Genomic DNA, 55,671 nt, shown 5'->3' with positions numbered 1-55,671 from the left:
GGGCAGGCGACGTGGTTTCGGCCAGCGCGGCCAGTGGCAGGGATGACAGGGCCAACAGCAGGGCGCGGTGCAGCGGCAGGGGACGCAGGGTCATGGTGGTTCTCGGTGGACGACGGGCGGTTCCGTTGCCGTATAGCGTGCCGTGGTCGACGTGTGTGCGGCGCTCAAACCACTACGCGGAATGCTCAGGGAGGGGTGTTGTCTGCAGGGCTGCGCCCTGCACCCGCAGAGGCAACGGCAACGGCAACGGCCGAAGCAACAGCAACAGCCGAGGCAACAGCAACAGCGGGCTATCCGTGGGATGGCGGGGTGGGTCCGGTTGCGGGGGCCGCTGCAAGTACGTCCATGTAAGCTCGGTCGCCGCATCCATGCGGCTCACGCCCCCGCAACCGGACCCACCCCGCCTTCGACAGTTTTCCGCGATCTGTTGGAACGACGTATTGCTCTGGTGGGTGTCGACCTTGGTCGACACAGTAGATCCACGCCATGCGTGGATGACTCATTCGATATCTGAGAGAAAAATCGTGTCGACCAAGGTCGACACCTACCAACAGCCGCGCGGAACAAAGCCGCTGTTGCTGTTGCCTCGGCTGTTGCTGTTGCTTCGGCCGTTGCCGTTGCCGTTGCCTCTGCGGGTGCAGGGCGCAGCCCTGCCGAACCCCTTCAAATGTCTGTGGGAGCCAGTCCGTACTGCTCGGCGAAGCGCTTGCTGAAACTCGCCGCAGACCGGTAGCCCGCGCGTGCTGCGACGGTCTTCAATGGCAGGTCCGTGGTGTAGAGCAGCTGCATGCCATGCGCCAGCCGGGCCTCGGTAAGCAGCTGGCGCAGGCTGGTGTCCTCGGCGGCGAGACGACGACGCAGGGTCGCACCGCTCAGCGCGAACTGTTCTTCCACATCACGCGATTGCCAGTCGCGTGCCGGTTCGGCGGCGATGCGGTCGCGGATCTGTTCGCCCAGGCTCGGCGCCTGCGGCAGCAGCAGGTTGCCGTGGCCCTGCCGGCACAGGGTCAGCACCAGCGAGGCCAGCGCCAATCGTGCCTCGCTGTAGCGGCCGTCCTGCAGCGATTGCCGCCACTGGCGCAGCACCGGGCCATGGTCGATCAACGGCAGACGTGCCATCGCCTGGCCCGGCGCGGGAAGGTCCTCGCTCCACAGCGTGCGTGCGGCCGCCAGCACTTCGGCACACAGCGGCACGATGGCACTGAGGTAGCGGCCGGTCCCCGGGTCGGGCGTGTTGACCACATCGATGCGGCAGCGCTGGGTCAGCAGCAGGATGTCGCCGGGGATGAATTCCAGCGACTGGTGCGCGGTGCGCACCTGCTTGCGGCCCTCCAGCAGGATCGCGAACTGCGGTTGCGGAATCTCCACCGAGCTGGCGCCATGCTCGCGACGGGCGGTGATGCAGGCATAGCCTTCGGCGCGCTCACAGCCCGCCAGACTGGCCATCTCGGCCAGCAGTGCGGTGGCCGGGGGCAGCATGGCGGTCATGTTACGTGTGCGCCGAGCAGGCGACCGACGCCGGCGGCCGCGGCCATCGCCAACGCACCCCAGAACATCACCCGGATCGCGCCGCGCACCGGCGGTGCGCCGCCGGCCTGGGCCGCCATCGCGCCGGTCAGGCACAGGCCGAGCAGGGTGCTGGCGGTGGTCATCATCGCGACCTTGTCGACCGGCGCGAGCAGCGCGGTCAGCACCGGCAGTGCCGCACCACAGGTGAAGGCGCCGGCCGAGGCCAGCGCTGCCTGCAGCGGGCGCGCGCGCAGGGTATCGGTGATGCCCAGCTCGTCGCGGGCGTGGGCGCCCAGTGCGTCGTGGGCGGTGAGCTGCTCGGCCACCTGCCGCGCCAGCGCCGGCTCCAGGCCGCGGTGGCGGTAGATCGCGGTCAGCTCTTCCAGCTCGCTGTGCGGATCTTCGTGCAGTTCGCGCTTTTCCATCGCCAGGTCGGCGTCTTCGGTGTCGGCCTGGGTCTGCACGGAGACATACTCTCCAGCAGCCATCGACATCGCGCCGGCCACGGTGCCAGCCACGCCGGTGGCCAGAATGGTCGCTGCGGAGGCGCCGCTGGCGGCCACGCCGACCACCAGGCCGGCCACCGAGACGATGCCATCGTTGGCCCCCAGCACGGCGGCACGCAGCCAGCCGACGCGCTCGGAGCGGTGCAGTTCGGGGTGTCGTGAATGGCGGCTCATGGCCCCGAGTGTACGAGGGTCAAGAGGGCGTCGGTAGGATGCTGAAAACCGTCTCCGTCGCATGACGCAACGGGTCGCCACGCTATAGTGCGCCCTTGCGATGGAAGGCTCCGAGCCCCACATCCCCCGCCACTGTCCAGCGAGCCTTCCCCTTGTCGAGCCCCAGCCACGTCGCCGATACACCCATTACCGACCGCTCGCAGCTGGTGGAGGTGATCGCCTCCGGCGAGAAACCCCGCGCGCAGTGGCGCATCGGCACCGAGCACGAGAAGTTCGGGTTCCGCCTGGATGACCTGCGCCCGCCGACCTTCGAGGGCGAGCGCGGCATTGAGGCACTGCTCAACGGCCTGGTCCGCTTCGGCTGGGAGCCGGTGCAGGAGAACGGCAACACGATCGCCCTGCTGCGCGATGGCGCCTCGGTGACGCTGGAACCTGCCGGTCAGTTGGAACTGTCCGGCGCGGCGCTGGAGACCATCCACCAGACCTGCGTGGAGACCGGCACCCATCTCAACGAAGTGGCACAGGTGGCCGGTGAGCTGCAGCTCGGCTTCCTCGGCATGGGCTTCCAGCCGAAATGGAAGCGCGATGAAATGCCGTGGATGCCGAAGGGCCGCTACAAGATCATGCGCGCCTACATGCCCAAGGTCGGCTCGCTGGGCCTGGACATGATGACCCGCACCTGCACGGTGCAGGTGAACCTGGACTACGCCACCGAAGCGGACATGGTGAAGAAGTTCCGCGTGTCGCTGGCGCTGCAGCCGATCGCCACCGCGCTGTTCGCCGATTCGCCGTTCACCGAAGGCAAGCCCAACGGCTACCTGAGCTACCGCTCGCACATCTGGACCGACACCGACGCCGACCGCACCGGCATGCTCGACTTCGTGTTCGAGGATGGCTTCGGTTACGAGCGCTATGTCGATTACCTGCTCGACGTGCCGATGTATTTCTCCTACCGCGATGGCATCTACCACGACGCCAGCGGGCAGAGCTTCCGCGATTTCATGCAGGCCAAGCTGCCGGTGCTGCCGGGCGCGCTGCCGACGCTGCGCGACTGGTCGGACCACATGACCACCGCGTTCCCGGAAGTGCGCCTGAAGAAGTATCTGGAGATGCGCGGTGCCGACGGTGGCCCGTGGAGCCGCCTGTGTGCGCTGCCGGCATTCTGGGTGGGCCTGTTGTACGACGACACCGCACTGGATGCGGCCTGGGACCTGGTGCGTGACTTTACCCTGGCCGAGCGCCATGCACTGCGCGACGGCGTGCCGAAGCATGCGATGAACCTGCCGTTCCGCACTGGCAGCGTGCGCGACCTGGCCCGTGAAGCGTTGAAGATTTCCGTCGAAGGCCTCAAGCGCCGCGCGGCGCGCAATGCCGACGGCCAGGACGAGAGCAAGTTCCTGGACGTGCTGCAGGAGATCGTCGAGTCCGGCCTGACCCCGGCCGAACGCAAGCTGGCGCTGTTCCATGGCCGCTGGCACGGCGACGTCGATCCGGTGTTCCGCGAGTTCGCGTATTGATTCGATTGCGGTAGCGCCGGGCCATGCCCAGCGGTGATGTCAGCCCGGCTTGCCGTCGCGCCGTGGGCACAGGTAGATCCAGCCCAGCCGCGCCACCCACGGTGCCAAGGCCAGCAACCAGCCGATGGCTCCGGCGAAATGCCACGCATAGGCGTCGGGCATCAGTTCGGCAGCGATGCGCATGATCGCCACCGCCTGCAGCGCGACGAACGCAAACCAGGCCACTGCCGGCATCACCAGCGGTCGGCCGGAATGGCCCTGGGTGACCCGGGTCACCATCGCCACCAGCAGGCTGCCGAACAGGCCCACGGCGAGGGCATGCAGCGGCGCGCGGCCGAGCAGTTGCGGATGGCCCAGCATCTGGCCGATGTCCTGCAGCAGATACAACGCGAAGCTGATCGGCAGCCACGCCAGTGCCAGGAACAGGGCGGCAAGCAGGCCCGGCATCGGCCCGCGTGGCCACCAGTGCCATAGCGCCTGCAGCGACAACATCAGCAGCGGCCCATCGGCCAGCCACAGCAGGTGGTCGACCTGCAACGCGCTCAACAGCAGGCGCAGCATCAGCAGCGCCCACATCGCAGCCAACCAGCGCAGCGGGCGCCACGCCACATAGCCATCGACCACGTTGTTGGCGAAGAACGGGATCATCCGGTGCGCGACGGTGAGGTAGACCGGCAGCAGCAGGCCGAAGGTGCCGAGTGCCACCGTGACCGGCATCAGCGTGGCGTGGCCGCGCCCCACCGCCATGAACAGCAGCAGCCCCAGCCAGCCCAGCAGCAGTGCGGCATAGCAGGCGCGCGCATGCCAGTTGCGGTTGGGACCGGCGGCCTTGAGCACGCGTCCCAGCACGATCAGTCCGGCGCTCCAGCCGGCCAGTGCCAGCAGCAGGCCGGGCCACAGCCCGGGTGTCCACCCGCAGGCGGCGGCAATCAGCAACGCCTGCCCACCAAACAGGCCGATGCCGACCGGCGCATAACGGCTGCGTGGCAGCTCCGGCTGTGCCATCCAGCGCGGGAACACGGTGAGCAGGAAGCCGAAGATGAAACTGGGCAGTACCAGGTACTGCATCAGCAGCGCGTGCAGCCAGGCCGGAGGCAGCGGCGATGGCTGCGGCGTCCACAACCCGCGCAATGCGCCCAGCCACAACGCCCACCACAGCATTGCCAGCAGCAGGTTGCTGGCGCCGATGAAGAACAGCAGCCGGTGCGGCGCGCGCATCAGCATCGCAGGGGAGGGCAGGCGGGCCATGCAGCGAGTCTGCGCCCGGCTGGTGGCCGGGTCCTTGATCTTCGTCATGCCCAAGGAGGGAGGCAACCGCTTCGCTCGCCGGGCCATGCCCGGCGGACGGGCCGTGCAACGCAAACAAGAAACCCCGGCAGTGCCGGGGTTCTTCGTTCACAGTCGCCGATCGATCAGGCGGCGTTCTTCATCGTCGCCATGTCGATCACGAAGCGGTAGCGCACATCGTTCTTCGCCATGCGCTCCCAGGCTTCGTTGACGTTCTTGATGTCGATCATCTCGACATCGCTGACGATGCCGTGCTCGGCGCAGAAATCCATCATTTCCTGGGTTTCGGCCATGCCGCCGATCGCCGAGCCGGTCAGGTGCTTGCGGCCGAAGATCACGCTGCCGCCGGTCAGCGGCGGATCCAGTTCGGTCAGCACGCCGACCAGGCACATGGTGGCCTCGCGCTTGAGCAGGCCCATGTACGGGTTGGTGTCATGGCCAACCGGAATGGTGTTGAGCAGGAAGTCGAAGCTGCCGGCGTGCGCCTTCATCTGCGCGGCATCGCGCGAGACCAGCACTTCATCGGCGCCCAGGCGCTTGGCATCGGCACCCTTTTCCGGCGTGGTGGTGATCATCACCACGTGCGCGCCGAGGGCCTTGGCGAACTTCACGCCCATGTGGCCGAGGCCACCGAGGCCGATCACGCCGACCTTCTGGCCCGGGCCGACCTTCCAGTGGCGCAGCGGCGACCAGGTGGTGATGCCGGCGCACAGCAGCGGGGCGGCGGCCTTCAGGTCCAGCGTTTCGGACACCTTCACCACGAAGCGCTGTTCGACCACCACGTGGTCGGAATAGCCGCCATACGTCGGCGCGCCGCTTTCGCGCTCACGGCCGTTGTAGGTCCAGGTCGCGCCTTCGGCGCAGTACTGCTCCAGGTCGTGCTCGCAGGCGTCGCAGTGGCGGCACGAGTCGACCATGCAGCCCACGCCGGCGTGGTCGCCCACCTTGAAGCGGGTGACGTTGCTGCCGACCTCGGTGACGCGGCCAATGATCTCGTGGCCCGGCACCATCGGGTAGATCGAGCCACCCCAGTCGTCGCGGGCCTGGTGCAGGTCGGAGTGGCAGATGCCGCTGTAGAGGATCTCGATACGTACATCGTCCGGGCCGACCGCGCGGCGTTCGAACTCGTAGGGGATCAGCGGGTCGGTATGTGAATGGGCGGCGTAACCACGGGCGAGGGACATGGGGAATCCTTGGCAGGGTTTGTCGAAAGGCGCTTTACAATACGCCCCGTACCCAGTGGCAAAAAGCCCGGATATCGGCATGATTCATCAAGTGAAACTGCACAATCATGGCCACTGACAATCTCTCCCACCTGGCTGCGTTCGCCGCAGTCGCCCGCCACCGCAGCTTCCGCCGTGCCGGCGCCGAGCTGGCGCTGTCGACCTCGGCGGTGAGCTATGCGATCCGCGCGCTTGAAGAACGGTTGGGGGTGGGCCTGTTTCATCGCACCACCCGCAGCGTGGCCCTGACCGAGGCCGGGCAGCGCCTGCTGGAGCGCCTGCAGCCGGCCTTGGGGCAGGTGCACGATGCGTTGGAGGAGATGAACCAGTTCCGTGCTGTCCCGGCTGGCCTGCTGCGCATCAACGCCACCCGTGCTGCGGTGGCGACACAGCTGGGACCACGGCTGGCGCGCTTCCTGCACGCCCATCCTGACGTGCGGGTGGAGCTGACCGAGAACGACGGCCTGGTCGACATCGTCGCCGAGGGCTATGACGCCGGCGTGCGCCTGCACGAGTTCGTGCCCGAGGACATGGTGGCAGTGCCGATGGGGCCACCACTGCGCGGGCTGATTGTCGGCTCGCCGGAGTATCTGCGGCGGCATCCCGCGCCACAGCATCCGCGCGATCTCGCTGCACACGAATGCATCCGCTTCCGCTTCGCCAGCGGGCATCTGTACAAGTGGCAGTTCGAGCGCGGTGGGCAGGCGCTGGAGATCGACGTGCCCGGACGGCTGACGCTGGGCGAGCAGGGCACCGTGGTCGGCGCGGTACTCGATGGCATCGGCCTGGCCTACGTGCTGGAAGACACCGCGCGGCCCTACATCGAATCGGGGCAGATGGTGGCGGTGCTGGAAGACTGGAGCGAACCGTTCGCCGGCTTCGCGCTGTACTACCCGAAGCAGCGGCAGATGCCCGGTGCGCTGCGTGCGTTCGTGGATATGCTGCGCGAGTGAGGTGCGGTGGATGGCGCAGTGCCGTCCAATGACCGGCTCCAACGAGAGCTTTCCGGGGAGATCCACGCCATGCGTGGATGGCGTTCACCCGCTAGAGTGAGTCTTCTCAACAAAAGGACGTCATTGAGCATGCTCGCCGATCTCGAACAGGCTTCCGGCCAGACCTTCCCGCCGTTGTTCCGCCAGCTGGTGGAAGGCAACCGTTTCAGCTGGGGCGAGCAGGGCCCGAACTGGTACCGCACGGTGTTCCCGCAGGTGCAGCCGCAGCCGCCGGTACTGCTGTATGCCAACGACTATGAACCGATCGAGCCGAGCGAACTGCGCGCAGCGTGGGAAGATCTGACTGCCGAAGATCATTACAACCCGCTGCGCGATGACCTGAAACTGCTGCCGTTCGCGCGCACCGGCGCGGGTGATCATTACTGTTTCTGGACCAATGCACCGGGTTCCAGCGAGTCGCCGGTGCTGCTGGTCTGGCATGACGATGATCGCGCCGATCTGCTGGCCGCGAACTTCCAGGACTTCCTGTTCCGCAAGATGGCCGAAGCGGTGGTGGAGCTGGAGGAAGAGGATTCGCTGCTTTCGGAGGGCGATATCGGAACCAATCTGCAGGCTTGGCTCGGTACCCATCGTGGCTGGCTGCGAGGGGACCAGGTAGCGGCGCTGCAGGCGTTGTATGCACGCGTGGAGGACATCACTGCGGGTGAGATCAGTGACGAGGACGTGCAGCCGCTGCTGCAGCTGATCACGTTCGACGGTATCGACAGCGAAATGCCCTACGTGCAGGCGTGACCTGATCCGAAGCGCTGCCGGTAGAACCTCGCCATGCGTGGATGCGGTCTGCTACGGCACCTGCAGTACGGGTGCCAACAATTCCAGGCAATCACGCAGATGCACCTCTACCGGCGCATCCTCGGCCACCACACCGATCACGCGTTCGCGCAGCGGCTCGGCCACGGCCATCGCCAGGATCAGCCGCGCCATGCACGCGGCATCTCCCTCGCGCAGCAGCCCGCGCTGCTGCTGACGCGCCAGCCAGTCGGCCAGCAGCGCACGGCCGCGTTCGATGCCATTGTCCAGATAGGCCTGCAGCAGCGCGTCCTTGCCAGGAAAGTCGGTGGCCAGCAGGCGGAATACCTGCACTGCCTGCGCCGACAGTGCCTGCGCGCACACCGCTTGCAGGATGGCCCGCAGCAACGGCATCACCTCGTCGGCGTCGTGCGCATCGCGCTGCAACTGCGGCGCGAAGCCGTCGGTCCACTCGCGCACGGCCAACCCGACCAGTTCTTCGCGGTTGCTGGCGTGGCGGTACACGGTCTTCTTCGCTACCCCGGCGTGCGCCGCCACCGCTTCGATGGTAGTGGCCTCGTAACCCTGTGCCAGCAGCAGCTCCAGCGTGGCCTGCAGCACGGCGTGGCGGACTTCGGCTTCCGGCCGCGCAGGGCGGCCGCGGCGGCGGATTGGTGAGGGTGGCTCGGGCAGGGTGGTGCTGTTCATTGCGCCCATCTTACCGCATTCGGATAATTGCGAAACGAATAACGTTTCCGTATTGTCAGATCTCCCGACATGCAGGAGACCCCGATGGATACCGCTGTGAACGCCCGCGCCTGGCTGGACCACCACGATCTGCTCGACCCCGCACCGATGCGCTTGGAAACCGGCATCCAGCGCCGCGAAGATGGCACCCTGCTGGTGGCGGTGCGTACCGATCTGCACGGTTGCAAGGGCCGCATGCTGGACTGGTGGTTCACCTTCTTCGAGACCACCCAGCACATCCGCTGGTGGCATCCGGTCGATCATGTCGAGCATCGCGGCTGGGACGCGGCCTGGCAGCGCGGACGCAGCTACCACGGTGCCAGCATCCACGCGGTGGAATCGCTGGCCGACATCCCGCCGGTGGCGGCACGCCTGAAGTTCCATGACCCGCGCACGTTGCTGGTGCCCGAGCGCCTGCAGGTGGCACAGGATGCAGGCGATGTGTCGGCGGTGATCGCAGCGCGCATCGGCTTCGGGGATCACGTACGCCTGGATGCAAACGGTGATCCCTGCGACGGGCAGATGCTGCACGTGGCGCGCGATACGCCGTTTGGCTGTGTGCTGCGCAGCCGCTTCGTGCTCGGCCTGGACAGCACCGATCCGCACTGCGATGCCGGCGATGCGGTCGGCCTGGGCCTGCTCAAGCACTGCTACACGGAGTTCAGTTTCCTCTCGCGCCTGCTGCCGTCGCTGTACTACGGTGAGCGCGCCAACGGTGAAGCAGTGCCGTTGCCGTGGTGAACGGCGCACCGGTCATTCGACCAGCGCGTTGTAGCCTTCGCCGCTGAACTGGATCAGGCAGAAGCCATGCCCGAACGGATCGGCCAGCACGGCGATGCGGCCCCAGCGGCGCTCGCGCACAGGCTGTTCGAGCGTCGCCCCGGCCGCAACCGCACGTGCCAGTGCCGCCTCGATGTCATCCACCACCCAGTCCAGGTGCAGCGGCGTCCAATGGCGCTCGTAGTCGCGCACGTCGCCGTCTTCGGTGGCGGCGCTGCCGGCCTCGTTCTGCAGCAGGTACAGCGGCGTTGGCCCACCGAGCAGCTCCACGGCGCCCGGGCCTAGACGGCGCCCGATGCTCAGGCCGAAGGCTCGGATGTAGAAGTCCTCGGCAGCGGCAAGATCGGGGACATCGAGGTTGACGATGAACGATGCGGTGGGCGTATCCATGGGCAGATCCAGTGGATGCGGGTGAGCAGTGTACGCCCGCATCCACGCATCGCGTGGCTCTACTGCGCGCGCGGGTAGTCGAGGTAGCCTGCCTCGCCGCCACCGTAATAGGTATTGCGGTCGGGCGTGGCCAGCGCGACGTTGTGCTGCAGGCGTTCGACCAGATCCGGGTTGGCGATGAACGGCTGGCCGAATGCGGCCAGGTCGATGGTGCCGGCCTCGACCAGCTGCAGGGCGCGTTCGCGGGTCATGCCACCGGCCAGGATCAACGTGCCACCGTAGACCTGCTTGAACTGCTGCAGGAACGCCTCGCCCAGCACCGACTGGCCCGCCTGCAGGTTGTCGTTGAGATGCACATAGGCCAGCCCGCGCTTGCCCAGTTCCTCGGCCAGGTACAGATAGGTGGCTTCGTTGTCGGGGTAGAACGGCATGTCGAAGGTGAGGTTGTTCGGTGCCAGGCGTACGCCGATGCGGTGCGCACCGATGCGCTGGGCCATCGCATCCACCGTCTCCAGGATCAATCGCGCGCGGTTCGGCAGCGAGCCGCCGTAGCGGTCGTCGCGCTCGTTGATGAGCGGGTTGAGGAACTGCTCGAACAGGTAGCCGTTGGCGGCATGCAACTCGATGCCATCGAAGCCGGCAGCGATGGCGTTGTCGGCGCCGCGTGCGAAGTCGTCGATGATACCGGGGATCTCCGCAGTCTCCAGTGCACGTGCCGGGGTGGGATCGGCATGGCCGCGGCTGCCGTCGTCCAGATAGACGAACGAGGTGTTCTTCGGTGCGCTGGCCACCGGGCGGGTACCGGCGCTGACCGGTTGTCCGCCCTCAGGCTGCAGCGAGGAATGCGACATGCGGCCGACGTGCCAGAGCTGGGCGAAGATCGTGCCCTGCGCGGCATGCACCGCCTCGGTGACGAGCTTCCACCCGGCCACCTGCTCGGCCGACCAGATACCCGGCACGTCGATGTAGCCCTGGCCCTGCGGCGAGACCGGCGTGCCTTCGCTGATGATCAGGCCGGCGCTGGCACGCTGCCGGTAGTACTGCGCGGTGAGCTCATTGGCGACCGAGCCGGGGTTGCGGGCACGGGTCATCGGGGCCATCGCGATGCGGTTGCGCAGGGCGATGCCTGTCAGGTCGAACGGGCGAAAGAGGGCGGTGGTCATGTTGGTCATCTCGGTGCGGGGAAGAGCGCCAGCGGCGCGATGCACACAGGATGGAGTTGACATGCGGGCGCATAAAGCGCTTCGATCTCCCTTGGTGGGGGACTATTTGTCCCCAATGGGGTGCGAACGATGCTGCCGCTGGAATCCTTGAATGGCCTGGTCACGTTCGTCACGACCGCACGCTCGGGCAGCTTCACCGAGGCGGCAGACGCGCTGGGCATCTCGCGCTCGGCGGTGGGCAAGGCCATCGCCCGTCTGGAAGCGCGGCTGGGGGTGCGCCTGTTCCATCGCACTACGCGGCGCATCGCACTGACCACTGATGGCGAGGCGTACTACGCCTCCTGTGCGGCGGCGCTGGAAGAAATCTCCGCGGCCGAGGCCTGTCTGGGTTCGGCGGGCCTGCCCAGCGGGCGGCTGCGCATCGACATGCCGTCCTCGTTCGGGCGGCTGGTGGTGCTGCCGGTGCTGCTGCGGTTGTGCCGGCAGTATCCGGACCTGCAGTTGACGATGACCTTCACCGATCACTTCGTCGATCCGGTCGAAGAGGGCATCGATCTGCTGATCCGTTTCGGTGGGCTGCACCAGGCCGAGCACCTGGTCGCGCGCCGGCTGGGGCGCCAGCGCCTGGTCACCTGCGCATCGCCGGCGTACCTGCAGGCGCATGGCGTGCCGCGCACGGTGCAGGAACTGGCGCAGCACCGCAGCATCGTCGGCTTCCGCCACGGGCAACCGATCTGGTGGCGGATCGGCAGCGAGGAGGACGAGGGAACGTTCATTCCCAGTGCGCCCTATCAACTCAATGATGGCGACGCGGTGATCGAAGCGGCCATCGCCGGCCTGGGCATCTGCCAGATGCCCATTTCACTGGTGCGCCGCCATCTGGATTCCGGCGTGCTGCAATCGGTGCTGGACGAACACATGCAGCGGCACATCGACATCCATGCGCTGTGGCCACCGACGCGCCACCTGCGGCCGAAGGTGCGCTACGTGGTGGATGAGCTGACCCGGTTGGCGGAACAAGGTCTGTTTGATTGAGCGGGGCCCGTACACCGGGCCCCGCCTGTGGAAACGCTGCGCCAGGCCTACTTGAAGTTGTAGCGCAGGCTGGCCATGTAGCGACGGCCCAGTGCATCCAGTACATACGGGAACGGCCCGATGTCATCGCCCACGTTGATCACCGACAACGTCACGCGCGCGGCGTCGGTGATGCGGTAGGTGACGTTGGCGTCCCAGGTGGTCCAGCTGTCGCGGTAGAAGTACTGACGGCTTTCCGGGGTATCGGTCATCGTGTACTGGGCGCGGCTGGTGTAGTTGGAGGCCACGCCGTAGTTCCAGTTGCCGATGCGATGCTGGGCCGTCCAACGGAACTGGCGCTTGGGCTCGTTGAAGCTGCCCGCCTGTTCGACGAACGGCACGTCCCGGTTCGCGGCCTGGCCACGGTTCTTCGGCATGTAGCCGTAGAAGTCCAGGTCCAGTACGCCGAAGCGCGACAGGTCCCAACGGTAGCCGACTTCGGCGGTCCAGCCACGGAACATCAGCACCGGGCCGTTGCCATACTCGGTCTTGATGCTGGTAGCCACGCCGGTGTTCGGATCACGCGTCACCAGGCTGCAGAAGCGGTTGGCGTTGGGGACGTTGGCGGCGTTGAAGTCGGCAGTGTCGAAGCAACCGGTGATGATGTCGTTGGCGCTCAGCGACGTGATCACGTTGTTGATCTTGATGTCATACCAGTCGGCGGCGACGCGCAGGCCCGGGATCCATTCCGGCGCGAACACGATGCCGGCCGTCCACGACTTCGCCGTTTCGTTCTGCAGGCGGGTGCTGCCGTTGGTCGAACCCAGCGTATTGGTCGGCTGCTGGCGGAAGGTGTTCGGATCGGCACCCGGGTAGGCGGCGAAGAACGCCTCGCAGTTGCGGCGACGCACCGCCGGATTTGAGCCGCCGCTGATGTTGTCCAGCGAGCACACTTCCGGGATGTTGTAGTAGGCCGGCTGCTGGGTGGTGTAGAGCTCGGCGATGGAGGGCGCGCGTAGTGACTGGGTCTTGTTGCCGCGCAGCTGCAGGCCGGCGATCGGTTCGTACTGGATGCCGTAGGTGAACGCATTGAACGCGCCGGCGACGGAGTTGTCGACGCGGCGGAACTTGGCGGTCAGATCCAGGCGATGCAGGCCCGGGATATCCCAGTCGGGATTGAACAGCGGTGCCAGCACTTCGGCGAACACTTCGTTGGTGTGGTACTTGCCCTCGGCCGCCTGGGTCGGCACCGAACGGCCCTGGCCCAGGCGCTGGTACTCGCTGGGGGTGAAGGAGCCTTCTTCGCGGCGGTGTTCGAAGCCGGCCGCTGTGGACAGCTCGCCGCCGGGAAGATCGAACAGGCCGCCGGATACCGACGCATTGATGACGGTCTGGCGGGTCTGCGCCTTGGCCACGGTCCGGGTGGAGACATAGTCCAGGGCTTCGCGCGACGCCTGGTTCTCGCCGAACAGATTCAGCGGGCGGCAGTTCGCATCGGCCGTGGTGCCCGGGCGGGTGGCATCACAGATGATGCGCCCGCTGGCGTCGGTGGTGACGTTGATCGCATTGATGAAGTTCTGCTGGATCAGGCCAGTGCCGAGGTAGTCGAAGTCACCGCGGCCGTGGGTGACGCTGGCTTCCCAGTTGAAGCTGCGCTTTCCGACCTCGAAGAAGCCGTTCAGGCCGAGCACCGCACGGGTCAGGCGGGTTTCGGTGCTGGCGTTGTTCATCGACAGGTCGCGCGAAGATCGCGACAGGCGGAACGAGGTGATGCCGTTGTCGGCGAGGATCTTGCGGGTTTCCGCACTGAGGAACGGATTGCTGGCGCTGAAGGTCAGTGCACCGCTGGCGGTACCGCCGCCGTCCAGGCGCGCATTGCCGAAGGACACCGCGTTGTAGACGTTCTGGTCGAGGGTTTCGCGGGCGGTCGCTTCGTATCGCGAAAGTTCGAAGAAGCCGCGCACGTTGTCGGTGAAGTCGAAGCTGCCGGTGGAGAATACCGAGCGTCGTTCGAGGTCGGCGATCAGCGGCACCGTCTCGAACAGGTTCAGGCCGTCACCGCCGGAGGCGTTGCCGCCCGCGTAGCTGGTGCCGGGATTGAACTCGACCAGCTTGCCCTCGTTGTTGAACTGCCACAGTCTGTCTTTGTTCGGGCCGAAGCCAAGGATGTCGCCCAGGCCGTTGCGCGTGTAGCTGCCGGTGGCCGGCATCACCAGGCCACCGAAGGTCATGCTGGCAATGCGCCGGTTGCGGATCCAGACCTGGTCGGGGATACCATCGCGGGGCCCGGTGTTGAACGGAATGCTGCCGTCGATGCGGCCATCATTGGTCGGCCGGCGCAGGGGCTGGGCAGTGGCATTGGCCGCCGTGGGATTGGCCTGCAGGCTGTAGCCCTGGCGGTAGAAATCGCGTTGCAGCGCGTTCACCCCATCGGCATTGTCCAGTTCCGCCGCCACCACGATGTGGCCACGGCCATCAGCGAAGTCGGTACCGAAGATGGCCGACCAGGAGTAGCGCTCGTTGTCGTTCTTGCTGGTCCTGCCGTAGCCCAGTTCGACTTCGGCACCCTCGAACCGGTCGCGCAGGATGATGTTGTTGACGCCGGAGATCGCATCCGAGCCATAGGTGGGGGCACCGCCAACGCTCAGGCTTTCAATGCGTTGCACCATGACGCTGGGAATGGCGTTCATGTCGACCTGGATGCCCGAGCCGCCGCCGGCTCCGAAGATGGTGGGCGGCGTAGAGGTGACGAAGCGGCGTCCATTGACCAGGGTCAGCAGGCGATTGCTGCCCAGCCCGAACTTGCTGGCGAAGTTGACGCCTGCACCGAAGCCGGCCTGGTCGCCGCGCGAACTGACGCCGGCACTGACCCCGGGAATCCGGGTCAGGGCATCGATGAGGTTGGTGTCGCCATAGTTCTCGATCGATTCACGGCTGACCACCGCGGCGGGCTCGAGCGTGTCGAAACCGGCGCGGTAGATGCGCGAGCCGGTGACGGTCATCCGGTCCAGCTGCACGGGGGTCTTGCTGCTGGCGGGCTCGGCCTTCTGTTCCTGCGTGGCGGCCTGCTGCGCCATAGCCGGTGCGGCGGCCACCAGCACCAATGCCGAACCCAGCGCGACAGACAAGCGACTGCGGGCGAACAACGGTCGGTACATGATTTCTCCCTGGTCACGCCAATGTGACTCAGGGGTAAACGCAGGGGCGAATGCGACACCCTACGTCATGAAAAAGTAACAAATGAATCTATTTATTGTTCATTCATATTCTGGGCTGGTCTGTCCCTGGGGCATGCCTCGGCAGCACCAGATGGCTTCATTCGCCCCTGTGTGTATACTATCCCCCAGTATAGTTCCAAGGTGGCCCCGCCATGCCGCACTCCCCCGAAGAGAAGAAGAAGGTCCTGGCCCGCGTGCGCCGTATCCGCGGCCAGTGCGATGCGCTGGATCGCGCGCTGGAAGCCGGTGCCGACTGCGGGCCGGTGCTGCAGCAGATCGCCGCCATCCGTGGCGCGGTCAACGGCCTGATGTCCGAGGTGATGGAGGCCCATCTGCGCGAGGAGTTCGGCCAGCCTGCGGCCTCCGATGAACAGCGCGCCGAACGCGTGCGCGACATGAGCGCGTTGATCCGCTCGTACCTGAAATAAGCATCGGCGCCATATCCCGCCGATCATCCTGCCATTCCCTTTCCGCCTGATCCTGGAGAAGCCACCATGAAGTCCCGTGCCGCCGTCGCCTTTGGTCCCGGCCAGCCGCTGCAGATCGTCGAGATCGACGTCGCCCCGCCGAAGAAGGGCGAGGTGCTGGTCAAGATCACCCACACCGGTGTCTGCCATACCGATGCTTTCACCCTGTCCGGCGATGATCCGGAAGGCCTGTTCCCGGTGGTGCTGGGCCATGAAGGCGCCGGCATCGTGGTGGAGGTCGGTGAGGGCGTGACCAGCGTCAAGCCCGGCGACCACGTGATTCCGCTGTACACCGCCGAGTGTGGCGAGTGCCTGTTCTGCAAGAGCGGCAAGACCAACCTGTGCGTGTCGGTGCGTGCCACCCAGGGCAAGGGCGTGATGCCCGACGGCACCAGCCGCTTCAGCTACAACGGCGAGCCGCTGTACCACTACATGGGTTGCTCGACCTTCAGCGAGTACACCGTGGTGGCCGAAGTCTCGCTGGCGAAGATCAATCCGGACGCGAACCCGGAGCACGTCTGCCTGCTCGGTTGTGGCGTCACCACCGGCATCGGCGCGGTGCACAACACCGCCAAGGTGCAGGAGGGCGACAGCGTGGCGGTGTTCGGCCTGGGTGGCATCGGCCTGGCGGTGATCCAGGGTGCGCGCCAGGCCAAGGCCGGTCGCATCATCGCGGTGGACACCAACCCGTCCAAGTTCGAACTGGCGCGCGAATTCGGCGCCACCGACTGCATCAACCCGAAGGACTACGACAAGCCGATCCAGCAGGTCATCGTCGAGATGACCACCTGGGGCGTGGACCACAGCTTCGAGTGCATCGGCAACGTCAACGTGATGCGCGCGGCGCTGGAATGCGCGCACCGTGGCTGGGGCCAGAGCGTGGTGATCGGCGTGGCCGGTTCGGGCCAGGAGATCTCCACCCGTCCGTTCCAGCTGGTGACCGGGCGCAAGTGGATGGGCACTGCCTTCGGCGGCGTGAAGGGCCGCAGCCAGTTGCCGGGCATGGTGGAGGACGCGATGAAGGGCGATATCGAACTGGCACCGTTCGTCACCCACACCATGGACCTGGACAAGATCAACGAAGCCTTCGACCTGATGCACGAAGGCAAGTCGATCCGTTCGGTGGTCCACTACTGAGCCGCGTCATGGGCTGGCTTGATGCCCTGCGCCGGCCGCGTGCGGAAGACCCGCGCGCGGCTCTGGTGGTTCCGATCGAGCAGGCGTTGCGTGCGCTTGGCTGGGTAGTGGGGGAGGTGGGGCCACCGCGTGCGGTGACCTCGGCCTTCGGCAGCGACGATGGCATGCCGTTCGAGCAGTGGCTTGCGCAGGTATTCCTGCCGCGCCTTCATGAGGCGCGCGCGGCCGGTCAGTGGCCGCCGCGCAGCGATGTGGCCGTGGCGGCCTGGCGCAATCTTGATGGCCAGCCTGGCGTCGAATCGTTGCTGCGCCTGCTGGCGCAGCTGGATGAACGGATCAACAAAGGCATCCACGCCGCGCGTGGATAAGCCGACCAAGGTCGGCATCTACCAGAAGCACGCGTGCGCTGACGCGCCGCGCAGGAGAGCACCATGGAACGTATTGAACACCGCGCCTGTTTCGGCGGCTGGCAGGACGTCTACCGGCATCATTCCACCACGCTGGGCTGCGACATGCAGTTCGCCGTGTACCTGCCGCCGCAGGCGGAAACGCAGAAACTGCCGGTGCTGTACTGGCTGAGCGGGCTGACCTGCACCGAGCAGAACGTCATCACCAAGGCGGGCGCGCAGCGCTACGCGGCCGAGCATGGCGTGATCATCGTCGCGCCCGATACCAGCCCACGCGGCGATGACGTGGCCGATGCCGAGGGCTATGACCTGGGCAAGGGGGCGGGGTTCTACCTCAATGCCACCCGTGCACCGTGGGCGAAGCACTACCGCATGCACGACTACGTGGCGCAGGAACTGCCGGCACTGATCGAGGCGAATTTCCCGGTCACCGATGCGCGCGGCATCAGCGGCCACTCGATGGGCGGTCACGGTGCGCTGGTGATCGCGCTGCGCAACCCGGGGCGCTACCGCAGCGTGTCGGCGTTCTCGCCGATCGTTGCGCCCAGCCACGTGCCGTGGGGGCAGAAGGCCTTCCACGCCTACCTGGGCGACAACCCGGCGGACTGGGCGCAGTGGGATGCCAGCGAACTGGTCGCCGTGGCCACTGAGCGCCTGCCGTTGCTGGTCGACCAGGGCGAGGCGGACGAATTCCTGCAGACCCAGCTGCAACCGCAGCGCCTGCAGCAGGCCTGTGATGCCGCCGGCCATCCGCTGACCCTGCGCCTGCAGCCGGGCTACGACCACAGCTACTACTTCATCGCCAGTTTCATCGGCGAGCACATCGCCCACCACGCCCGCGCCCTGCACGGCTGACGGCTTTCCGGTAGTGCCGGCCGCTGGCCGGCAACCTGCAGCCCTGTGATTCCCCGGGATTGCCGGCCAGCGGCCGGCACTCCCATGGCGGGGCACGCGAAGTGTCGTATTGCCGTATTGGATCACGTGGCCGTGGCGCGGGCGGGGCTATCGTGCGTCCATACGGCCTTGCGGATCGGGGGATGCATGCCGGTAGTGCTGGCGCTGCTGTATGTGCTGTGCCACGGCCTGGTCGTGGCCCTGTGGCCGGGTCCGGCCGGTGCGGGTTCCTTCGTGTTCCTCACGGGCGCCCCGTTGCTGGCGGCGGCGGCCTGCCTGCGGCGGGCGCGCCGCGACCGTGCCGCGCTCGGCTGGCGCGCCACCGCCCTGGCGCTGCTGCTCTGGGCGGGTGGCATGGCCGTCAACATGATCGATGCGCTCGGTGCCGGCCGTGCCGATGTCACGCCGCAGGCCAGCCTGTTCCTGTATGTGCTGTACGGCGTGCCGCTGGTGTTCATCCTGGCCCGTGCACGCCGTGAGCGGCTGAGCATCAGCCTGATCGACGCGGCGATGGCCGCGTTGCTGGGCGTGCTGTTCTTCGTGCATGCGCAGTCGTTCGCCGCGCGCGTCGACATCGACGACCACGCGTTGTCCAACATGCAGCGCATGTTCGATATCCAGAATCTGTGCATTGCCGGGTTCGCGGTGGTGCGCTGGCTGGTGGGCGACGTTCCGGAGCGGCGCAACTTCTTCCGCGCGCTGGCGATCTACGCGGTGGGCTACCTGATGGTGGCGTACTACATCAACCACTACACCTCGGAACAGTCCTTCGGTGCCTACAACGATCTGCTGATCGACCTGCCGTTCCTGCTGCTGGCGTTGCTGGCGATGAGCCAGGCGCCCGCGCCGACGTTCGTGATGCACCCGAGGCTGGGCAGAACGGTGCAGGCGGCGGGGCCGATGATCCTGCCATTGCTGCTGCTGGTGGTCGGTACCCTGGTGGTCGACCATGCGCGGCCGCTGGCGGTCACTGGCTTCGTGGTGGCAACGCTGGGCTTCGGCGTGCGCAGCATCCTGCTGCAGGTGGACCTGATGGAACGGCAGGCATCGCTGGACCAGCTCGCTCGGCAGGATGGCCTGACCGGTGTGGCCAACCGGCGCGAGTTCGATGCACTGCTGCTGGCGGAATGGAACCGTGCGCGGCGCAGCGGCAGCGAGCTGGGGCTGCTGTTGCTGGACATCGACCATTTCAAGGTCTTCAACGACCGCCACGGACATCCGGCCGGGGACCGCTGCCTGCAGGCCGTGGCCAAGGTCCTGAAGATCAGTGCCGGCCGTGCCGGTGACAGTGTTGCCCGTTACGGCGGCGAGGAATTTGCGGTGATCGTGCCCGGAAGCCCGCTGTCGGGCGTGCTGGCGCTGGCCGAGCGCCTGCGTGAGGCGGTGGCGGCGCTGCCACTGCCGGAAGGGTCGGTCAGTATCAGCATCGGCGTGGGCTACCTGCACCCGCCGGCTCTGGCCAGCGCGGATCAGTTGCTGGCGGATGCCGATGCCGGCCTGTACGCCGCCAAGCGTGCCGGTCGCAACCAGGTGATCCTGCATGCGCACGTGCTCGACGACGAAGGCAGTGCGCACGGCAGGATGGATTGCTGAGCGCGCCGGGTGCCCGGTCCCCGTGCGTGATTGCGCACGGGCGGCGCGGCCGGGTCAGCGCTGCCGCAACCAGCCAGTGGGATCGAGCAGCCTCAGCCCGACCGGTGACAAAGAGCGCTGGCGCAACGGCAGGTTTGCCGCCTGCACGGCCATCGCACAGCGCGCCAGCTGCTGGCGCAACGGTGCCAGCGTGTCATCTTCGCGCGGGCGTGCATGCCGCCACTGGGCGATGCGCAGCAGGCAGACCAGCAGGTCCAGTTCGCTGGCCGCGATGAACGGTGAGCCAGCGGGCAGCAGGTCGATCGGGGCGGTGGGCGTGGCCAGCAGCGGCAGCAGGCCGACGAACGCGTCGCAGCCTTCGGGATCAATACCGAGGCTGCTCAGCTGGGCGAGTCCATCGGCCTGTTGATCAGGATCGTGCAGCTGGCGTATCGCCGCCAGCAGTGCCTGTTCGCCGCGGCCGAACTGGCGGCCGAAGGCGCGGTAGTTGACGCGGGTGGGAAACAACGGGGAACGGGAGGCCATGGTTGCTAGGGTCGTGGGTCGCGGGTTTCCACCAGCACGGGACAGGGCGCGTGGTCGATGGTCCATTGCCCGATCGAGGGTTCGAACAGGCGTTCCAGGCGGGACAGGTGGCGGTGGCCGATGACGATCAGGTCGCACTTCAGGCGCCGGGCCTGCTCGCTGATCACTTCGCCCGGGTCACCCGAGGGAATCTGCGCGATGGCGTCGACGCCGCGCTCGCGCAGCTCGGCCAGGGCTTCGGCCAGCACCGCTTCGGCCCGCGAGCGCTGGCGGGCGGCTTCCGGGTACTCGATGCGGTCGGCTTCGCTGGCATCGGCCGCCAGCGCGAATTCGGGGTCGAGCACGCACAGCAGGTGCAGGCGGCTGTGGGGGCCGGCGATGGCTGCGGCCAGGTCCAGCACGCGTGCGTGCTGGGGGCCACCGTCCAGGGCGACCAGCAGGGTATTGAACATGGATGTCTCCTTGGCAGGCCGGGGATGGTCGCCGATGTCACTGCGCGCACCCATGCCGTGCGCGGCAGTCAATGAATGCGTAAAACGCAATCCGCTGTGGTTACAAGTGTCGTAGAGTCATCTGATTTACTGGAGACTGTCATGCCCCTGCCGGACCTGAACCTGTTGCTGGCACTGGACGTGCTGATTGACGAATGCAGCGTGGCCGCCGCCGCGCGGCGGATGAACCTGAGCGCGCCGGCGATGAGCCGTACCCTGGGCCGGATCCGCACCGCGCTGGGCGACCCGGTGCTGGTGCGTGCCGGCCGCGGTCTGGCCCCCACGCCCCGCGCGCTGCAGCTGCGTGAGCAGGTCCGCGATGTGATCGAGCAGGCCCACCGTGTGTTCAACGCCGGTCGCGAGATCGACCTGCGCACCCTGGAACGCACCTTCAATGTCCGCGCCAACGATGTCTTCATCGGTGGATTCGGCGGACGCCTGCGTGAACTGTTCCGCCAGCAGGCGCCGCGCGCGGTACTGCGCTTCGTGCCCGAGGGCGATACCGACGACGACGCGATGGCGCAGGGCCGGATCGACCTGTACATCAGCACCGCGGGCAAGCATGCACCCGATACCAAGGTGCAGAACCTGTTCAGTACCTCGTTCATGGGCGCCGCGCGCGAAGATCATCCGTTGTTCGATGAGGAGATCAGCGCCGAGCGTTTTGCTGCCTGCGACCACATCGCGGTGTCGCGGCGGGGGCTGCCGCGTGGCCCGATCGATGACGACCTGGCCACGCTGGGCCTGCAGCGGCGGGTGGCGCTGATCAGCCCGACCTTCCACGGCGCGATCTTCGCTGCCGCCGAGTCGGACCTGATCCTGCCGCAGATGCCGAGCGTGATGCTGGAGCGGATCGTCAGCATGCGCCTGCCGCTGCGCCTGTTCCCGCTGCCGATCCCGGTGCGCACCGCCGCCATCGTCCAGGCCTGGCATCCACGCCTGGACAACGACGCCGCCCACCAGTGGCTGCGGCGCTCGATCAAGACCATGTGCGAAAGCGCAGGGGGGGCCCCGCGCTGACATCTGCATGCGTGCGCCTGGCGCACGCCTGGGATGCGGGCTGCGCCATTTTTCGCAGGGTACCAGCTCCCTAGACTGCGCTCCCCGGAGTTTCACTGAGCGCATTCCAATGACCCCCAACATGCCGTGCACTGCACGGATCGGTGCCCGGCGATGAGTACGCCGGCCGCCGCTGTCCCGGCCGCTGCTGCGCCCCGTCCTGCCGCCGCCCCCGGGCTCGACCGCCGCGTTCTGGTCGGCCTGTGTGGCGTGCTGCTGGCGGTGCTGGTGTCGGGCTTCAACGAGAACATCACCAAGGTCGCCCTGGCCGACATCCGTGGTGCGATGGGTTTCAGCGTCGATGACGGCAGCTGGATCGTCGCCCTCTACAGCGCGATGTCGGTCAGCGCGATGGCCTTCGCCCCGTGGTGTGCCGCCACCTTCTCGCTGCGCCGCTTCGCGCTGGCGATGATCGGTGGCTTCATGGTGCTGGGCGTGCTCTGCCCGCTTGCGCCGAACCTGCAGGTGTTCCTGCTGCTGCGCGCGCTGCAGGGGCTGTGTGGTGGTGCGCTGCCGCCGCTGCTGATGAGCGTGGCACTGCGCTTCCTGCCGCCCGGCATCAAGCTGTATGGCCTGGCGGGCTACGCGTTGACCGCTACCTTCGGCCCGAGCATGGGCACGCCGCTGGCCGCGTTCTGGGTCGAGCAGGTGGGCTGGCACTGGGCGTTCTGGCAGATCGTGCCGTACTGCCTGGCCGCCATGGCGATGGTCAGCTGGGGCCTGCCGCAGGACCCGCTGCGGCTGGAGCGTTTTGCCCAGTTCGATGGCGTGGGTCTGGCGCTGGGCCTGCCGGCGCTGGTGCTGCTGGTGCTGGGCCTGGTGCAGGGCCCGCGCCTGAACTGGTTCGACTCGCCGATGATCACCCTGATGATCGGTGGCGGCGCCGGCCTGATGGTGCTGTTCATGATCAATGAATGGTTCCACCCGCTGCCGTTCTTCAAGCTGCAGCTGCTGGCCAACCGCAACCTCAGCTACTCGCTGGTGACGCTGGGCGGCGTGCTGTTCGTGCTGCTGGCAGTGATCTCGATTCCCTCCGGTTTCCTGGCCAGCGTGCAGGGCTACCGGCCATTGCAGACCGCACCGATGCTGCTGTGGGTGGCGCTGCCACAGGTGATCGCACTGCCGTTGGTGGCGGCGTTGTTGAACATCCGCGCAGTGGATTGCCGCTGGGTGCAGGCCACCGGCCTGGCGATGCTGGCGCTGGCCTGCTGGCTGGGCTCGCACCTGGATGTGGCCTGGATCCGCGACAACTTCCTGTGGGTACAGCTGCTGCAGGTATTCGCCCAGCCGATGGCGGTGTTGCCGCTGCTGATGCTGGCCACTGGCGGGCTGGCACCGCAGGACGGTCCGTTCGCCTCGGCGTGGTTCAACACGGTCAAGGGCTTTGCTGCCGTGCTCGCCAGCGGCGTGCTGGATGCCGTCGCCCAGGGCCGCCGTCATTTCCATTCCACCGTGCTGGTCGACCGCCTCGGCGAGCAGCCGTGGCTGGCCGAGGGCCCGCAGCTGGGTGCGCGCCTGCATGCACAGGTGCAGGCGCTGACCTCGGCCGACCTGTACTGGGTGGTCGCGCTGGTGGCGCTGGCCTTCATTCCCCTCATTGCCTGGATGCCCACCCGCATCCATCCGCCACGTGCCGTGGCCTGAACCTTTCGCAGGAACCCCCTCATGACGATCAATCGAACCACTCTCAATACCGGCCTGGGCCTGGGCGTGCTGGCCCTGGCCATCGGTGCCTGGCTGCTGCTGCGCGACGGCGGTCACCAGACCACCAACAATGCCTATGTCGTTGCCGACTACACGCTGGTTGCGCCGAAGATTCCCGGCTTTGTCAGTGCCGTGGAAGTCGAGGACAACCAGTCGGTGAAGGCTGGCGACGTGCTTGCCCGCATCGACGACCGCGACTACCAGGTGGCCCTGCAGGCGGCCCGTGCCGACCTCGCCAACGCCCGTGCACAGCTGGCCAACGCGCAGGCCGCACTGGCCCAGCAGGACTCGCTGATCGAACAGGCCAAGGCCAGCGTCGATGTCAGCCGTTCCGAACTGACCCTGGCCAGCGCCGACCAGCAGCGCTACCGCGAACTGGCCCGTGACGGTGCCGGTACCGTGCAGAACGCACAGCAGGCGCAGTCGAAGCAGGCCGTGGCCAGTGCGCATCTGCAGCAGGGCCAGGCCGCGCTGTCGACCGCACGCCAGCGCACCGACATCCTCAGCGCGGGCGTGCAGGCTGCACAGGCGGCGGTGCAGCGTGCGGAAGCGGCGCAGGCGCGCGCCGAACTGGATCTGTCGCACACCGTGCTGCGCGCACCGATCGATGGCATGGTCGGTCGCCGCGCGGTGCGCGTGGGTGCCTACCTGACGCCGGGTACGCCGGTGGCCGCGGTGGTGCCGCTGAAGCGCGCCTTCGTGGTCGCCAACTTCCAGGAAACGCAGATGACCCGCATGCAGGCCGGCCAACAGGTCGAGCTGAAGGTGGACGTGTTCCCGGGCAAGCCGCTGCGCGGGCACATCGACAGCATCGCACCGGCCACCGGCGTCACCTTCGCCGCCGTCGCACCGGAAAACGCCACCGGCAACTTCACCAAGGTGGTGCAGCGCATTCCCGTCAAGATCGTGCTGGAACCCGGCCAGCCACTGCTGGACCAGCTGCGTGCCGGCATGTCGGTGGAAGCCAGTGTTGACCTGGGCAGCCGCGCCCGCGCGCAGAGCGTGCAGCACAGTCCGGGCCACAAGAGCGGGGAGGGTGCATGAGCGCAGTCACCCTGTTCCGCACCTTCGTTGCGGCCAGCCTGTGCACGGCCCTGGCTGCCTGCACGATGGGTCCGGACTTCGTACGCCCGCAGGCGGAACTGCCCAACCACTGGCAGGGTGAGGCGGTCGCCGGCAACGCCATCGACCAGGACGCGGCCTGGTGGGCCGGCTTCGACGATCCATTGCTGGGGCAGCTTGCCGGCCAGGTGCTCGCGGCCAACCTGGACCTGCAGCTGGCGGCCAACCGCGTGCAGCAGAGCCGCGCCGCGCGTGGCATCACCGCCGCCGATCGCCTGCCCGGCGTCAGCGCGAGCGCCAGTGGCGTGCGTGCACGCAACAGCGAGGTGGGCCTGAATGATCCGTCCGGCAACGGCGGCCGTGATGACTACGGGCTGTTCCAGGCCGGCATCGGCCTGAGCTGGGAACTGGACCTGTGGGGGCGTGTGCGCCGCCAGGTGGAAGCGGCCGACGCACGCGTGCAGATCGCCGAGGAGGATGCACACGCGGTGCGCATCGCGCTGCTGGCGGAAACCGCGCGTGATTACCTGCAGCTGCGCGCGACGCGGCAGCTGCTGGCGATCACCGAGGACAACCTCAGCATCGCCCTCGACATGAAGCGCCTGACCGAGGCACGCCAGCAACAGGGCGTGGCCAGCACGCTGCAGGTGTCCAGCGCGTCCGCGCAGGTGGCATCGCTGCAGGCCCGCATCGCGCCGCTGCGGCATCGTGAATCGCAGCTGCGCAATGCGCTGGCGTTCCTGCTGGCGCAGCCGCCGCAGGCGCTGGACGCGCAGCTGCAGGATGCACGCCGTGACTGGCCGGCGCTGCCGGCCGTAGCGGTGGGGTTGCCCAGCGAACTGGCCGAGCGTCGCCCGGACATCCGTCGTGCCGAAGCGGCACTGCATGCGGCAACGGCCGGCATCGGCGTGGCCAAGGCCAGTTTCCTGCCGCGCATCACCTTGAATGGCGACGCTGGGTTCCAGGCCAAGCAGCTGGATGATCTGGATGGGTGGAACGCGCACCGCTTCAGCATCGGGCCGTCCATCAGCGTACCGATCTTCCAGGGCGGGCGGCTGAAGGCCAACCTCGCGCTGAGCAGGCTGCAGCAGCAACAGTCGGTGCTGCAGTTCCGCCGTACCGTGCTGCGGGCCTGGCATGAAGTGGACGACGCCATCGATGGCTATGCCGCCGAGCAGCAGCGCACGGTGCAGCTGCATGTGGCGGTGGACGAGAGCGAGAGCGCACTGGGCGCGGCGCGCCGGCAGTACCAGGCTGGCGTGGTCGACATGCTGGATGTGCTGACCACCCAGCGCATCGCGCTGGACAACCAGGCTGCACTGGCCAACAGCCAGGCCACCGCCGCGATCGCGCGTGTAGAGCTGTACCGCGCGCTGGGCGGAGGCTGGTAGCGATAGGGAAACGCCGGGCCATGCCCGGCGGTTCGTCGGTAGTTGCCAACCTTGGTCGGCAGTTCTTTTGGAGCGCCAACCAAGGGTGGCGTCTACCAGAGCCCGTCGTGCGCCGGGCCACGTGCTGTGGACCCGGTGGACGCATCAACACCGGTCCGCTACCTCGCCGTAAAACCAGTATTCCTGTTCCAGACCGTCATCGTGGTCGGTGGGAGGAATGCTGACCTGCACACCTCGCTCCTCAACGCCTTGGGGTAGGACGAGCTGCCATTCGGCGGAAAGACTGCGCGAGGTGATGGCGGTGACCTGGCCATCCGCTGTCGAGGCGACGTGGCCCTGGAAGTACGCTTCGTCCAGGTAAAGGCAAATCTCGCTGGAGAACATCCCTGGCTGGGCGATGCAGCAGGTTACCCGCACAGTAGCTTGTGAAGCGGGCCGCGACTGGATCAGATTTGCGCAGGCGCTGATGAGCGATTGGGCGCAGGCACGCTGGATTCTCAGGGTGGTGGCCGGGCCTTCGATCAGACCGGCTCGGGTCGGAACCTTGTAGTTCCAGTAGCGAGCTTGACTGCCCAACTCCTCTGGCGAGGGAAACGCACCACTGAAGCAGTCAGCCCAATGCTGCAGGTCGCGTAGTCGGCGTGGGGCATCACGCAGCTTCTTCTCGCCGCGCGTACCCGGCCGGGTGATGGCATCTCTGTTTCTCATTCCCACAGTGTGCCAGCCACATGCGCGGCGGGTTGGAAAGCGCCAACCGAGGTTGGCATCTACCGGAGCAGCCCTCGGAAGCGCCGGGCCATGTCCGGCGGCGCGTCAGTAGTGGCCAACCTTGGTTGGCAGCCGTTTGTGCAAGCGCCAACCAAGGTTGGCGTCTACCAGAGCATGGTCATCGGCACCGGGTCGATCACGACACGGGCACGGTAGCGCCGGGCCATGCCCGGCGGGCGGGTGCCTCAACGCACGTCGCGCAGTTCCCAGTGGCTGCCGGCCAGCAGGCGCAGGCGCTGCTTGAACACGTCACTGTCGATGCGGGTGGTGGCCACCAGATTGATGCGCAGGTCCTTCTGCTCGCCGGTCACGGTGGCGTCCGGATCGGTCACGCCCCACTGCGGTTCCACCGCGTCCGGGTCGGGCTGCTTGGCCTTCCAGCGCTCGAACAGCGTGCCGCTGCGCAGGGCATCCTGCAGCTCTTCAGCGAAACCGGCGGCGCCCTGCGAATGGAAGGACAGGTCAGGGTCATTGCCGCGGGCCTTGGACGGGTCGGGCAGGCTGATGTGGTACTGCGCAGGCATGGAGTTCTCCTTGAAGTGCGGGAAGACTGGCACAACCGCGGTGGAATCGATGTGCAGATCCGCGCCGCGTCGGGGCCTCACTCGAACCGATGCGGCCCATCGGCGAAGCCCACGGTGACCGCGCCCTTGCCGACGTTGACCATGCCGGTCAGGCTCATCACCGATTCGTACACGGTCACGCCATGGGTGGCGCAGACCTCTTTCAGCTGTGCATAGCCGGGCAAGGTGCGCAGCTCTTCCAGCTCACCGCCGTAGCTGACGCACACCGTCGGTGTCATCAGCCCGGCGCGTACGCGCTGGCCAACTACCGCGAACAACTTCTGCACGGCGTTGTCGAAGCCCTTGATCTTGGCCACCGGTCCGGTCTCGCCGCGGTAACCGTGCAGCACCGGCTTGATGTCCAGCGCACTGCCCAGTGCGGCGCTGAGCAGGCCGACACTGCGGTCGCCCTTGTGCCGCGCACGCGCGCGCATGTAGTACAGGTCACGGGTGACCATGTAGCCGTGCACGTTGCCGGCCAGTTCCTCCAGCCGCTCGCGGATCTGCTGCACGCTGGCGTTGCTGTCGCGCAGGCGCACCGCTTCCACTGCGGTCACCGCCTGCGCGGCGAACAGGTTCTGGGTGTCGAGCACGCGCAGCGCGAACGGCGAGTTGTAACCCGCCGCCTGCCGCACCGGCTTGTAGTCGTTGAGGATGGCGAAGCTGGCCTGCAGCGCGTTGTCATGGATGGGGCTGCGGGTCTTGGTGATGGTCATGCAGAACACGTGGTCGTAATCGATCACCAGCTGCTGCAGGAACAGGTCGCGGATCTGGTTGACGCTGAAGGGGATGGTTTCCGCTTCAGCACCGTGTTCGGCCACGTGCGCGTGCAGGAAGCTCAGTGTGGCCTGTTCATCGCGATGATCGGCCAGCACGGCTTCGCCGATGCGGACGGTGATCGGCAGCAGCACGATGTTGTGCTCGGCAATGAAGTCCTGCGGCAGGTCGCAGGCCGAGTCGACGACGATTCCGATGCGCATCCGCGGCTCCCCCTCCAGGGCGGTTGTAGGTTCGGAAACGTGAAATCTATCTCAAATCCCAGCCAGGCGCGCGAGGGAAACGCGCCACGCCCTGTTCAGCGACTGCGCTGCACCGCCACCGGCAGGCTGTCCAGGCGTTGCCATTCGGGCTGCTGCAGCAGGGCAGGATCGGCCAGCACGGCCGCCATCAGCGGATGGGCGTCGTTGCCCCAGAACAGTTCCTGGTCGATGGCCAAGGTCGGGACCCCGAACACCCCGGCGCCAATTGCGGCCTCTGTGTTACGGCGCAGCTGCTCCTTCACCGCCGGGTCGGCGATGGCGCTGGCGACATCGTCAATACCCAGCTGTGCGGCCGGTTCGCGCAGGGCGTCAGGGCTGTCGGCCGCGTTGCCGTCGCGCCAGATCCAGTCGAACAGGACGTCCACCGCCTGCACGCTGGCACCCGCGGCCAGGCACAGGCGCAGGGCGGGCAGCGGGTTGAACGGATGGCCGGGCGGGAATCGCAGCGGTGTGCCCTCGGCCTGCGCGGTCCACAACAGCTGGCGGTAGATGAAGCGGCGCTTGGCCGGAATCTCGGCCGGCCCGAGGTTGCCCAGGTGATGCAGCACCGCACCGAAGGCGATCGGCACGGTCTGGATCTGCGCGAACTGCGGCAGCTGCTTCAGCTTCTGCCAGTGCAGGTAGGAGTAGGGCGAGATGAGGTCGAAGTACCAGCGCAGTGTCGCCATCGGTGTGTCCTCGTGTGCGGTCAGGGCTGCGCGTTGCGCTGCAGGTAGCGGTCACGCAGTTCGGTCTGGCGCGAGCGCATCGGCATCGCACGGCCGCCCAGCCAGACCTGCTCGGCATAGTGCGCCACGTCCAGCGGATCGCCCTCCCACAGCACCAGGTCGGCGCGCTTGCCGGGCTCGATGCTGCCGATCTGGTCGGCCACCCCGAACGCCTGTGCAGGCACCCGGGTCAGGCCGGCCAGGCCATCGGCCCACGGCAGGCCGTTGGCCACTGCGTTGCCGGCCAGCTGGCGCATCTTGCGCGCGTTGTGGGTGGCGTCGCCGCGCTGCACGAAGGAAACCGCCACGCCGGCACGCTGCAGGCGCGCGGCGTTTTCCAGGGTGGCGCCGATCTGGTCGAAGCTGGCCGGCAGGTTGGCCAGCACGTCAACGAACACCGGCACCTGTGCGGCGGCCAGCTCCGGCGCGACCTGCCAGGCTTCGCTGGCACCGGCAATGGCGATCTTCACCTTCTCGCGTGTGGCCCAGCGCAGCAGCTGGCGGATGTCCGAGGCACGATCCACCTCCACCACGATGCGGCCCTGGCCGGCCAGGTAGCGACTGAGTGTGCGGCGCCCGGCCGGGGTCAACAGCGCGTGCGGCGAATCCACAGCAACCTGGCCGCGTGCTTCGTCGACCATCTGTTGCAGCAGCATCCATTGCGCGGCGCGCGAATGGCCGGTCAGTTCGGAGGCGGCCGCGCCGATGCGCAGGAACAGGGCACGCGGTCCGATCGGGTCGGCGCTGCCGTCCAGCCGCATCACGCCGCCCTGGCCGGCCACGAAACCACCACCGGTGGCTGCCCCCAATGCAGTGAAGCCGATGCCTTCCAGGCGCGTGACCGGAATCAGCACCGAGGCCGGGTTGTAGGCGAGGGTGACGTCGAATTCCGGGCGCAGCGGCTGCTCACCGAGCTTCAACGAACTGTCCACCGTGCTCGATTCACCGGAAACTTCTTCGATGCCAGTCTCGGTGATGCCACCGAACAGTGCCGGCGTCAGGGGACGGCCATTGGCCTCGACCACGCTGGCGCCGGCCGGCGCCGACAGGCCGTTGCCCACCGCGCGGATGATGCCGCCCTGCACCAGCACATCGGCGTTCTGCAGGCTGCCACGTGCGCTGGCGGTGTGCACCGTTGCGTTGCGCACCAGCAGGTCCTGCGCCGAGGCTGCGGTTGTCATCAACAACAGCGCAACCAAGGTAGCGCCGGGCCATGCCCGGCGACGCTTGTTCAACACGCCCATCAGCGCACCTCCTGGCCAAGCTGGAAATCAGAACGCGGCGGCGCTGCCGGTGCACTGCGGTCGTACAACCTGCGGCCATCAATGAAGACCTGCTCGGCCAGCGCATACGAACTGAAGGGGTTGCCGTTCCAGACCACCACGTCGGCCATCTTGCCGGCCTCCAGGGTGCCGGTCTGGCCTTCAATGCCCAGCGCCTTGGCGGCGTTGGCGGTCATCCAGGTGATGGCGTGTTCAGGCGTGATCTCCGGCATGCGCGCGCGGCGCGCGGACGCCATCACCTTGGCTGCTTCCTGGTTCAGGCGCTGGATGCCCTCGGGTGAATCGGAGTGGACGATGGCGCAGCTGTTCTTCGGCCGGTCGACCAGCGCGATGTTCTCCGGGATGCCGTCGAAGGCTTCCATCTTGAAGCCCCACCAGTCGGCCCACAGCGCACCGCAGACGCCGTCGGCGGCCAGCCGGTCGGCCAGCTTGTAGGCCTCCACGCCATGGTGGAACGCAGCGACCTTGAAACCGAACTCCTTGGCCAGGTCGAGCATGGTGGCCATCTCGTCGGCGCGGTAGCAGTGGATGTGCACGCGGATGTCGCCTTCGATCGCGCCGGCCAGCGTGTCCAGCTTGAGATCGCGCTTGCCGCCGGCATCACCGGCGCTGTCGCCCTTGTCACTGCCGAACCAGCCCTTGCGCTTGGCTGGCTTCGGCTTGTTCTTGGCGATGTAGTCGGCGGCATCGATGAAGGCGGCGCGGTAGCCGGCCACGTTGCCCATGCGCGTGGCAGGTGCAACGCCCTTGCCTTCGCCATAGACGCGCTTGGGGTTCTCGCCGCAGGCCATTTTCAGGCCCCACGGCGCACCGGGGAACTTCATCGCCTGGTAGGTGATGGCCGGGACGTTCTTCAGCGTCACGCCGCGGCCACCGACAAGGTTGGCCGAACCCGGCAGCACCTGCATGCTGGTCACGCCGCCGGCCAGCGCGGTGGCGAAGCCCGGGTCCTGCGGCCACACCGAATGTTCGGCCCAGACGTTGGCGGTGACCGGTGCGGTCATCTCGTTGCCGTCGCTGTGCGCACCGACGCCCGGGCTGGGATACACGCCCAGGTGCGAATGCACGTCGATCAGGCCCGGAGTGACCCACTTTTCTTGTGCATCAATGCGGGTGACGCCCGCATCGGCCTGCAGCTGGCGGCCGACGGCAACGATGCGGCCGTCGCGCAGCAGCACATCGGCGTTGTCCAGGCGCTGGCCGGTACCGGTCAGCACGGTGGCGTTCTGGATCAGTACCGGCGCATCGGGATGGGCCTGGTAGGTGCTGGGGTAGGGATCGGCGACGAAGCGCGAGGCGCCCACCGCCGGAGCCGTACTCAATGAAAGCAGCGCCAGGGCCACCCCGGCGCGCAACAACGTCGATGCCATGCAGTTCCCCTTGCAACCTGGTCCAACCGCCGACGCTAGCCCGGTGGTGGCGGGCTTGCCAAGTGACCTTCTTCACAGGACGGTCGACGGCGGCTCGACTGCACCGGCCGGGTGGCCGAAAATACCCGGTCCCCCGCCGTACCGGACCGCCCATGAAAAGCAAGCAGGAAATCGTCGACAACTGGCTGCCCCGGTATACCGGCGTGCCTCTGGACCAGTTCGGCCAGCACATCCTGCTGACCAACTTCGGCGGCTACCTGCATACCTTTTCCGAGCTGACCGGTGCGCCGGTCATCGGCCTGGACCGGCCGATGGCAAGCGCCACGATCGACGGCATCACCATGATCAACTTCGGCATGGGCAGCCCCAATGCCGCGATCATCATGGACCTGCTGTCGGCGGTGATGCCCAAGGCGGTGCTGTTCCTGGGCAAGTGCGGTGGCCTCAAGCGCAAGAACCAGCTGGGCGACCTGGTGCTGCCGATCGCTGCGATCCGTGGCGAGGGTACCTCGGGAGACTACCTGCCGCCGGAAGTGCCGGCGTTGCCGGCGTTCGCGCTGCAGCGTGCGGTCTCGACCATGATCCGCGACCTCGGCCACGACTACTGGACCGGTACCGTCTACACCACCAACCGCCGGGTCTGGGAGCACGACGAGGCCTTCAAGGAGCGGCTGCGGGCGATGCGCTGCATGGCCATCGACATGGAAACGGCCACGGTGTTCGCCGCCGGCTTCGCCAACCACATCCCCAGCGGCGCGCTGCTGCTGGTTTCGGACCAGCCGATGATCCCGGACGGGGTCAAGACCGAGGCCTCCGATGCCAAGGTCAGCTCCCAGTTCGTGGAAAACCATATCCAGATCGGCATCGAGGCGCTTAAGCTTATCCGGCGCAACGGCAAGTCGGTCCGCCACCTGCGCTTCGACGAATGATGATGAAGGCCGGGCGCGGGGCGTCCGGGCCTGGGAGTAGGTAATGGACGTTGCCGCGCAAGTGGTGGAATTCTGGAAGGAGGCGGGCCCTGCGAAGTGGTTCGCCCGCGACGACGCGTTCGACGCGCAGTTCCGCCAGTTGTTTCTGGATGAGCATTTCGCCGCCGCTTCGCGCGGGCGCGAGCATTGGCTGGGCAGTGCCGAAGGGGCGCTGGCCCTGATGCTGCTGCTGGACCAGTTCCCGCGCAACTGCTTCCGGGGCACTGCCCATTCCTACGCCACCGATGGCCTGGCCCGGCATTACGCCATGCGTGCCATCGAGGAGGGCCTGGACCTGCAGCTGGTGCCGAAGCTGCGCGCCTTCATCTACCTGCCGTTCGAGCACTCCGAGGATCCGCTGGACCAGGACCGCTCGGTGGCGATGTTCGACGTGCTGGGTGACAAGGAATACCTGCAGTACGCCGAACTGCACCGCGACATCATCCGCCGCTTCGGTCGCTTCCCGCATCGCAACGCCGTGCTGGGCCGCATCCCCACGCCGGAAGAACTGGATTACCTGGCCGAAGGCGGGTTCGCCGGCTAAGAAAAAGGGGACGGAGGGAATTAAGTCGTTTTTGCCACAAACGACTTAATTCCCTCCGTCCCCTTTTTCAGTGCCGATCAGTACTTCGGCACGCCGTTGTCCACGTCTTCCGACCAGGCGTTGATGCCGCCGGTGACGTTGAACACCTTGGTGAAGCCGAGGGCGCGGAACTGCTCGGCGGCCTGCGCGCTGCGGCCACCGTGGTGGCACATGAAGGCCAGTGCGGTGTCCTTCGGCAGGGCCTCCAGCGCGGCGCGGCCGTTGCCGTCGAAGCTCTTGAACGGTACGCCGACGGCTGCGATGGCGCGCTCGTCGGCCGGGCGCACGTCCACCAGGGTGATGTTGCCGGCACGCACCAGGTCGTCGGCGTCGCGCACGCTGATTTCCTGCACCGGCTTGGGCGCGTTCGGGTTGTCGATCGCCAGGCCCTTGCCGCGGATGTCGTCCACCCAGTCGATGGTGATGCCGTTGGCGCGACGCGCGCTGGCCAGGTCGAACTGCACGCGCAGGCCGTTGGACTCGGCGGCAATCGCGCCTTCGTCGTGCGGGGCCAGCTGGAAGTTCGGCTGGAAACCGGCGTCGATGGACAGCTGCAGGGCAGCGCCCGGAGCATCGGCCAGCGCGCCCTTGAGCATTTCCACGGCGGCAGGAGTGACGGTGATGCTCGGCGGGGTACGGTCCGGCGCAGCCAGGCCCAGCACGCTGCTCAGCTCGCCGCTGGCGGCCATCTGCAGCACGATGTCGCTGCCGCCGACCAGTTCGCCGTCGATGTACAGCTGCGGGATGGTCGGCCAGTCGCCGTAGGCCTTGATGCCTTCACGGATTTCCTGGTCGGCCAGCACGTTGACGTGGGCGAACTCGACGCCGAGGTCCTGCAGGGCGCCCACGGCCTTGGCCGAGAAACCGCACTGCGGCATCGACGGCTGGCCCTTCATGAACAGCACGACGCGGTTGGCGTTGAGGATGGATTCGATGCGCGAACGCAGGGCGGGATCGAGGGACATGGACGTCGGGGTTCCGGGAATTCGAATCATCAATTCTAACCCCCATGGCATCATGGGGGATGAGCAACGCAGGAACATTGCATCGCATCCCGGCCCGCCCCTGGCGCTGGCTGCCCTGGCTGGTGGCGTCGCAGCTGGCCGTGATCCTGGTCTGGGCCCTGGCCGGCTGGCAGTGGGGGCTGCCGCTGATGGTGGCCAGCCACGCATTGTTCATGGTGCCGGTGTTCCTGCCCAACAGCCGCTTCTATGCGCCGGTGCTGAGCCGACTGCCGGAGGCCGGCAACACGGTATGGCTGACCATCGATGACGGCCCCGGTCCGGAAACCCGCGCCGTGCTCGACCTGCTGGACCGCCACCAGGCGCGCGCCACCTTCTTCCTGGTGGGCGAACGTGCGCTGGCACAGCCGGAACTGGTGCAGGAGATCCTGCGCCGTGGCCATGACCTGGGCAATCACAGCCACAGCCATCCGCAGGCGCGCTTCTGGCGGCTGGGCCCGGCGGCGATGCGCGCCGAGATCGAGGGCTGCCAGCATGCCCTGCAGGCGGTAAGCGGCCAGCCGGTGCGCTGGTACCGCTCGGTGGTGGGCATGACCAATCCGTTCGTGGCGCCGGTGCTGCAGCGGTTGGGGCTGGTCCGGGTAGGCTGGAGCGCGCGCGGCTACGACGGCGTCGGCTGCACGCCGGACGGCGTGCTGGCACGGCTGCTGCCAGACCTGTGCCCGGGTGCGATCGTGCTGCTGCACGAAGGTGCCGCCCATGGGCACAACCTGGTGATCATCGAGCGCGTGCTGCAGGCGCTGGACGAGCGCGGGCTGAAGGCGCAGCTGCCGGCCGGATAACCGGTAGCGCCGGGCCACGCCCGGCGAGCGCAGCGGCATGGATGGAATCCGCCGGGCGTGAGCTCGGCGCTACAACGAAGGGCGTTCGGCCACCAGCAGCCAGCTGTTGAACGGGGTACGCCCGTGCAGTGGCCGGGGCGACGTCACCTGCAATCCGGCCTCGATCAATGTCGCCTGCAACACCTGCGGATCGGGATAGTGGCGCGGTCGCGTGCCCATCCAGCCGATCAGCCAGGCCAGCCGGTCCGCCACCCGCGTGGTGCGGTCGCGGCCATCGCCGGTGGCCAGCGGCGTGCGCAGCAGCAGGCGGCCGCCGTGGGCCACCTGTGCGCTGGCCGCGCGCAGCAGTGCCTGCTGTGGGCCCGCGTCCAGGTACTGCAGCACGTCCAGCAGCAGGACGTGCCCGGCCTGCGCCGGCAGCGGCGCCTGCACATCCACGCAATCGAAGCGCACGTCATGCAGGTCGGCGGCAGCACGCTGCGCGCGGGTGATCTTGCCGGCATCCACGTCCACGCCCAGGTAATGCTGGGTACCGCCGCGCTGGCGCAGCACATGGGCGAACAGGCCCAGCCCGCAGCCCAGGTCCAGCACCGGCTGCCCATCGTCAGGCAGATGCTGCAGCACGCCGTCGTACAGCGGATCGCTGCCAAGTTTGCCGCGTGTGTAGTAGTAGTCGCGGCGGCTGCCCCAGGCCTGCGCTGGCCGGAATGCTTCTGCGATCGCGCGGGCCTGCGGGGCGGTCAGGGGCGTGCAGGGCAGGGGCGTGCCGTTCCGTGGCGTGCCGTCCATCGCCTCAGTCCGTTCCGCCAAGCAGATGCGCGGCCACCGGCAGAGCGCGCGCGCTCCACAGCGCATACATCCGCGCTGAAGGATGCAGGCCGTCCTCGGCAATCATCGTCGGGTCTTCGCCCTGCGCGCGGCTGATATCGGTGATGTCGACGAAGGCCACGCCCTGCTGGGTGCTGATCACCTCGGCAGCCGCATTGAACTCGTCGGTCTCGATCTCGATGGCGGCCAGGTCGCGGCCACTGCCGGCGCCGAACGGGGTCGCACCCCAATCGGGGAAGGACAGCACCAGCACGCGGCCGGCATCACCGCCAGCGAAACCGATGGCCCGCTGCAGCAGCGCCTGGAACTGGCTGCGGTATTCGTCCAGCGGACGCCCGCGGTACTGGTTGTTGACGCCGATCAGCAGGCTGACGAAATCGAACGGCCCCTGCGGCGCGGCCGCATCGATGCCCGCATCGAGTTCGTCGGTGGTCCAGCCGGTAGTCGCAATGGTCTGCGGATCGGACAGCTCAGTGCCCTGTGCACGCAGCGCGGCAGCCAGCTGGTGCGGCCAGCGGCCTTCGACTGCAACCGCTTCACCGATGGTGTACGAATCGCCCAGCGCCAGGTAGGACAGGGTCACAGGTCAGGCCACCGAACGGCGCGGCTTCAGCGGCACGACCTTGGTCGCGTCCTCGGCACGGCGGGCCAGGGCACGGTCAATGCGCGCGAATACATCGCGCATCACCGAGGCTTCCGGCATCAGGGTCACGCGGAAATGGTGGCGGTAGGGCACGTTGAAGCTCGAGCCCGGCACCACCAGCACGCCCTCGTTGTTCATCAGGTCCAGCGCGAAGTTGTGGTCGTCGAAGCCCTTCGCCGCAGCGCCGACCACGGCCGGGAACGCGTACAGCGCACCGGCCGGCGCGACCAGCGACAGGTGTTCGCTGGCTTCGCAGGCTTCGATCACCGCACGGCGGGTTTCGTACAGGCGGCCGCCCGGCGTGCACAGCTCGGAAATGGTGTCCGGGCCGTTCACCGCTGCCTCGATGGCGTACTGGCCCGGCACGTTGGCGCACAGGCGCAGCGCACCGAGCAGGTCCAGCGCCGCGCGGAAGTCACCCAGGCGGGCATCATCGCCGCTGAGGTGGGCCCAGCCCACGCGCCAGCCGCAGGCGCGGTGCACCTTGCTCAGGCCGCTGAAGGTCAGGCACGGATGATCACCGGCCAGCGGCGCGACCGGCTGGAACACCGCGTCGTCGTACAGGATCTGGTCGTAGATCTCATCAACCAGCAACAGCAGGTTGTGGCGGCGCGCGATCTCCACCACGCGCTCCAGCAGTTCGCGTGGGTAGCTGGCGCCGCTGGGGTTGTTCGGGTTGATCAGCACGATGGCGCGGGTGCGCGAGGACACCAGCGTCTCGATCTCGCTCGGGTCCGGCTGGAAGCCGTTCTCCGGTGCGCAGCGGTAGTACACCGGGCGGCCATCGTTGAGGATGGTCGAGGCCGACCACAGCGGGTAGTCGGGCGAGGGCACCAGCACTTCGTCGCCGGGATTGAGCAGCGCACGCAGCGACAGGTCGATCAGTTCGCTGACGCCATTGCCGAGGAAGACGCGGTCCGGGTGCGCATCGGGCGCGCCACGGCGGGCGTAGTAGCTGGCGATGGCTTCACGCGCGACCGGCAGGCCCTGCTGGTGCGTGTAGGGGTCGGTGCGGCCCATGTCGTCGGCGATCGCACGCTGAAGGTGCTCCGGCGCGCGGAAACCGAAGGCGCCGGGATTGCCGATGTTGAGCTTGATCAGCTTGCGGCCCTGCGCCTCCAGCTCCCGGGCTCGCCGCGCCAGTTCTCCGCGGATTTCGTAGCGCACTTCGGAAAGGCGCTCGCGGATGGCCAGGGGCTTGGGCGAGTTGGTGGACATGGGGGCTGGGCCGTCAAAAGGCATGGGGCTTCCATCCTACCGGAATTGCTGCAATGCATGGCAAGGGCTCCGAGCCCGTCATTGCTGGGCTGGCAGGGCGCCGGCACAGGTAGAATGGCGGCGATGACCCAGACCCCCGATTTCATCGCCCTGCAGACCATTGGCTGGCCCTGGCCGGGCCCGGCGCAGCAGGCCGACTGGCAGGCCGCGATGGCCGCACATCCGCAGGCCCGCCCGGCACGGGTGATCGAACAGCACCGCACCCACTACGTGGTGGCCGATGGCCCGGATGCGTCGATCAAGGCCGAGTCGCTGCCGGAATGGCAGCGCCCGCGCTTCCCCAGCCATGAACGGCCAGCGGTGGGTGACTGGGTATTGCTCGATGGCATCCGCATCGTCGCCCTGCTGCCACGGCGTACCGCGATCAAGCGCGGTGCGGCCGGCGAGCATTACCACCAGCAGGTGATCGCCGCCAACATCGATACGGTGTTCATCGTCTGTGGCCTGGATGCCGACTTCAATCCGCGCCGCATCGAGCGCTACCTGCTGCTGGTCGGTGGTGGTGGTGCAGAACCGGTAGTGGTGCTGACCAAGGCCGACCAGACCGAGTACAGCGAAGACGCACTGGCGGTGCTGGAAGAGCTGGAGATGCAGGGCATCGCGCTGCATGCGATCAACGGCCTGGATGCCGACAGCGTGGCGGTGCTGCAGCCGTGGCTGGGCCCGGGCCGCACGGTGGTGCTGGTCGGTTCCTCCGGTGCCGGCAAGTCCACGCTGACCAACACCCTGCTCGGCGAGCAGCGGATGAAGACCAACGCAGTGCGCGCCAACGATTCGCGTGGACGCCACACCACCACGCACCGCGCGCTGATGCCGCTGCCGGCCGGCGCCTGCCTGATCGACACCCCCGGGATGCGCGAGCTGAAGCCGACCGGCGAAGAGACCCTGTCCGAGGGTGGGTTCGCGGACATCGAAGCGCTGGCCGCACAGTGCCGTTTCAACGACTGCAAGCACCAGCAGGAGCCGGGCTGTGCCGTGCGTGCAGCGATCGAGGCTGGCGAGATTGAAGAGAGCCGGCTGCTGAACTACTTCAAGCTGAAGGAAGAAGTGGCCGCCGCTGCCGCCAAGCTGGCAGTACGCCAGGCTGAGACCGCGCAGGAACGCGGTGGCAAGAAGGGCAAGGGCCAGCAGTTCCGCCCGGCCGGCAAGCCGCGCAGGCGTTGATCGGTATCGCGGGGTCGGATCCCATTGCACCGCAATGGGCTCTGACCCCTGCAATGAACTCGCGCCTGCCTGCTTCGGGTGGGTGCCAACTGCCCGCTCCTGGTAGGTGCCAACCTTGGTTGGCACGGATGTATCCGAAGTCCGCCTTCAGCGGATGCCAACCAAGGTTGGCAGCTACCCGATCCATTGCACCTACCAACGCGCGGGCAGGGCGCTATAGTCCGCGCATGGAACCGACTGCGACGCTGGACCGTGACGTGGCCCACCATGCAGCGCTCGATGCGCGCCTGGTCGAGGCCGTGGGAGGCATCCGCCTGCTGGGCCTGACCAGCTGGCCGGCAACGGTGCAGGCACCGTTCCTGGACAGCGTGGCACGTGGCCAGCCGGTGCTGCCGAAGGTGGATTACCCACGGCTGGACTTCAGCGAAGAACGTCGCGCGCTGGCCGCGATCGCCACCGACTGCGACGACAGCCACCCACTGGGCCACTACGTGCGGCAGTCGGCGCAGAGCTGGGACCTGGCCGCACAGCTGCTGGAAGGGCTGGGCACTGCTGCAGTCGATACCTGTTCGGTGCAGCTGTTCGGCGCCCCCGAGCAGCCGTTGCCGGGCAATGGCCCGAGTACGCGTGAGGCTGCACGCCACTTCATCCAGATCGCCGCCGAACTGGACCACGAACTGCTGGCGCCGGAAGAACAGGTGCCGGTCTCGGCCATCGCGCTGCAACTGCAGCTGCAGAACGATCTGGACGCGTTCTTCGAATCGCGCATCATCCAGGTACAGCTCGACCCGGAGCTGGTGTCCAAGGCCGCCGCCGGCCCGACCCGCATCCGCCTGCGCACCAGTGCACGCTTCAGCGCCTACGACCGCGCGCAGCTGTTCCACCATGAAGCGCTGGTGCATTCGCTGACCGCACTGAACGGCCGCGAGCAGCCGGTGCTGCCGAGCCTGGCACTGTCCTCGCCGCGGGTGACGGCAACCCAGGAAGGGCTGGCCACCTTTGCCGAGCAGATCACCGGCAGCATCGACATCGAGCGCCTCAAGCGCATCAGCCTGCGTACCGAAGCGATTGCGATGGCCCGCGAAGGTGCTGATTTCATCGAAGTGTTCCGCTACTTCTGCGATGCCGGGCAGAACGCTGAAGAGAGTTTCGCTTCGGCGCAGCGCGTGTTCCGCGGCGTGCCGCCCAGTGGCGGCCTGGCCTTCACCAAGGATACGGTGTACCTGCGCGGCCTGGTGTCGGTGCACACGTTCTTCCGCCACATGCTGGCCGAGGACCGTTTGCAGGTCTGCCGCTGGTTGTTTGCCGGCAAGATGAGCCTGACCGACGCGATTGCGTTCGCGCCGTTGTTCGATGCGGGGGTGCTGAAGCCGCCGCGCTGGCTGCCGCACTGGATGAGCCGGGCGAACGGCCTGGCCGGGATGCTGGCGTTCTCGCTGTTCGCCAACCGGATACGGATGGACCAGCTGGCGCCGGAATGAAATGCGTTGGCGGGATGATGCGCTGGCGCCTCGATTGATATCGCTGGGCGGCGGTGGGGCACCCTGGCCAGGACACGCCGTAAACCCATCCATGGGGGCTCGATCGGCGCATCCATGCGCCTCACGGTCCTGGCCAGGGTGCCCCACCGCCGCCAGACAGTTTCCCGCGCGGGCGGCAGCACATCACCGCGCCGAAGGGATTGCGCTTGAAAAGCAAAGAGCCGGGCAATGCCCGGCTCTTTGCTTTTGCTTTTCATTGCCTCCGCGCCGGCGCAGGAAATTGTCGAGCGCGGTGGGACGGGCCGAGGCAGGACCGTGAGGCGCATGGATGCGCCGACCGAGCCTACAGGGACGTACTTGCGGCGTGTCCTGCCTCGGCCCGTCCCACCTCGCCCCGCTGCGGTACTGATGCGCCGCAGCGCCCGCTTCTGACTTAGAACTCCGCCGCCACCGTCATGAACAGCTGCCGCGGCGCGCTCGCATGGATCGCATAGCGCTTGCCCTCCGGATCGGTCGGTGCGAACGAACTCAGCTGGCCGGCGTAGCGCTTGTTGGTCAGGTTGGTCGCGTTCAACGACACCCGCACATTGCGCAGGCCCAGGCCCGGGCCGAAATCGTAGCCCGCACCGGCGTCGAAGGTGGTCACGCCCGGCACCGACTGGTCGTTGGTGTAGGTGTAGTAGCGCTTGCCGGTGTACTTGGCACGCAGGCTGGCGAAGAAGCCTGCGCGGTTCCAGCTGATTTCACTGGAGGCCATGCGCTGCGGCGTATCCACGGTGATCTTGCCGGCCACCGGCACCACCGCGCCGCCGGACAGGTAGTCGTCCTCGTAGGTGGTCTTGTTCCAGGACAGCGCGTTGTACCACTGCAGGCCGTCGATCGGCTTGAGGATGAAGGTCAGTTCCGCACCGTAGCTCTTCACCGAACCGACGTTGATGAAGCGCGTCACGCACTCCGGACGCGTGCCGACTTCGATGCTCGAGCACGGGTTCAGCGACAGCAGGCGGTTGTCGAACTTCACGTTGTAGCCCGCGATCGACGCCTGGTACTTCTCGCCGAAGGTACGGAAGCCGGCTTCCAGGCTCTTGGACTTCTCCGGCTCCAGCCCAGCACTGGCCGCGAACGATTCCGGCGACACCTGCAGCGGGCCGCCGCTGCCACCGCCGACGAAGGCGGCGATGTTCTCGGCGTAGGAGGCGAACAGCTCGTTGTTGGCGTTGAGCTTGAAGCCCAGGCCCACCTGCGGCAGCACCGATTCCTTGGCGGTCAGCGTGCCCGAGGCGATGCTGGTTTCCACGCCGGGGTTGGCGGTGGCGCGCATGCGGGTGTTCGGGCTCTTGATGCCCACGTCCACGGTCAGGCGCTGGTCCAGGAAGCGCATGCGGTCCTGCACGTAGAACTGGCGCGTGCGGATGTCGAAGTCCTGGTTGAACAGCAGGCGGTCCGGGTTCTTCAGGTACAGGTCGTCCAGGAACGGGCCGCTGATGTAGTAGAAGTTGCGCGAAACGTTATGGTCGTTCTGCTCGTACCACAGGCCGGCTTCCAGTTCGTGGATACCCACCGTCCACGACAGCGCGGCGGTCAGGCCATCGCGGTTGATCGTGTAGTTGGTGCTGCGGATCGAAATCGGCAGCATCTTGTCGGTACCCGGGTAGGACGGCTGGCCCGGTGCCCACCAGTGGCCCTGGCCACGGTTGTCGTGGTGATAGGCCAGCAGCTTCAGGCGCCCCTGCTCACCCAGGCGCAGGTCGGCATCCACCGAGTACAGGTTGTCGTCACGCAGTGCACGGCTCTGGTAGTACGCATCGTCGATGCTGGTGACGCCACCGCTGAACCTGCACTTGCTGCGGTCCAGAGTGCCCGGCGCGCAGTACGCAGCAGCCACGGCGCGATCCCAGTCCGGCGCGTAGATGTTCCAGTCATAGCCCAGGCCACGTGCCAGCATGTCCTTGGACAGGTAGGCGTAGTTGGCCTGGCTGGCGCGCGAGGTGGCCACGAACGCACCGAAACGATGGTCGCCCACGTTCCACACCGCCTTGGCGTTGAACTGGCGGGTGGTCTGGTTCTGGTACGGCGCAGCCCACATGTCCTGGTCCTGGTGCACGCCGGACACGTAGGCCGAGAAGCCGTTGATGTCGCCGGTATCCACGCGCAGGTAGCCACGGCGCTGGCTGTTGTCGCCAACGGTGACGCTGGCGCGGCCGCCGAATTCGGTGGACGGGTCCATCGAGAAGTACTGGATGGTGCCGCCCAGGTTGCTGGTCGAGGCCACGCCCAGCGAACCGATGCCCTGCGACAGCTCGGCACCGGCCAGGTTCTCGGCGATGATCGCGCGGGCGATGCTCAGGCCGTTGTAGTTGCCGTAGCTGTTGTCGCCCAGCGGGATGCCGTCCAGCGTGTAGCCCAGGCGGCTCTTGTCGAAGCCGCGCAGGCTGATGGTCTGCGATTCCTCGTTGGCGCCGAAGGCGTCGTTGGACTGCACCGACACGCCCGGCAGGCGATCGAGGATCTTCTGGCCGCTGGTGCCCGGCGGCAGCACCTGCTTGTCGACGGCGGTGATGCGCTGCACCTGGCGGGTCTCGCCCTGGCCGATCACGGAGACGGTATCCAGCGTCTGCGCGCTCAGCGCGGCATCGGTGCTGGCGCCGGTATCGGCGGCGGTGGCAGCATGGGCGCTGGCGGCGGCGGAAAGCGCGATCGCCACGGCGATCGTCAGGTGTCGGGTCTGCATGGTGGTCCGTTGCATTGGGGGTGGTCACCGGCACGCGTGCGCGGTGCATGGCCACTATGCGAACGGAACATGAAACCTTCTTTACGAAAAACCAACGAACGATGCAGGGCAGTGGTGCGTGTCCTGCAACATGTTCGTCATGGTGGTAGGCCGGTGGGAATCAGAAGCGCTCCCCAGGCCAGCTCAATTTGAGCTGGTCCATGCAGTCACGGTCATGTTCGGAGAATGAGAACCCGATCTGGATGCCGTTCACTACTGTGCCGAACACCGTCGACTCGTCCAGGCTATGCCCTGACGGCACGGAAAGGACATTGAAGTCGGGGTAGCGACGACCCATCTGCTTTCGCGAGATGCAGGCGCCGCTCAGCCGCAGCGTAATGCCTTTGATGATTCGCCCCGACGCGTCGGTGTAGATCTGGCCAGAGGGCCCCTTGATCCTCCCAGCGACCGCGAATGGCGCCAGATCGATGGTGGCGCTGTCGCCCCGGCCCATTCTTGCCTCCGAACGCGAGCCGGCCGGAGCCAGGGGTGATAGCTGCGCGACAAGGTCAGAGCGTGACAGCTGCAAGGACCAGCGCTCCACGAGCCGCCAGGTTGCATCCGCCTCTTCCGCAGTGGCAGCGGACGTGGCTGCTGTTGCAGAACCGGCAACCAACAGGCTCAGGATCAGAAGAAGTTCAGGGACGGGCTGCGATCGCTTCATCGTAGATTCTTCCGTAGAAGTCGTTGTAGTTCTCGCCGGTGGTTGAAGTTACGTTGTTGTCGCAGAACAGCTTACCTACCTGCCGGTCCAGGTCTTCACCGCCGGCATCGGCCTGTGCGATGAGGCCAGGACCGTTGGACGCAGCTACGCCGATGTCGTAGTACCCCAGGCTGGTCACCAGAAGCTCACTGCGCGCGGTGAGGTTGTTGAGTACCGCTTTCCCCTCCATGGTGCAGAAGTGCTGGATGAACGCACCTCGGGTGCTCAAGGCGATACCTTCGAAATACAGTGCGTGTCCCACTTCATGGGCAATGGCTGCGATCCGGAAGTAATAGCCTGCAATGTCGGAGGAATCGCAGTCGAAGGACTGGATGTAGATCCGGATGGGATCGCGATTGGTATAGGACGCGGGAGCCCAGGCGAAGGTCCACTCCGGATGGCCGGTGATCTGCGCGTCGAGCGTGGGCGCGCCTGGGATCAGCCAGTCGGGGCAGCCCAGGCCCGTGATCACCCGCATGGGCGGGGGCTCCGCGCGGGTCGGTGTCGCCAGCAGCGTAGTGGCGACCACGAGAAGCGCAATCAGCAATGCACGCATGCCAACCTCCTTGATCCGCGATTCCAGCCGTTCATCCATCGGGCTCGGCGAGCGCTGGCAGGTATAGCACCGGTTCTGCCGATGTATCGGGAAGTGCGTCTCAGAAATGCAGAAACAAAAGGGGCCGGATCACCTTCACAACTGAAGGTGATCCGGCCCCCGCGCACTCCGTGGGGGAGGGCTTAGCCCATGTACAGACCACCGTTGACCGGATAGTCGGCACCGGTCACATACGAGGCTTCATCCGACGCCAGCCACGCGCACAGGCCGGCCACTTCATCGGGGCGGCCCAGGCGGCGCACTGGTACCGAGGCGGCCAGCCGGTCCAGCACGTCCGGCGGGAAGCTGCTGATCGCCTGGCTGGCGATGTAGCCCGGCGACAGCGTGTTGACGGTGACCCCGCGTGAGGCCACTTCGGCGGCCAGCGCACGGCTGAAACCATGCATCGCGGCCTTGGCGGTGGCGTAGTTCACCTGGCCGATCTGGCCCTTGTGGGCGCTGACCGAACCGATGTTGATGATGCGGCCCCAGCCCCGCGTGGCCATGCCGTCCACCACCTGCTTGGTCAGGTTGAACAGCGCATTGAGGTTGGAGGCGATCACCGCGTTCCAGTCCTCCACCGTCATCTGCCGGAACAGCAGGTCGCGACTGCCACCGGAGTTGTTGACCAGCACGTCCACTTCACCGACTTCGGCGCGGACCTTGGCAAACGCCGCGCTGGTCGAGGCCCAGTCGGTCGCGTTGCCTTCGGAGGCGATGAAGTCGAAGCCCTGTTCGCGCTGCTCGCGCAGCCAGTTGGCCTTGCGCGGTGAGTTCGGCGCGCAACCGGCGACCACGGTGTGGCCGCTGCGGGCCAGGCTCTGGCAGATGGCAGTACCGACACTGCCCATGCCGCTGGTGACGTAAGCGATTCGAAGCGTCATTGCAGAAGGCTCCTTGGTAAGGGGTCAGGCCGCGAGCGGGTACAGGCCGAACAGCAGGCTGCCGACCATCAGCAGCATCGAGATGGCGATGGCCCACTTCAGGGTGAACTTCTGGTGATCGGCGAACTCGACCTTGGCCAGGCCAACCAGCAGGTAGGTGGACGGCACCAGCGGGCTGAGCAGGTGCACCGGCTGACCGGCCAGCGAGGCGCGCGCCATTTCCACCGGGGTGATGCCGTAGTTGCCGGCGGCTTCGGACAGGATCGGCAGAACGCCGAAGTAGAACGCGTCGTTGGACATGAAGAAGGTGAACGGCATCGACGCCACCGCCGTGATCACCGCCAGGTACGGCCCCCACGATTCCGGGATCACCGCCAGGAAGCTGTGCGACATCGCTTCGACCATGCCGGTGTTGTTGAGAATGCCGGTGAAGATGCCTGCAGCGAAGATCAGTGACACCACCGACAGCACGTTACCGGCGTGGTTGACCACGCGGCGGCGCTGCTCGGCCAGGTTCGGGTAGTTGATCACCAGGGCGATGGCGAAGCCGACCATGAACAGCACCGGCATCGGCAGCACGCCGATGATCAGCGCCGTCATCAGCGCCACGGTCAGGGCCAGGTTGACCCACAGCAGCTTCGGGCGCTTGATGTCCTCGGCGTCTTCCACGGTCGGCAGCGCATTGCTGTCGTCGGACACGCTGTTGTCCATCCAGCTGCCACCTTTGGGCAGGGTCACCACGCCCAGGCGACGGCGTTCCTTCAGGCCCAGGTACCAGGCCAGCAGCAGCACGCCGGCACAGGCGATCACCATCGACGGGATCAGCGGCACGAACACATCGGCCGGGTCCACGTGCAGCGCGGTGGCCGCGCGCGCGGTCGGGCCGCCCCACGGGGTCAGGTTCATCACGCCGCCGGCGAGGATGGTCACGCAGGTCATGTTCAGTGCGTTCATGCCCAGCCGCTGGTACAGCGGCAGCATCGCCGAGACGGTGATCATGTAGGTGGTCGAGCCATCACCGTCCAGCGAGATCAGCATCGCCAGCACCGCGGTGCCGAGCACGATCTTCATCGGATCGCCCTTCACGAAGCGCAGGATCACCCGCACCAGTGGATCGAACAGGCCGGCGTCGATCATCACCCCGAAGTAGAGGATGGCGAACATCAGCATCACGCCGGTCGGCGCGATCTTCTTGATGCCCTCCAGCATCATCTCGTCGATGCCGGCGCCGAAGCCGCCGATCAGCGCGAACAGGATGGGGATGGTGATCAGGGCGACGAGCGGCGACAGGCGTTTGCTCATGATCAAGTACATGAACGTAATGACCATGCCAAAGCCGAGGATGCTCAGCATCATCTGCGGACTCCTTGCGAAAACAGGACGTGGGGGAGTGGAAAAGGCCCGGGCGGCGTGCCCGGGATGCCGGGCTTAGAAGTCGTACTGCAGGCGGCCGGTGACCGCGCGCGTGCGGTCCACCGTGACCCCGGCCAGACGATCACGGTTGCGGCTTTCGATCACGTTGAGCATGAAGCGCAGGTTGTCGCGCAGGTACCAGTTGCCGCCCAGCGTCCACGCTTCGGTGCTGCCACGGCGCAGGTCGGGTGCACCGTCGAGGTGCTGCGCGCCCCACATCTGGTCGTAGCGCAATGCCACTTCGAAGGCACCGGCCTTGTGGCGGATGTCCTTCACCCGCGCGAAGCGACCGGTCTTGCGGTCATACGCGCGGCTTTCGCCGGTGACGAACCAGCTGAGCATGCCGTAGGCCGCCATCACGTCACCGCGCTGCGCGCCGTCATCGAAGGTGGCACCGCTGAATTCCCCCTGCCACGACAGCGGGCCGCGCACCTGCGCGTATTCCAGCGACCACTTGTTGACGTCGGTATCGCGGCCGGCGGAGAAGTCGACCAGGGTCAGGCGGCTCTCGTCGGACAGGTGGCCGGCCGGGCGCGGGCGGATGCGCAGGCCGGGCACGCCGTTGGCGCCCGGGTTGTCATAGGCCTCGCGGGCCAGCGACAGGCCCAGGTGCAGCACGTCGCCATCGCTGGGCGAGGGGGCCCAAGTGACGCGGCCACCGGCGGCGCGGCCCTTCACCTGCCAGGCGTCGATGCTCTCCAGGCTGTAGAGGCTGGCCGCCCAGGTGAAGTCCCCCGGGTTGGCCTGCCACGACGCACCCAGGCGGTACAGCGGCGCCAGCGTAGTACCGGCGTTGCCGCGCTCCAGGAAGCTGCCGTAGTTGGAGCTGGTGCGGTCATCCAGCGAGAAGTACTGCTTGAACTGGCCCACGGTCAGCTTGCCGGCCTTGCCGAAGCTGCGCGCCAGGTACACGTCCTTGGCCTCGACGCGGTCGCCGGAGAAGTCCGCTTCCAGCTTGTAGTCGACCACGAAGAACTTGCCGGACACGTCCAGCCAGGCGCGGCGGATCTCGGTGTCGTCCTTGTTCGGGGTGCCGCGGTTGTCGTTGTCGAAGGTGGCGAAGTCCAGGTGCAGGCGGCCACCGAGGCTGGCGGTGACCGGGCGGTCGTCTTCGGCGGCAAAGGCCGGCGCCGACAGTGCAGCCAAGGCCATCATGGCGGCAGGACGCCGCCAGGCAAACGTGAATTCCACAAACCCTCCCAGGTGCGCGCCAGGCGCGCGGCAATCGTGGGCACCGGACGGTGCGCGGCCGCAGTCTGGGTCGGGCAAGCTGTCATCGTCCTGTCAACGGTTTGTGCGGTGCAGCGTAAAAGCGGCCGCTGCGCTCCCTGGGCCACGCCCGGCAAGCGCGGCGGCGGCATGCGGTAGCATTCGTTTCCCCTCCCACCCCCGTGCCCATGCGCCTGCTGCTGGTCGAAGACAACCCGGATCTGGCCGATGCGATCATCCGCCGCATGCGCCGCAGTGGGCACGCCGTGGACTGGCAGGCCGATGGCCTGGCGGCCGCCAGCGTGCTGCGCTACCAGAGCTTCGACCTGGTGGTTCTGGATATCGGCCTGCCCAAGCTCGATGGCCTGCGCGTGCTGGCCGGCATGCGCGAGCGCGGCGACAGCACACCGGTGCTGATGCTGACCGCGCGCGACGGCATCGAAGACCGTGTGCAGGCGCTGGACGTCGGCGCCGACGATTACCTGGGCAAGCCGTTCGATTTCCGCGAGTTCGAAGCGCGCTGCCGCGTGCTGCTGCGACGCGCGCGCGGCCAGGCCAGCGAAGTGGTGCAGATCGGTGGCTTCCAGTTCGACAATGCCGCGCACCGGGTCAGCCTCGACGGCGAACCGATCGAACTGCCGAACCGCGAGTACCGGCTGCTGGAGATCCTGGTCGGCCGCCTCGGCCAGGTGGTCGGCAAGGACGAAATCGGCAATGGCCTGTTCGGCTTCGACGATGAAGCCGGCCCGAATGCCATCGAGCTGTATGTGGGGCGCCTGAGAAAGAAGCTGGCAGGTGCACCGCTGCGCATCACCACGGTGCGCGGCGTTGGCTACCTGCTGGAAGCCAGTGATGACAGCGCCGACGCCGATGGCTGACGCGCGTACCGCGAACGCCGCACCGGGCTCGCTGCGGCGCACGCTGCTGCTCTACCTCGGCGCGTTGCTGGCGGTGTTCGCGGTGGCTCTGCTGTTTGCCGCGCGCGGCTATGGCCAGCGCGCCGCCAACCGTTCCTACGATCATCTGTTGGTGTCCTCGGCGTTGTCCATTGCCGATTCGGTGGCCCTGGTCGATGGCCAATGGCAGGTCGATCTGCCCTATGCGGCGCTGGACCTGCTGGCGATGGCCCCGGAAGACCGCGTGTTCTACCGGGTGGCCGACAGCCGCGGCACGCTGATCACCGGCTACGGTGACCTGCCCGCACCGCCGCGCCGGCCTGGTACCCAGCCGCAGCTGTTCGATGCGGCGTACAGCGGTGAGACCGTGCGCTTCGTGGTGGTCGGCCGCAGTTTCGCCGCCGCCTCGGCGCAGGGTGAGGTACAGGTGCAGGTCGGCCAGACCCGGCGTGCGCGTGAAGCGGTCGCGCAGGACATGGTCAATCGTGCATTGCTGGCGATCGGTGTGTTGTCCGGGCTGCTGCTGGCACTGGTGGCGTTCGGCGTGCATCGTGCGTTCCGGCCGCTGGTGCGGGTGGAGCGCGAGCTGTCGCGCCGCGAACCGTCCGACCTGAAGCCGCTGGATGCCCGTGTACCGCGCGAGATGGACCAGATGGTGGCAGCGTTGAACCGCTTCATGGAACGGCTGTCCAGCAGCAACGAGACCTTGCGTGCGTTCATGGCCGAGGCCGCGCACCAGATGCGCACGCCGTTGGCGGCATTGCGTGCGCAGGCACAGCTGGCGCTGGATGACGACGATCCCGAAGACATGCGGCGCAGCCTGCAGGCGATCGAGCGCAACGCCACCCACATGAGCCGGTTGTTGAATCAGTTGCTCAGCGATGCCAGCGTGATCCATCGTTCGCATCTGCAGCGCTTTGCTGCAGTGGATCTGGCCGAGACCGTGCACCAGGCCCTGCATGAAGCGCTGCCGCAGGCCGGCCCGGCGCCGCGCGTGCAGCTGGCGATGACCGCCGAGCCGGTACAGGTGCATGGCGATGCGCTGCTGCTGCGCGAGGCGATCAAGAACCTGGTCGACAACGCGTTGAAGTACGGTGGTGATGGGCCGTTGCAGATCGCATTGACCGTGGAAGGCGGGCAGGCCGTGCTGACCATCGCCGACCACGGTGCCGGCATTGCCGCCGCCGATGCCGAACGCGTGTTCGAGCGCTTCGCCCGTGGGGAGGGCGCGCCGTCCGGCGGCGCCGGGCTGGGCCTGGCCATCGTCAAGCGCGTGGTCGACAGCCATGGCGGCCGCATCGATCTCAGCAACCGTCCGCAGGGTGGTTTGATCGCTACCATCCGCCTGCCCCGGAGCAGTTCATGATCCGCCTGTTCGCCACCGCCGTTGCCCTGCTGTTGGCCCTGCCGGTGCTGGCCGCGCCCGGCGATGTGCGCCGTTTTCCCGCACAGGCAAAGACCACGGCGCAGCTGCGCATCCACGGCACCACCGACATCGAAGTGTTCGCGGTGGTCATCGCCGACTACCAGCGGCTGCACCCGGGCACCGAAGTGGTGTACGAGGACATCATCACCCAGGACCTGTACGCGCGGTACCTGCACGACCGCGGCGGACCGGCATCGCCGGACCTGCTGATCTCCAGTGGCATGGACCTGCAGACCAAGCTGGTCAACGATGGTCATGCACTGCCGCACCGCTCCGCGCAGACCGCCGCGCTGCCGGCTTGGGCGCAGTGGCGCAACGAGGCATTCGGCATCAGCTACGAGCCGGTGGTGATGGTCTACAACACCCGCGCGCTGACGGCTGCGAGGGTGCCGCACACGCGCCGGCAACTGCTGGACCGGTTGCGCGCCGAAGGCGCACCGCTGCGCGGCAGGGTCGGCACCTATGACATCGAACGCAGCAGCGTCGGCTACCTGCTGTCAACGCAGGATGCGCAGCGTGGCAGCATCGCCGGTGCGCTGCTGGGCGCGCTGGGCGACAACGACGTGGTGCGCGAGGAGCGCACCGGCGTGCTGCTGGACAAGGTGGCCAGCGGACAGCTGTCGCTGGTCTACAACGTGCTCGGCTCTTACGCGCAGGCGCGCATCGACGCGGGTGCTCCGCTGGCGATTGTGGAGCCTGAGGACTACACGCTGGTGGTACTGCGTACCGCGCTGATTCCACGCACCGGCCCACACCCGGAAGAAGCCCGGCGCTTCCTCGACTACCTGTTGTCGCCGCGTGGCCAGCAGGTGCTGTCACGCGAGGCACGGCTGATGCCGATCGTCACCGGCAGCGCACGTGGCGACGATGCGCCCGGCCGCAGCCGCCGCCCGATCCAGCTGGGTCCGGGCCTGCTGGTGTACCTGGATGCACTCAAGCGCCGCCAGTTCATCGATGCCTGGCGCAGCAGCGTGGAGCCGGCAGGGCGCTGAGGCGACGGCCTGCCCGTACAATGGCGGCATGAGCGAATACACCATCCTGATCGCCGATGACCACCCGCTGCTGCGTTCGGCGGTGGTGCAGTCATTGCGGCAGAGCCTGCCGCTGGCGCAGGTGCGCGAGGTCGCCAGCGCCGAGGCATTGGCCGAAGCCCTCGACGCGCACCCGGACGTGGACCTGGTGCTGCTCGACCTGACCATGCCTGGCGCACACGGTTTTTCCGCGCTGCTGCACGTGCGTGGCTCGCATCCGGACATCCCGGTGGTGATCCTCTCGTCCAACGACCACCCCCGTGTGATCCGCCGCGCCCAGCAGTTCGGTGCCGCCGGTTTCATCCCGAAGTCGGCCCCGGCCGAGACCATTGGCGAGGCCGTGCAGGCGGTCCTTGATGGCGGCTTGTGGTTCCCGGCGATGGCCGCCGAACGCTCCGAGGCCGACGCCCTGCTGGCCAGCCGCCTGGCGCAGCTGACCCCGCAGCAGTTCCGCGTGCTGCTGTGCCTGGCCGACGGGCTGCTCAACAAACAGATCGCCTACACGCTGGGGCTGGCGGAAAACACGGTGAAGGTGCATGTCACCGCGATCCTGAAGAAGCTCGAATGCCATAGCCGCACGCAGGCGGCGGTGCTGGTGAAGGCGCTGGAGCCGGAAGGCGACGCGGGGATCGGGTTGTAGTTTCCAGCCAACGGCGCAGCCCCTCGTGGGTGGGTTTGGGTTGGTCGCTGAAAGCAGAAGCCGCGAGTGGGCCGGTCGGGTCGGGTGCGCGGGGGACGCCGTGAATCCGTCCCTGGAGGCTTGGCAGCCGCTTGCTCGTGTGCGCAGTCCTGCGCACACGGCAAGACCGGGGTTGGGCGTCCTGCCCAACCCGCCGAGGCATGCCTCAGGCCCATGCGGCTGACACCCCCGCGCACCCAACCCGACCGGCCTCTGACAGATTTCGGTGGCCTGCCACCCACGGAGAAGAAAAAAGATCAAAAGCAAAAGCAGGCTGTCAGGCCGCCTTTTGTAGAGCCGAGCATGGGCTCGGCTTTACACGAGCAAGCGCAGCGCGCGATCCGCTTCTGATCTTCTTTTTCTTCTCCGTGGGCGGACGCGCACGGAACTTGTCCGTGGTCGGGTAGATGGGCTGCGCAGGGGCGTGAGCCGCATGGATGCGGCGACCGAGCTTACAGGGACGTACTTGCAGCGCCCCCTGCGCAGCCCATCTACCCGGCCTCACCCATGAACCGCGTTACGCCTCCACCCACGAGGGGCTGCGCCGTTGGCTGGAAACTACCCGCGATGCCGGATCAACAACTGACTCATCAGCGCCCGCAGCGCCGGCGGTTTCACCGGCTTGGCCATCATTCCCCAGCCACGCTCGGCAGCCATCTCACGCAATCCCGCATCGCGCTCGGCAGTGACCAGCACCACCGGCGGGCGGGCCCGCCACAGCTCTGCCAATGTCTCGTACAGCACCGGGCCGTGGTGGTCACCCATGCGCACATCCAGCAGCACCAGCTCCGGCACGGTTGCCGTCGTGGCCAACTGCAGCGCTGCCTGCGGGCCATCGGCCAGCAGCACCTCGCAGCCCCACCGCTCCAGCAGCGCGCGGCTGGCCGCGCACACGTGCGGATCGTCATCGATTACCCACACACGGCGCCCTCGCAGCGGGTTGTCCGCCGCCGGTTCCTGCGCCAGCACCGGCGCGGGCGCGGTGGCGGGAATCGCGCTGGCGTCGCCGAACGGCACGCCCACGGCGAACACGCTGCCCTGGCCCAGCTGCGAGCGCAGCCGGATCGGATGTCCGAGCAGGCGGCCGATGCGGTCGACGATGGCCAGGCCAAGGCCGGCACCGCGCTGCTGGCCGTCGTGCAGGCGGCGGAATTCCTCGAAGATTTCGCCCTGCAGCGCATCGGGAATGCCGGGGCCCTGGTCGTGCACTTCGATCCACAGCAGGCCTTCGCGGCGACGGCAGCCCAGAAGCACGCGACCGCGCTCGCTGTAGCGCAGCGCGTTGGACAGGAAATTCTGCAGGATGCGGCGCAGCAGCGCTTCATCGCTGACCACCACCGCATCGGTATCGACCCAGTCCACCACCAGGCCACGTGACTGCGCGGCGATGCCGAATTCGCGCGCCAGTGTCTGCAGCAGCGGCCCGAGCCGGAACGCCTGCACACGGGTCGGCAGGCTGCCCGATTCCAGCCGCGCGATATCCAGCAGGCTGTTGAGGATCGCATCCTGCGCGGCCAATGCAGCGTCGATGTGATCGCTGGTCTGCTGCTGCGCCGGATCGCTCAGCTTGCCGCGCAGCACCGAGACGAACATGCGTGCTGCGTTGAGCGGTTGCAGCAAGTCGTGCACGGCCGAGGCGACGAAGCGGGTCTTGTAGCGGTTGGCCTGTTCGGCCTCGCGGCGTGCTTCGTCCAGGTCGTGGGTGCGTTCGGCGATGCGGTGTTCCAGTGCATCGGCCAGCGAGCGCAGTTCGCGTGCAGCATTCTTGTAGCTGGTGATGTCGGCGTAGCTGGTGACGAAACCGCCGTCGGGCAGCGGGTTGCCGCGGATTTCCAGCACCGTACCGTCGTCCTTCTCACTTTCGCGCATGTGCGGACGGCCGCTGCGCAGATGGTTGAGGCGACGCTCGATGGCCTCGTCGACCGGGCCGGGACCGAGCAGGCCACGGCGTGCGTTGAAGCGGAACAGTTCCTCGATGGGCCGCCCCACGCGCACCAGGTCCAGCGGGAAACGGAACAGTTCCAGGTAGCGCGAATTCCATGCGACCAGACGCAGGTCCCGGTCGATCACCACCACGCCCTGCGGCAGGTGTTCGAGGCTGCGGCTGAGGCCGCTGTCGGCATCGGTGGCGGCCTGCAGCAGGCCATCCTGTGCGGTGCGCAGTTCCTGTGCATGCTGCTTGAGCAGGGTTTCCAGCTCGCGGCGGCTGCGCAGGCGATGCTTGGCCAGGCGCCGGCGCTGCTGTATGAACAGCACCAGGAAGCCCAGCGCCAGCCATGCGGCACCTCCGGTAAGCGCGGCCGCACGGCCGGCGGCGGTGGCGGCACTGGCGTCGTGCAGCAGGTGCAGATTCCAGTCTTCGGCCGGCAGCGCAAGGCTCTGCCACAGCATCGGCTGCGGCAATGCCGGATCCAGCAGGCGCACCATGCGGCCGCCATCGGCCAGTACATCCTCGGTACGTGCGCGCAGTGGCTGCAGGGTGCGATCGGCGTACTGGCGGGCGTCCAGCATTTCGCGGCGCTCATCGGCGCCCAGCGGTCGCAGCAGGCGGTAGCGCCAGCTGTCACGGTTGGCCAGGAACACCACGTCGTGGTCGTCACTGGCCAGCACCACGTCAGGGCTGCTCAGCCACTCCTGCTCCAGTGCCGACAGCTCGACCTTGATCACCACCACGCCGAGCCGCTTGCCGTCTTCCTCGATGGCCTGCGACAGGTAGTAGCCGGGCACACCGGTGGTCATGCCGATGCCGTAGAAGCGGCCGCGGCCCTGGGCCAGCGCCTGGCGGTAATAGGGACGATAGCTGTAGTTCTCACCGACGTTGGTGGTCGGCTGGTCCCAGTTGCTCGCCGCCACCGCCACGCCATCGTGACCGACCAGGGTCAGGGTCGAGGCACGGGTGACTTCATTGGCGCGTTGCAGCTTGAGGTTCAGCCGCTGCCGTTCGGTGGGCGAGGGCGGTACGCGCAGCGCGTGCAGCAGATCCGGATCCAGTGCCAGTACCTGCGGCAAGGTGCCGAAGCGGTCGATGCGCTGCTGCAGGCCCTGGCCATACAACTGCAGCTGGCGTTGTACCTGGCTGCTTTCGTCGCCGAGGGCGCGCCGCCAGGCGTAGTGGCCGGCGGCGACCGCACACAGCACGGTGCCGCCGACCATCACCGCGATGGTCAGCAACAGCATCCGGTGGCGGCTGAGCCAGTACATGGCGGCAGTCTACGCAGGGCCGGCGGGCGTGGCGTGCACGCCCGCCGGGATCTGACGTGGAAGGGGTCAGAAGTGCATCTGCGCGCGCAGTTCGAAGATCTCCGGCGTGCTGTGCACGCCGCGACGGCTGGCGTCGACCTTGACGTAGTTGGCCTGGAACTTGAAGTGGCTGGTCAGGTACCAGTTCGCACCCAGAGTGAGGTCGTGCTGGCGGCCGCCGAGGATGCTGCCATCGTCGAGGTCGAGGCGGCTGTAGCGGGCCACCAGTTCCACTGCGCCGTAGTCGTGCGCCGGCTTGATGTTGGCCACCGCACCGGCGTTGTACGGGCGCGATTCGCCGGTCAACACCCAGCTGGCCATCGCGTACTGGCCGTTGCCGGTGTA

General features: G+C 67.3%; 52 protein-coding genes (2 of these 52 cut by a window edge). 23 read left to right on the top strand and 29 right to left on the bottom strand.

Annotation, left to right across the window (positions count from 1 at the left end; all coding sequences use genetic code 11):
- The 3 genes from ACZLHH_RS20065 to ACZLHH_RS20055 all read right to left on the bottom strand — a co-directional run.
- Positions 1–94 carry the start of an MBL fold metallo-hydrolase gene (locus tag ACZLHH_RS20065; protein ID WP_180845316.1) on the bottom strand. Its footprint begins 878 nt before the window's first position, so only the first 94 of its 972 coding nucleotides appear in the window; it begins with the start codon at positions 92–94; its stop codon lies off the left edge, out of view.
- Positions 95–663: 569 nt separating this feature from the next.
- Positions 664–1,488, bottom strand: coding sequence for a helix-turn-helix transcriptional regulator (locus ACZLHH_RS20060; RefSeq protein WP_049400270.1), 825 nt, complete (start codon positions 1,486–1,488; stop codon positions 664–666).
- Positions 1,485–2,189, bottom strand: coding sequence for a VIT1/CCC1 transporter family protein (locus ACZLHH_RS20055; protein ID WP_049421856.1), 705 nt, complete (start codon positions 2,187–2,189; stop codon positions 1,485–1,487). Before ACZLHH_RS20055 ends, ACZLHH_RS20060 begins: the two co-directional genes overlap by 4 nt.
- Positions 2,190–2,341: 152 nt before the next feature.
- On the opposite strand from ACZLHH_RS20055, the gene ACZLHH_RS20050 reads away from it, so the two are divergent.
- A complete protein-coding gene (locus ACZLHH_RS20050) occupies positions 2,342–3,706 on the top strand; it encodes a glutamate--cysteine ligase (RefSeq protein WP_180845152.1) in 1,365 nt (454 codons plus the stop codon).
- A gap of 39 nt (positions 3,707–3,745) precedes the next feature.
- Here the strand turns inward: ACZLHH_RS20050 and ACZLHH_RS20045 are convergent, their stop codons facing one another.
- Together ACZLHH_RS20045 and ACZLHH_RS20040 are read right to left on the bottom strand one after the other, a co-directional pair.
- The gene (locus tag ACZLHH_RS20045; protein WP_180845153.1) at positions 3,746–5,002 is read right to left on the bottom strand and encodes an NnrS family protein; all 1,257 of its coding nucleotides are present in this window, start codon (positions 5,000–5,002) and stop codon (positions 3,746–3,748) included.
- A 116-nt stretch (positions 5,003–5,118) separates the two neighbouring features.
- Positions 5,119–6,177 carry an NAD(P)-dependent alcohol dehydrogenase gene (locus ACZLHH_RS20040; protein WP_032129891.1) on the bottom strand — a complete coding sequence of 353 codons (1,059 nt, stop codon included), beginning with the start codon at positions 6,175–6,177 and terminating at the stop codon, positions 5,119–5,121.
- Positions 6,178–6,284: 107 nt separating this feature from the next.
- Between ACZLHH_RS20040 and ACZLHH_RS20035 the strand changes: the two genes are divergently transcribed.
- Together ACZLHH_RS20035 and ACZLHH_RS20030 are read left to right on the top strand one after the other, a co-directional pair.
- Entirely contained in the window at positions 6,285–7,169 is an 885-nt protein-coding gene (locus tag ACZLHH_RS20035; protein ID WP_180845154.1) for a LysR family transcriptional regulator, read from the top strand.
- A gap of 129 nt (positions 7,170–7,298) precedes the next feature.
- Positions 7,299–7,961 carry an SMI1/KNR4 family protein gene (locus ACZLHH_RS20030; RefSeq protein WP_258014135.1) on the top strand — a complete coding sequence of 221 codons (663 nt, stop codon included), beginning with the start codon at positions 7,299–7,301 and terminating at the stop codon, positions 7,959–7,961.
- Positions 7,962–8,012: 51 nt separating this feature from the next.
- On the opposite strand, the gene ACZLHH_RS20025 is transcribed toward ACZLHH_RS20030, so the two are convergent.
- Positions 8,013–8,675 (bottom strand): TetR/AcrR family transcriptional regulator, encoded by a 663-nt coding sequence (locus ACZLHH_RS20025; protein WP_071229532.1) that lies wholly within the window; start codon positions 8,673–8,675, stop codon positions 8,013–8,015.
- A gap of 75 nt (positions 8,676–8,750) precedes the next feature.
- Between ACZLHH_RS20025 and ACZLHH_RS20020 the strand changes: the two genes are divergently transcribed.
- Positions 8,751–9,446, top strand: a complete 696-nt coding sequence (locus tag ACZLHH_RS20020; RefSeq protein WP_107433164.1) for a DAPG hydrolase family protein — start codon at positions 8,751–8,753, stop codon at positions 9,444–9,446.
- Between the two features lie 12 nt (positions 9,447–9,458).
- Here the strand turns inward: ACZLHH_RS20020 and ACZLHH_RS20015 are convergent, their stop codons facing one another.
- Both ACZLHH_RS20015 and ACZLHH_RS20010 read right to left on the bottom strand, forming a co-directional pair.
- Positions 9,459–9,875: a VOC family protein gene (locus ACZLHH_RS20015; protein ID WP_071229534.1), complete on the bottom strand. Its 417-nt coding sequence runs from the start codon at positions 9,873–9,875 to the stop codon at positions 9,459–9,461.
- 59 nt (positions 9,876–9,934) lie between these two features.
- The gene (locus ACZLHH_RS20010) at positions 9,935–11,038 is read right to left on the bottom strand and encodes an alkene reductase (RefSeq protein ID WP_071229538.1); all 1,104 of its coding nucleotides are present in this window, start codon (positions 11,036–11,038) and stop codon (positions 9,935–9,937) included.
- A 129-nt stretch (positions 11,039–11,167) separates the two neighbouring features.
- On the opposite strand from ACZLHH_RS20010, the gene ACZLHH_RS20005 reads away from it, so the two are divergent.
- Positions 11,168–12,073, top strand: coding sequence for a LysR family transcriptional regulator (locus tag ACZLHH_RS20005; protein WP_049461842.1), 906 nt, complete (start codon positions 11,168–11,170; stop codon positions 12,071–12,073).
- Positions 12,074–12,120: 47 nt separating this feature from the next.
- Here the strand turns inward: ACZLHH_RS20005 and ACZLHH_RS20000 are convergent, their stop codons facing one another.
- The gene (locus tag ACZLHH_RS20000; protein ID WP_180845156.1) at positions 12,121–15,210 is read right to left on the bottom strand and encodes a TonB-dependent receptor domain-containing protein; all 3,090 of its coding nucleotides are present in this window, start codon (positions 15,208–15,210) and stop codon (positions 12,121–12,123) included.
- Between the two features lie 212 nt (positions 15,211–15,422).
- Between ACZLHH_RS20000 and frmR the strand changes: the two genes are divergently transcribed.
- The 5 genes from frmR (at position 15,423) to ACZLHH_RS19975 (ending at position 19,768) form a co-directional block, all read left to right on the top strand.
- Positions 15,423–15,698: a formaldehyde-responsive transcriptional repressor FrmR gene (frmR, locus tag ACZLHH_RS19995; protein ID WP_005411009.1), complete on the top strand. Its 276-nt coding sequence runs from the start codon at positions 15,423–15,425 to the stop codon at positions 15,696–15,698.
- Positions 15,699–15,764: 66 nt separating this feature from the next.
- Positions 15,765–16,874 carry an S-(hydroxymethyl)glutathione dehydrogenase/class III alcohol dehydrogenase gene (locus ACZLHH_RS19990; protein ID WP_012512082.1) on the top strand — a complete coding sequence of 370 codons (1,110 nt, stop codon included), beginning with the start codon at positions 15,765–15,767 and terminating at the stop codon, positions 16,872–16,874.
- A gap of 8 nt (positions 16,875–16,882) precedes the next feature.
- Complete coding sequence (locus tag ACZLHH_RS19985) at positions 16,883–17,242, top strand: YqcC family protein (RefSeq protein WP_012512081.1); 360 nt, start codon at positions 16,883–16,885, stop codon at positions 17,240–17,242.
- Between the two features lie 63 nt (positions 17,243–17,305).
- Positions 17,306–18,136, top strand: coding sequence for an S-formylglutathione hydrolase (gene fghA / locus ACZLHH_RS19980; protein WP_006384580.1), 831 nt, complete (start codon positions 17,306–17,308; stop codon positions 18,134–18,136).
- Between the two features lie 186 nt (positions 18,137–18,322).
- Positions 18,323–19,768 (top strand): GGDEF domain-containing protein, encoded by a 1,446-nt coding sequence (locus ACZLHH_RS19975; protein ID WP_180845157.1) that lies wholly within the window; start codon positions 18,323–18,325, stop codon positions 19,766–19,768.
- Between the two features lie 54 nt (positions 19,769–19,822).
- Here the strand turns inward: ACZLHH_RS19975 and ACZLHH_RS19970 are convergent, their stop codons facing one another.
- Together ACZLHH_RS19970 and ACZLHH_RS19965 are read right to left on the bottom strand one after the other, a co-directional pair.
- Positions 19,823–20,293 (bottom strand): hypothetical protein, encoded by a 471-nt coding sequence (locus ACZLHH_RS19970; RefSeq protein ID WP_049400257.1) that lies wholly within the window; start codon positions 20,291–20,293, stop codon positions 19,823–19,825.
- Between the two features lie 5 nt (positions 20,294–20,298).
- Positions 20,299–20,745, bottom strand: coding sequence for a universal stress protein (locus ACZLHH_RS19965; RefSeq protein WP_071229624.1), 447 nt, complete (start codon positions 20,743–20,745; stop codon positions 20,299–20,301).
- A gap of 141 nt (positions 20,746–20,886) precedes the next feature.
- On the opposite strand from ACZLHH_RS19965, the gene ACZLHH_RS19960 reads away from it, so the two are divergent.
- The 4 genes from ACZLHH_RS19960 (at position 20,887) to ACZLHH_RS19945 (ending at position 26,000) form a co-directional block, all read left to right on the top strand.
- Complete coding sequence (locus ACZLHH_RS19960) at positions 20,887–21,804, top strand: LysR family transcriptional regulator (RefSeq protein ID WP_180845158.1); 918 nt, start codon at positions 20,887–20,889, stop codon at positions 21,802–21,804.
- Between the two features lie 153 nt (positions 21,805–21,957).
- Positions 21,958–23,487 (top strand): MFS transporter, encoded by a 1,530-nt coding sequence (locus ACZLHH_RS19955; protein WP_032129878.1) that lies wholly within the window; start codon positions 21,958–21,960, stop codon positions 23,485–23,487.
- A gap of 21 nt (positions 23,488–23,508) precedes the next feature.
- Positions 23,509–24,591, top strand: a complete 1,083-nt coding sequence (locus ACZLHH_RS19950; protein ID WP_180845159.1) for an HlyD family secretion protein — start codon at positions 23,509–23,511, stop codon at positions 24,589–24,591.
- Complete coding sequence (locus ACZLHH_RS19945; RefSeq protein WP_180845160.1) at positions 24,588–26,000, top strand: efflux transporter outer membrane subunit; 1,413 nt, start codon at positions 24,588–24,590, stop codon at positions 25,998–26,000. Before ACZLHH_RS19950 ends, ACZLHH_RS19945 begins: the two co-directional genes overlap by 4 nt.
- A gap of 144 nt (positions 26,001–26,144) precedes the next feature.
- Here the strand turns inward: ACZLHH_RS19945 and ACZLHH_RS19940 are convergent, their stop codons facing one another.
- The 6 genes from ACZLHH_RS19940 to ACZLHH_RS19915 form a co-directional block, all read right to left on the bottom strand.
- Positions 26,145–26,708 carry a DUF3916 domain-containing protein gene (locus ACZLHH_RS19940; protein ID WP_081352368.1) on the bottom strand — a complete coding sequence of 188 codons (564 nt, stop codon included), beginning with the start codon at positions 26,706–26,708 and terminating at the stop codon, positions 26,145–26,147.
- Positions 26,709–26,953: 245 nt separating this feature from the next.
- Positions 26,954–27,292, bottom strand: coding sequence for a hypothetical protein (locus tag ACZLHH_RS19935; RefSeq protein ID WP_005414449.1), 339 nt, complete (start codon positions 27,290–27,292; stop codon positions 26,954–26,956).
- A gap of 77 nt (positions 27,293–27,369) precedes the next feature.
- Positions 27,370–28,311, bottom strand: coding sequence for a DegV family protein (locus tag ACZLHH_RS19930; protein ID WP_180845161.1), 942 nt, complete (start codon positions 28,309–28,311; stop codon positions 27,370–27,372).
- A gap of 95 nt (positions 28,312–28,406) precedes the next feature.
- The gene (locus ACZLHH_RS19925; protein ID WP_197573144.1) at positions 28,407–29,039 is read right to left on the bottom strand and encodes a 2-hydroxychromene-2-carboxylate isomerase; all 633 of its coding nucleotides are present in this window, start codon (positions 29,037–29,039) and stop codon (positions 28,407–28,409) included.
- 20 nt (positions 29,040–29,059) lie between these two features.
- Complete coding sequence (locus tag ACZLHH_RS19920) at positions 29,060–30,322, bottom strand: amidohydrolase family protein (RefSeq protein WP_180845163.1); 1,263 nt, start codon at positions 30,320–30,322, stop codon at positions 29,060–29,062.
- The gene (locus tag ACZLHH_RS19915) at positions 30,322–31,731 is read right to left on the bottom strand and encodes an amidohydrolase (protein WP_180845164.1); all 1,410 of its coding nucleotides are present in this window, start codon (positions 31,729–31,731) and stop codon (positions 30,322–30,324) included. The genes ACZLHH_RS19920 and ACZLHH_RS19915 overlap by 1 nt, the downstream gene beginning before the upstream one ends.
- Positions 31,732–31,883: 152 nt before the next feature.
- Here ACZLHH_RS19915 and ACZLHH_RS19910 point away from each other — a divergent pair, with 152 nt between their 5' ends.
- Positions 31,884–32,660: an AMP nucleosidase gene (locus tag ACZLHH_RS19910; RefSeq protein WP_005414446.1), complete on the top strand. Its 777-nt coding sequence runs from the start codon at positions 31,884–31,886 to the stop codon at positions 32,658–32,660.
- 43 nt (positions 32,661–32,703) lie between these two features.
- Positions 32,704–33,243 carry a DUF924 family protein gene (locus ACZLHH_RS19905; protein WP_006384394.1) on the top strand — a complete coding sequence of 180 codons (540 nt, stop codon included), beginning with the start codon at positions 32,704–32,706 and terminating at the stop codon, positions 33,241–33,243.
- A 77-nt stretch (positions 33,244–33,320) separates the two neighbouring features.
- On the opposite strand, the gene grxD is transcribed toward ACZLHH_RS19905, so the two are convergent.
- Positions 33,321–34,247 (bottom strand): Grx4 family monothiol glutaredoxin, encoded by a 927-nt coding sequence (gene grxD / locus ACZLHH_RS19900; protein WP_049421809.1) that lies wholly within the window; start codon positions 34,245–34,247, stop codon positions 33,321–33,323.
- Positions 34,248–34,306: 59 nt separating this feature from the next.
- Between grxD and ACZLHH_RS19895 the strand changes: the two genes are divergently transcribed.
- Entirely contained in the window at positions 34,307–35,086 is a 780-nt protein-coding gene (locus ACZLHH_RS19895) for a polysaccharide deacetylase family protein (RefSeq protein ID WP_180845165.1), read from the top strand.
- A 69-nt stretch (positions 35,087–35,155) separates the two neighbouring features.
- On the opposite strand, the gene ACZLHH_RS19890 is transcribed toward ACZLHH_RS19895, so the two are convergent.
- From ACZLHH_RS19890 to ACZLHH_RS19880, 3 genes are read right to left on the bottom strand one after another with little or no spacing between them, the layout of a single operon-like run.
- Positions 35,156–35,875 (bottom strand): class I SAM-dependent methyltransferase, encoded by a 720-nt coding sequence (locus ACZLHH_RS19890; protein ID WP_180845166.1) that lies wholly within the window; start codon positions 35,873–35,875, stop codon positions 35,156–35,158.
- Positions 35,876–35,879: 4 nt separating this feature from the next.
- Positions 35,880–36,497, bottom strand: a complete 618-nt coding sequence (locus ACZLHH_RS19885; RefSeq protein WP_071229632.1) for an SGNH/GDSL hydrolase family protein — start codon at positions 36,495–36,497, stop codon at positions 35,880–35,882.
- A gap of 3 nt (positions 36,498–36,500) precedes the next feature.
- Positions 36,501–37,775 carry a pyridoxal phosphate-dependent aminotransferase gene (locus ACZLHH_RS19880; protein WP_032129867.1) on the bottom strand — a complete coding sequence of 425 codons (1,275 nt, stop codon included), beginning with the start codon at positions 37,773–37,775 and terminating at the stop codon, positions 36,501–36,503.
- Positions 37,776–37,889: 114 nt separating this feature from the next.
- Between ACZLHH_RS19880 and rsgA the strand changes: the two genes are divergently transcribed.
- Complete coding sequence (gene rsgA, locus ACZLHH_RS19875) at positions 37,890–38,999, top strand: ribosome small subunit-dependent GTPase A (RefSeq protein ID WP_180845170.1); 1,110 nt, start codon at positions 37,890–37,892, stop codon at positions 38,997–38,999.
- A gap of 227 nt (positions 39,000–39,226) precedes the next feature.
- Complete coding sequence (locus ACZLHH_RS19870; RefSeq protein ID WP_180845167.1) at positions 39,227–40,480, top strand: flavohemoglobin expression-modulating QEGLA motif protein; 1,254 nt, start codon at positions 39,227–39,229, stop codon at positions 40,478–40,480.
- Between the two features lie 433 nt (positions 40,481–40,913).
- Here the strand turns inward: ACZLHH_RS19870 and ACZLHH_RS19865 are convergent, their stop codons facing one another.
- From ACZLHH_RS19865 to ACZLHH_RS19840, 6 genes are all read right to left on the bottom strand, one after another.
- Positions 40,914–43,211: a TonB-dependent receptor gene (locus tag ACZLHH_RS19865; protein ID WP_180845168.1), complete on the bottom strand. Its 2,298-nt coding sequence runs from the start codon at positions 43,209–43,211 to the stop codon at positions 40,914–40,916.
- 160 nt (positions 43,212–43,371) lie between these two features.
- The gene (locus tag ACZLHH_RS19860) at positions 43,372–43,914 is read right to left on the bottom strand and encodes a hypothetical protein (RefSeq protein WP_049450563.1); all 543 of its coding nucleotides are present in this window, start codon (positions 43,912–43,914) and stop codon (positions 43,372–43,374) included.
- Complete coding sequence (locus ACZLHH_RS19855) at positions 43,889–44,509, bottom strand: hypothetical protein (protein ID WP_065426815.1); 621 nt, start codon at positions 44,507–44,509, stop codon at positions 43,889–43,891. The genes ACZLHH_RS19860 and ACZLHH_RS19855 overlap by 26 nt, the downstream gene beginning before the upstream one ends.
- A gap of 182 nt (positions 44,510–44,691) precedes the next feature.
- Entirely contained in the window at positions 44,692–45,432 is a 741-nt protein-coding gene (gene phbB / locus ACZLHH_RS19850; RefSeq protein ID WP_071228132.1) for an acetoacetyl-CoA reductase, read from the bottom strand.
- 24 nt (positions 45,433–45,456) lie between these two features.
- Positions 45,457–46,785 carry a CitMHS family transporter gene (locus tag ACZLHH_RS19845; RefSeq protein WP_049480602.1) on the bottom strand — a complete coding sequence of 443 codons (1,329 nt, stop codon included), beginning with the start codon at positions 46,783–46,785 and terminating at the stop codon, positions 45,457–45,459.
- 75 nt (positions 46,786–46,860) lie between these two features.
- The gene (locus ACZLHH_RS19840; RefSeq protein WP_071228133.1) at positions 46,861–48,000 is read right to left on the bottom strand and encodes an OprO/OprP family phosphate-selective porin; all 1,140 of its coding nucleotides are present in this window, start codon (positions 47,998–48,000) and stop codon (positions 46,861–46,863) included.
- A gap of 242 nt (positions 48,001–48,242) precedes the next feature.
- Here ACZLHH_RS19840 and ACZLHH_RS19835 point away from each other — a divergent pair, with 242 nt between their 5' ends.
- The 4 genes from ACZLHH_RS19835 to ACZLHH_RS19820 are packed head-to-tail and all read left to right on the top strand — an operon-like array spanning position 48,243 to position 52,047.
- Entirely contained in the window at positions 48,243–48,932 is a 690-nt protein-coding gene (locus ACZLHH_RS19835; protein WP_049463657.1) for a response regulator transcription factor, read from the top strand.
- Positions 48,925–50,316 (top strand): sensor histidine kinase N-terminal domain-containing protein, encoded by a 1,392-nt coding sequence (locus tag ACZLHH_RS19830; RefSeq protein WP_180845171.1) that lies wholly within the window; start codon positions 48,925–48,927, stop codon positions 50,314–50,316. Before ACZLHH_RS19835 ends, ACZLHH_RS19830 begins: the two co-directional genes overlap by 8 nt.
- Positions 50,313–51,368: an ABC transporter substrate-binding protein gene (locus ACZLHH_RS19825; protein ID WP_180845169.1), complete on the top strand. Its 1,056-nt coding sequence runs from the start codon at positions 50,313–50,315 to the stop codon at positions 51,366–51,368. Before ACZLHH_RS19830 ends, ACZLHH_RS19825 begins: the two co-directional genes overlap by 4 nt.
- A 28-nt stretch (positions 51,369–51,396) precedes the next feature.
- Positions 51,397–52,047 (top strand): response regulator, encoded by a 651-nt coding sequence (locus tag ACZLHH_RS19820; protein WP_005414428.1) that lies wholly within the window; start codon positions 51,397–51,399, stop codon positions 52,045–52,047.
- Positions 52,048–52,644: 597 nt separating this feature from the next.
- Here the strand turns inward: ACZLHH_RS19820 and ACZLHH_RS19815 are convergent.
- Together ACZLHH_RS19815 and ACZLHH_RS19810 are read right to left on the bottom strand one after the other, a co-directional pair.
- Positions 52,645–55,287, bottom strand: a complete 2,643-nt coding sequence (locus ACZLHH_RS19815; RefSeq protein ID WP_180845219.1) for a hybrid sensor histidine kinase/response regulator — start codon at positions 55,285–55,287, stop codon at positions 52,645–52,647.
- A gap of 66 nt (positions 55,288–55,353) precedes the next feature.
- On the bottom strand, positions 55,354–55,671 hold the end of the coding sequence (locus ACZLHH_RS19810; RefSeq protein WP_180845220.1) for an OprO/OprP family phosphate-selective porin. The gene runs 852 nt beyond the window's last position; the window shows 318 of its 1,170 coding nt (coding positions 853–1,170); its start codon lies beyond the right edge, outside the window; the stop codon is at positions 55,354–55,356.

It is taken from the genome of Stenotrophomonas sp. 28608_Sma (assembly GCF_056486185.1).
Note: the sequence above shows the minus strand (reverse complement) of the source record. Positions and strands in the feature narration are given on the sequence as shown.

Coding starts and splice junctions, on each gene's coding strand:
- ACZLHH_RS19825 (WP_180845169.1), top strand. CDS start 50,313: ATGATCCGCCTGTTCGCCACCGCCGTTGCCCTGCTGTTGGCCCTGCCG.
- ACZLHH_RS19860 (WP_049450563.1), bottom strand. CDS start 43,914: ATGAAGCGATCGCAGCCCGTCCCTGAACTTCTTCTGATCCTGAGCCTG.
- ACZLHH_RS19820 (WP_005414428.1), top strand. CDS start 51,397: ATGAGCGAATACACCATCCTGATCGCCGATGACCACCCGCTGCTGCGT.
- ACZLHH_RS19990 (WP_012512082.1), top strand. CDS start 15,765: ATGAAGTCCCGTGCCGCCGTCGCCTTTGGTCCCGGCCAGCCGCTGCAG.
- ACZLHH_RS19940 (WP_081352368.1), bottom strand. CDS start 26,708: ATGAGAAACAGAGATGCCATCACCCGGCCGGGTACGCGCGGCGAGAAG.
- ACZLHH_RS19895 (WP_180845165.1), top strand. CDS start 34,307: ATGAGCAACGCAGGAACATTGCATCGCATCCCGGCCCGCCCCTGGCGC.
- fghA (WP_006384580.1), top strand. CDS start 17,306: ATGGAACGTATTGAACACCGCGCCTGTTTCGGCGGCTGGCAGGACGTC.
- ACZLHH_RS20035 (WP_180845154.1), top strand. CDS start 6,285: ATGGCCACTGACAATCTCTCCCACCTGGCTGCGTTCGCCGCAGTCGCC.
- ACZLHH_RS19865 (WP_180845168.1), bottom strand. CDS start 43,211: ATGCAGACCCGACACCTGACGATCGCCGTGGCGATCGCGCTTTCCGCC.
- ACZLHH_RS19945 (WP_180845160.1), top strand. CDS start 24,588: ATGAGCGCAGTCACCCTGTTCCGCACCTTCGTTGCGGCCAGCCTGTGC.
- ACZLHH_RS20020 (WP_107433164.1), top strand. CDS start 8,751: ATGGATACCGCTGTGAACGCCCGCGCCTGGCTGGACCACCACGATCTG.
- ACZLHH_RS19840 (WP_071228133.1), bottom strand. CDS start 48,000: ATGATGGCCTTGGCTGCACTGTCGGCGCCGGCCTTTGCCGCCGAAGAC.
- ACZLHH_RS19835 (WP_049463657.1), top strand. CDS start 48,243: ATGCGCCTGCTGCTGGTCGAAGACAACCCGGATCTGGCCGATGCGATC.
- ACZLHH_RS19930 (WP_180845161.1), bottom strand. CDS start 28,311: ATGCGCATCGGAATCGTCGTCGACTCGGCCTGCGACCTGCCGCAGGAC.
- ACZLHH_RS20040 (WP_032129891.1), bottom strand. CDS start 6,177: ATGTCCCTCGCCCGTGGTTACGCCGCCCATTCACATACCGACCCGCTG.
- ACZLHH_RS20030 (WP_258014135.1), top strand. CDS start 7,299: ATGCTCGCCGATCTCGAACAGGCTTCCGGCCAGACCTTCCCGCCGTTG.
- phbB (WP_071228132.1), bottom strand. CDS start 45,432: ATGACGCTTCGAATCGCTTACGTCACCAGCGGCATGGGCAGTGTCGGT.
- ACZLHH_RS19905 (WP_006384394.1), top strand. CDS start 32,704: ATGGACGTTGCCGCGCAAGTGGTGGAATTCTGGAAGGAGGCGGGCCCT.
- ACZLHH_RS19985 (WP_012512081.1), top strand. CDS start 16,883: ATGGGCTGGCTTGATGCCCTGCGCCGGCCGCGTGCGGAAGACCCGCGC.
- ACZLHH_RS19910 (WP_005414446.1), top strand. CDS start 31,884: ATGAAAAGCAAGCAGGAAATCGTCGACAACTGGCTGCCCCGGTATACC.
- ACZLHH_RS19920 (WP_180845163.1), bottom strand. CDS start 30,322: ATGGGCGTGTTGAACAAGCGTCGCCGGGCATGGCCCGGCGCTACCTTG.
- ACZLHH_RS19815 (WP_180845219.1), bottom strand. CDS start 55,287: ATGTACTGGCTCAGCCGCCACCGGATGCTGTTGCTGACCATCGCGGTG.
- ACZLHH_RS19970 (WP_049400257.1), bottom strand. CDS start 20,293: ATGGCCTCCCGTTCCCCGTTGTTTCCCACCCGCGTCAACTACCGCGCC.
- ACZLHH_RS20005 (WP_049461842.1), top strand. CDS start 11,168: ATGCTGCCGCTGGAATCCTTGAATGGCCTGGTCACGTTCGTCACGACC.
- ACZLHH_RS19925 (WP_197573144.1), bottom strand. CDS start 29,039: ATGGCGACACTGCGCTGGTACTTCGACCTCATCTCGCCCTACTCCTAC.
- ACZLHH_RS19960 (WP_180845158.1), top strand. CDS start 20,887: ATGCCCCTGCCGGACCTGAACCTGTTGCTGGCACTGGACGTGCTGATT.
- frmR (WP_005411009.1), top strand. CDS start 15,423: ATGCCGCACTCCCCCGAAGAGAAGAAGAAGGTCCTGGCCCGCGTGCGC.
- ACZLHH_RS20010 (WP_071229538.1), bottom strand. CDS start 11,038: ATGACCACCGCCCTCTTTCGCCCGTTCGACCTGACAGGCATCGCCCTG.
- ACZLHH_RS20015 (WP_071229534.1), bottom strand. CDS start 9,875: ATGGATACGCCCACCGCATCGTTCATCGTCAACCTCGATGTCCCCGAT.
- ACZLHH_RS20025 (WP_071229532.1), bottom strand. CDS start 8,675: ATGGGCGCAATGAACAGCACCACCCTGCCCGAGCCACCCTCACCAATC.
- grxD (WP_049421809.1), bottom strand. CDS start 34,247: ATGTCCCTCGATCCCGCCCTGCGTTCGCGCATCGAATCCATCCTCAAC.
- ACZLHH_RS20000 (WP_180845156.1), bottom strand. CDS start 15,210: ATGTACCGACCGTTGTTCGCCCGCAGTCGCTTGTCTGTCGCGCTGGGT.
- ACZLHH_RS19915 (WP_180845164.1), bottom strand. CDS start 31,731: ATGGCATCGACGTTGTTGCGCGCCGGGGTGGCCCTGGCGCTGCTTTCA.
- ACZLHH_RS20060 (WP_049400270.1), bottom strand. CDS start 1,488: ATGACCGCCATGCTGCCCCCGGCCACCGCACTGCTGGCCGAGATGGCC.
- ACZLHH_RS19935 (WP_005414449.1), bottom strand. CDS start 27,292: ATGCCTGCGCAGTACCACATCAGCCTGCCCGACCCGTCCAAGGCCCGC.
- ACZLHH_RS19975 (WP_180845157.1), top strand. CDS start 18,323: ATGCCGGTAGTGCTGGCGCTGCTGTATGTGCTGTGCCACGGCCTGGTC.
- ACZLHH_RS19870 (WP_180845167.1), top strand. CDS start 39,227: ATGGAACCGACTGCGACGCTGGACCGTGACGTGGCCCACCATGCAGCG.
- ACZLHH_RS20045 (WP_180845153.1), bottom strand. CDS start 5,002: ATGACGAAGATCAAGGACCCGGCCACCAGCCGGGCGCAGACTCGCTGC.
- ACZLHH_RS19965 (WP_071229624.1), bottom strand. CDS start 20,745: ATGTTCAATACCCTGCTGGTCGCCCTGGACGGTGGCCCCCAGCACGCA.
- ACZLHH_RS19855 (WP_065426815.1), bottom strand. CDS start 44,509: ATGCGTGCATTGCTGATTGCGCTTCTCGTGGTCGCCACTACGCTGCTG.
- ACZLHH_RS20055 (WP_049421856.1), bottom strand. CDS start 2,189: ATGAGCCGCCATTCACGACACCCCGAACTGCACCGCTCCGAGCGCGTC.
- ACZLHH_RS19830 (WP_180845171.1), top strand. CDS start 48,925: ATGGCTGACGCGCGTACCGCGAACGCCGCACCGGGCTCGCTGCGGCGC.
- ACZLHH_RS19890 (WP_180845166.1), bottom strand. CDS start 35,875: ATGGACGGCACGCCACGGAACGGCACGCCCCTGCCCTGCACGCCCCTG.
- rsgA (WP_180845170.1), top strand. CDS start 37,890: ATGGCGGCGATGACCCAGACCCCCGATTTCATCGCCCTGCAGACCATT.
- ACZLHH_RS19955 (WP_032129878.1), top strand. CDS start 21,958: ATGAGTACGCCGGCCGCCGCTGTCCCGGCCGCTGCTGCGCCCCGTCCT.
- ACZLHH_RS19880 (WP_032129867.1), bottom strand. CDS start 37,775: ATGTCCACCAACTCGCCCAAGCCCCTGGCCATCCGCGAGCGCCTTTCC.
- ACZLHH_RS19950 (WP_180845159.1), top strand. CDS start 23,509: ATGACGATCAATCGAACCACTCTCAATACCGGCCTGGGCCTGGGCGTG.
- ACZLHH_RS19845 (WP_049480602.1), bottom strand. CDS start 46,785: ATGCTGAGCATCCTCGGCTTTGGCATGGTCATTACGTTCATGTACTTG.